Raw genomic sequence first — 57,671 nt, 5'->3', positions numbered from 1 at the left:
CTCGAAGGCCACGGACTGGCATGGCGCTCCTGGTGGGAGGTCGGCGCGGATATCGCGGCGGGGCGGCTCGTCAGCGTGCTCGATGAGTACGCCGCGCCGCCCATCGGCATTCATGCGGTGTTTCCGCAGCGGCGCCATCTGCCGTTGCGAGTGCGGCTTTTCCTGGATTTCCTCAAGCATAGCTATGGCCTTCCGGGCTACTGGGGCTGACGCCGCGAAACGGGTTTCCGATATTCGGACAGACCCTCGATGACGGTGGGTAGCCGGTTTCTGCGACCTACAATCGTTTCAATGGCTGCATGACGATGGATGCTGGCCGCGCGAGCTTCGCTATAAAGGTCGCGTTGGCAGTGCGGCACCCGGCTTCGTGCCTGATGCGGCGCAAAGCGCCACGCGCAAAGTGCAAAGTGCAGCGCGACACACGGCCCGCAGCCCCACCCCACAGCCGCGGCATACATCACAAAAACCACCGACACCGCACCCGGATACGGAGGGCATATGTTCAAGCACATTCTCGTTCCGACCGACGGCTCCGACCTCTCGCGCAAGGCGATCGCCGGCGCAATCGATCTCGCACAGGCGGTCGGCGCGCGTATCACCGCCTACGCCTGTCTGCCGCAATATCCTTACGCGCCGTTCTCCGATATCGCAGTGGAGCCGCCGTCCGAGTTTCTCGACCGCAGCGAGCGCGAAGCGCAGGAGCATCTTCGCGAAGTGGAATTCGCCGCGAGCCGTCTCGGCGTGGCCGTCGATCGACGCACGAGCGTGCATCCCGCGCCGTATCTCGGCATTATCGAAGCGGCGGAGCAGGGCGGTTGCGACGTGATCTTCATGGCCTCGCACGGGCGACGCGGTCTGGGCAGCCTGCTGATCGGCAGCGAAACGCAACGCGTGCTCACGCATACGAAAATTCCGGTGCTGGTCTACCGCTGAAGCTCGCGAATATCGCTCACCTCGGCCTCGCGGACAGTTCTCGTTGGAAAACGCGCCGGCACACAGGCCGGCGCGTCGTCCATGCGCCGCACAATCCCGTTGAACGTGGTTGTGCTGGCTTTATGCAGGCCCCCGTCTTATCTGGAACGCTCGGCGGGAACGCTGGGCGTCGAGACCCACGCGGCCCACGCGCCGTTGCCGAGGCTCCTCCCTGTCGACGGCGGCTTGCGCACGCAAGCGCTGCGTCCGCTGCCGGCCGTCTATCCGGCCCGCGTCTTCCTGATCGGGCCGCGTGGCCGCGTGGCGCTGAAGCCGCGAGGCCGTGATGCGACGTGTCAGGCGGCCCGGTTGCGCGATTCCAGTCACGCAACCTTCTTGTCGAAGAACTGTTCGTCTTCGGTCGAGCCGTGCAGCGCGGTAGTCGACGCTTCGCGCTCCACCGTCTGCGTGACCGCGTCGAAATAGCCGGTGCCCACTTCGCGCTGATGCTTGACTGCCGTAAAGCCCTTTTCCGCTGCCGCGAATTCGGCCTGCTGCATCTCGACGAACGCAGTCATCTGGTTGCGGGCGTAGCCGTGCGCGAGGTTGAACATCGAGTAGTTCAGCGCATGGAAGCCGGCCAGCGTGATGAACTGGAACTTGTAGCCCATCGCGCCCAGTTCGCGCTGGAACTTGGCGATGGTCGCGTCGTCCAGATTCTTCTTCCAGTTGAACGACGGCGAGCAGTTGTAGGACAGCAGCTGATCCGGGTACTCCTTGTGGATCGCGTCGGCGAATTTCTTCGCGAACTCAAGGTCCGGCTTGCCCGTCTCGCACCAGATCATGTCGGCGTACGGCGCGTAGGCGAGGCCGCGCGAAATCGCCTGCTCGAGACCCGGCTTCGTGCGGTAGAAACCTTCGACGGTGCGCTCGCCGGTCATGAACGGCTTGTCGTTTTCGTCCACGTCCGAGGTGATCAGATCGGCGGCTTCGGCATCGGTGCGGGCGAGCAGCACGGTCGGCACGCCCGAGACGTCGGCAGCCAGACGCGCGGCGGTGAGCTTGGCGATGTTTTCGCGCGTCGGCACGAGCACCTTGCCGCCCATGTGGCCGCATTTCTTCACCGAGGCGAGCTGATCCTCGAAGTGCACGCCAGCGGCGCCGGCTTCGATCATCGCCTTCATCAGCTCGAACGCGTTCAGCACGCCGCCAAAACCGGCTTCCGCGTCGGCGACGATCGGCGCGAAATAGTCGATGTAGCCTTCGTCGCCCGGATTCTTGCCTTCGGACCACTGAATCTGGTCGGCCCGGGTGAGCGTGTTGTTGATGCGCTTGACGACGAGCGGCACGGAGTTCGCCGGGTAGAGCGACTGGTCGGGGTACATTTCGCCGGCCACGTTCGCATCGCCCGCGACCTGCCAGCCTGACAGGTAGATCGCTTTCAGGCCGGCCTTGACCTGTTGCATCGCCTGATTGCCGGTCAGAGCGCCGAGCGAGTTGACGAACGGCTCCGTATTCACGCTATGCCAGAGCTTTTCGGCGCCGCGTTTGGCGAGCGTGTGCTCGACCTGCACGGAGCCGCGCAGACGGATCACGTCTTCGGCGGTGTAGGTGCGCTTCACGCCTTTCCAGCGCGGATCGGTTTCCCATTGCTGTTGAAGTTGGCGGGCCTGTTCTTCGCGCGTCGTCATGGTTTTCTCCTTGGTTGCCTGATAAACGGATGGTGGACTCTGTCTTCGCCGCAACGAGGCCCCGGATTCAGCAGAAGAGGCGTTTCGTTTCGTGAAGTCTTATATAAGAGTCTAGGCAAATCGGCAGGCGCGCAACAGTCAATGAGGAGGGATTCTCGAATTATTATTCTATAGATATATCAATGGGTTATATTGTTTATTTCACATAGAGAAACGATTTTTCCCATGCTGCAACACGGTCCGTTGTGCCTTGCAGCACGATTTTTTACGACGCAAAAATTTTTTCCATATCGTGAAATATCGGTGGCGGCGCGCCGCAGGCGAAAAAAAACCGGTGCATGGGCACCGGTTCTTCGAATCGACCAGCGGCTGCAAAGCGCTGCCGGGGTCTTGCTGCTTGTTGCTACGTTGCTTGCATCAGCCGGAAAAGGGCTGCCGCCGTGAGGTCGGCAAGCCACTGTCGGCTGGTTTCGCGAGCACTGTGGCTTGCGCCGTCTTAGCTGCCGCGACGTGCGGTACGCGGGCCGTCGCTGCGGCGTGCGCCGTAGCCGCCGTCACGCGAACCACCGTAGCCTTCGCGCGAACCGCTGCCCGACGGCTTGCCAGCCCAACCGCCGCCGCTGCCGCTGCGCGAGGCACCGTTGCCGCCCGGCTTGCCCGAGCCGCTACCGAAGCGGCGTCCGCCGCCATTGCCGCCCGGACGGCCGCGGCCGCCAAAGCCAGGACGGCCATTGCCCGACGGAGCCGACTTGCGCGGCTCGAAGCCTTCCACGACATTGACCGGCAGCGGGGTGCGCACGAAGCGCTCGATGCGCTTTAGCGCGCCCTGTTCGGCGTGATGCACGAGGCTCACCGCGATACCCGAGCGCCCGGCGCGGCCCGTGCGGCCGATGCGGTGCACGTAGTCTTCGGCGAACTTCGGCAGGTCGTAGTTGAACACGTGCGTGATGCCCGGAATGTCGATGCCGCGAGCGGCGACGTCCGTTGCGACCAGCACGCGCACGCGGCGCTCGCGCAACGCGCGGATCGTGCGGTTACGCGCGCCCTGCGGCAGGTCGCCGTGCAGTGCGGCCGATTCGAAGCCCGCGTCGGCGAGACGGCCGGCTAGCTGATCGGCGTCCATCTTGGTAGCCGTGAAGACGATAGCCTGGTCGAGGCCCGCGTCCCGCAGCAGATGGTCGAGCAAACGGTCCTTGTGGTCGCGGTCGTCGACGTAATGGACGGTTTGCGCGATGTTGGTACGCTGCTCCATGCGCTGAACGATCTCGATACGCTCCGGGTCCTTGAGCAGCCGGCCCGTCAGCGAACCGATCTTGCCGTCGAGCGTGGCCGAGAACAGCATGGTCTGACGCGTGGCCGGCGTGGCCGCGACGATCGTTTCGATATCTTCGATAAAGCCCATGTCGAGCATGCGGTCGGCTTCGTCGAGTACGAGAATCTGCAGTTGCGACAGATCGATACGGCCGCGCTCCAGGTGGTCGATCAGACGACCCGGCGTGGCAACCAGGATTTCCGGGTTCTTCGCCAGCAGCATCAGCTGTTGACCGTAAGCGACGCCGCCCAGAATGCTGACGGTGCGCAGGCGCTTCAGGTGCTTGCCGTAGGTAGCGGCGGCGGTGGTGACCTGCATCGCGAGTTCGCGGGTCGGCGTCAGAACCAGCATGGTCGGACGGGCAACCGGTTGCGGGCGGCGGCCACGGCCACCGTCGACCGGGCGCGGCTCGCGCGGCTGGCTGGCTTGCGCCTTTTGCAATTGCGAGAAACGTTCGATGGCGGGCAGCATGAACGCTGCGGTCTTGCCCGAACCGGTCGGGCTGGAGACCAGCAGGTCGCGGCCGGCGATGCCGGCGGGAACCGCGCGCTGCTGCACCGGCGTCGGGTTCTGGTAACCAGCGGCGGTCAGCGCGGAGACGACATCCGCGGACAGACCCAGCGACGCGAACGTCGGGCCGGCGGGCGCTGCGGCTTCAGCGGCGACGGCCGGTGCTGCCGCAGCGTTTGCAGCGGCTTGTGCGGGTGCGTCGGCGAAACCGAGGGCCTGGTCGGCGATGGCGTTCAACGGGCTGCTGGAAGTATTGCTCGAAGTCATGAGAATCCTCAAAACACAGGGAATTAAAACGTCGGCGCCAATCGGCATACCCAAGTCGTCGGATTCAGCGAGCAAAACAGCAGCGAGCAAATCGAAAAACGGGGGCAACTCGCGGCAATGAAGGCGAGTTTTTCGTTAGAAGCTGTATCGGATGCGACACGCCAACATGGCTTGCCGCCAGCCTGGGACATGATCGCCCGTAGGGGGCTAGGCAGGAGGGGACAGGTTCTAAACTGGATTGGAGCTAAACGCTACGAGGCGCTGCGCCGCAAAGGCCGCTTGTGAAAGCCGGGCAAAGCAGTGAAGCGCAGGCGACATTGTATAGGTATTTGCTGCACTGCGCCACTGTTAGGAGATTTCCTAGCGCAAAAGTTGCCGCGCGCGGCGAGCGGCGCCTCGCAAGCGGCAGTCAGACGGCGCGCTCGCCTCGCGCGCCGCAGTCGCGCCGGGCACGCCGCAGCCGCGCTGCACGATCTCCTGGCAAGGCAATCCGCCCGTGCGATCAAACCGTCAGGCAGCAGTGCCGCTCTTCAGCGATTCAACCAGTTCTACGTATTGCTGCTTGGCCGCGTCCTGCGCGGTGCCTTTCAACGCGGCCCACGCGTCGTACTTGTATTTGCCGACAATGTCGGCAAAACCCGGCTTGTCGCCATGCACGTCGCCTTCGCTCCCCTGCTTGTAGAGGGCGTAGAGGCGCAGCAACGTGAGGTTGCCCGGGCGCTCGGGCAATTGCTTGACGTCTTCCTGAGCTTGCGTGAACTGGGTGTCGAGGTCCGTCATCTTGGTGCTCTCCGGCAGGATGGTCAGGTGGCCGACGATCATAACAATTGCATGGCGCGGCGTGGCCGAGGGCTTATTCCAAACGCCACGAGCCGGGAGCAGCAGACGCGCTGCGACGACCGCGCGGCCAAAGCGCATCTATGCGCGCGGCGCCGATTACAATACGGTCCATGACTCAAACCGTGCTTCTCGCCCTCGATACCTCCACCGAATTCTGCTCGGTAGCGCTGCTCGCTACTGCCGGCGACGCCGCCGGCCATGCTGGCGCCAAGCCGCGCGCATGGGTCCGTCACGAAGAAACGGGCGCCGTGTCCAGCACGCGGCTTCTGCCCGCGATCCGCGAACTGTTCGCCGAAGCCGGGCTGACGCTCGCCGACTGCAACGCGATCGCGTTCGGCTCCGGCCCAGGCTCCTTTACCGGGCTGCGCACCGCGACGGGCGTCGCACAAGGGCTCGCCTTCGGCCTCGATCTGCCGGTGGTGCCGGTCAGCACCCTGCTCGTGTGCGCCGAAAGCGCGCGGCACCGCGATCCGGGCGCAACGCGCGTGCTCGCCGCGCTCGACGCACGCATGGACGAGATCTACTGGGCCGACTACGCGTGGGACGACGCGCAAGGCGAATGGCGTGTCGTGCACGGCGCGTCGCTCGATACGCCCGAACGTCTGCTGTTTCCGGACGAACCGTTCACGCTTGCGGGCAATGCCGCGGCGGCTTTCGGCTCACGTATCGTCGGCACGGCGGCGGCCGCCGCCCGAAGCGTCGATGGAGATGCGTTGCCGCACGCTCTGCCGCTCGCGCACGCGGCGCTGCGCGCCTTCCGCGCGGGCCGCACAGTGCCCGCTGATCAGGCCGCGCCGGAATACGTGCGCAACAAGGTCGCGCAGACCACGGCGGAGCGCATGGCGGAGAAAGCCGCCAAGGCTACCCAGGCCACCCAAGCCACCCCGGCGGCCCAGACCACCGAAGCCACCCAAGCCGCCAATGCACGTCAAACTGCGGCGCTCGAGCACGGCCCCGAATCGCGCGAGGGACGGCCATGAGCGGCGTGCTGCTGGCGGACCGCTACATGTCGCCGATGACCGAAGGCGATCTGGACGAAGTGGCCGCCATCGAAAAGCTCGCCTATGAATTCCCCTGGAGCCGCGGCAATTTCGGCGACTCGCTGCGCAACGGCTATTTCGGCGTTTGTCTGCGGCACGTCACAGGGACGCTGATCGGCTATTGCGTGCTGATGCCCGTGGTCGACGAAATGCATCTGCTCAATCTGTGCGTGGCGCCCGCCGCGCAAGGCGCGGGCGCCGGACTCGCGCTGCTGCGCGAAGCCGTGCGTATTACCCGCGCGGAAAAGCTCGACGGAGTGTTGCTCGAAGTGCGGCCGTCGAATCATCGCGCGATCCGGCTGTACGAGCGTTTCGGCTTCACGTCGATCGGCCGGCGCAAGAACTATTATCCGGCGCGGCATCGCAGCCGGGAGGACGCCATCGTGATGCGTTTATCGTTTGTCAGGGAGGGCGCAGATGGCGCTGCATGAATCGATGCTGGAAGAGTTCGGCCTCGCGCCGCGCTGGGTGCGTCGCGGGATGGCGGTGGGGCACGAGTCTGCTGCCGCGCAGGAGCAGGCGGCGGCGCGGGAAACCGGGCTCGCGCCGGAGCGGGCGGTCGCGCGCGGACCGGCCGTGGCGCACGAACCGGCCGTCGCACAGCACTCTTCGGTGACAGCGCAAAGGGCTGTCGCACATGAAGCTTCCGTGCCTCCCGCCCAACCGTCGCGCGCGCCCGAGCCACAGCGCGCGCCGCCCGGCACTGCGAGCGGTGACCCACAGCCTGCGCAAGCGAGTCCCAGCGCCGAACCTTTCGCGTTCGACGCTCCGCCCGACGACGGCTTCGCCTGGTTCGACGACCTGCCGCTCCATCCGCCGGGCGAGTCCGACGCCGCCGTGCCGGCGCCGCCGGCCGTCAACACGCTCGACTGGGACGCGCTCAGCGAGCGCGTCGCGACCTGCGAACGCTGCCGGCTGTGCGAGAAGCGCACGAAGACCGTGTTCGGCGTTGGCGACCGCCAGGCCGACTGGATGCTGATCGGCGAAGCGCCGGGCGAGAACGAGGACCGCGTGGGCGAGCCGTTCGTCGGCCAGGCGGGCAAGCTGCTCGACAATATGCTGCGTTCGCTGACGCTCGCGCGCGGCGCTAACGTGTATATCGCCAACGTCATCAAGTGCCGCCCGCCGGGCAATCGCAATCCCGAGCCCGACGAAGTCGCGCGCTGCGAACCGTATCTGCAACGCCAGGTGGCGCTCGTCAAGCCCAAGCTGATTGTCGCGCTTGGCCGCTTCGCCGCGCAAAGTCTGCTCAAGACCGACGCGAGCATTTCGTCGCTGCGCGGGCGCGTCCACGAATACGAGGGCGTGCCGGTGGTCGTCACGTATCACCCGGCTTATCTGTTGCGCAGCCTGCCAGACAAGGCCAAGGCGTGGGCCGACCTGTGCCTTGCGCGCGATACATGGCGCGGGGGCGGCGGCGCGCCGTCGGATGCGCCGAAGCGGTGACCGTAGATCGATCGCCGGCGCGCCGGGCTGACGCGCTGCGCGCCGATCCCGCGATCCTTCGCAGCATGCTCGATACGCTGCATGATCCGGCAGTGCGCGATCTGACGTGGCTGTTATTGAGCGCCGATCTGTTGCGGGCACAACCACCGGCAGGCGAGCTGGCCACGCCGTTCGTTACGTCGGAGGAACTCGCCGCAACGCTCGAATTTCTACGCGCGCTCGATGCGGCGCCCGAGCCTCTGCAGCGCGATCTCGCCGCGACGCGCATCACGCGCCTCGGCCGCTACGCCGAACGCCTGCTCGGCTGGTTCCTGCAACATGGGCCGGCGGCGCGGCTCGTGGCGGCCGGCGTGCCGTTGCGGCGCGCTGGCGTCACGCTTGGCGAATGCGATTTTCTGCTCAGCACGCAGGAGGGCGCGCGGCTTCACTGGGAACTCGCGGTGAAGTGTTACTTGCATGCGGGCCAGGTCGACGCAGAGCATGCTGCTCATCGATCGGCGGCTGGATCCGCGCGACTATCCGACTACGTCGGCCCGAATCTGAAAGACCGCTTCGACCTCAAGCTCGCCCATCTGCTCGGTCATCAATTGCCGTTGAGCGCGCGGGACGAATTGGCGTCGGCGGGTTATCCCGGCTCGTGGACGCCGCAAATGTTCGTCAAAGGCTGGCTGTTTTATCGGCGTGACGAGGTGCCCCGCGATCCGGCCGAACTGAATCCCGGGCATAGCCGGGGCTGGTGGGTGACGCACAGCGAATGGCCGCAGTTTGCGCCAACGCGCGGCCCGCATTGGCGTGTGCTGCCGCGTCTCGAATGGCTCGCGCCGCGACGCCACCTGGCCGGGGAACGCGCGGCGGCCCACGCGCTTTTCGTCGACGCCACGACGCTTGCCGTTCACACCTCGCAGCAACCCACGCCGACGATGGTCGCCGCGTTCAGCGAAGACAGCGCGGGCAATCTGCTCGAACAGTCGCGCGGCTTCATCGTGCCCGACGACTGGCCGCAGCGAGCGCGAGAGTATGCCGGACAGTAGGGCGCCGGCTTACCACCATCGATAGAAATGATGTACCGGGCCGACGCCGCTGCCTACCTCCAGCCGATCGCTTGCCTGCAACGCGCCGGTCAGATACTGCTTGGCATCGGCGACGGCACTCGCGAGATCGTCGCGCTGCGGAATCAGTGCGGCAATCGCCGACGACAGCGTGCAGCCTGTTCCGTGCGTGTTCTTCACCGGCACGCGCGGGCCGCCCAGACGCAGCGTGCCGCTTTCCTGCACCAGCCAGTCGGGACTGTCGGCGGCGCCCAGATGGCCGCCTTTCATCAGCACCGCGCGCGCGCCCAGCGCACGCAGCGCCTCGCCTTGCTCGACCATCGCGGCTTCGTCGACAGCCGGCGGCACACCGCCAAGCAGCGCGGCGGCTTCGGGAAGATTCGGGGTCAACAGATCGGCGAGCGGCAGTAACTCGTCGCGCAGGGCCGCGACTGCATCCGGCAGCAGCAGCGCATGGTTGCTCTTGGAGATCATCACCGTGTCGAGCACGATACGCGCAGGCTTGTGACGGCGCAGCGCCTCGGCCACCGCACGCACGATCGACGCGTTCGCCAGCATGCCGATCTTCACGGCGTCGATGCGGATGTCGTCGAACACCGCGTCGAGTTGGGCAGTCACGAAGGCCGCGTCCGGCGCGTGGATCGCGCTCACGCCGCGCGTGTTCTGCGCGGTCAGCGCGGTGATCACGCTCGCGCCGTAAGCGCCGAGCGCGGAGAAGGCCTTCAGGTCGGCCTGAATGCCGGCGCCGCCGCCGGAGTCGGAACCGGCGATCGTCAGCACGTTGGGAATCGGTTGGGTCATGGCAGAGATGGCGAGGCGGACAGGCAAAGCAGAATAAGGGCGGCAGGCAGTCGGCCGGCCGCCATTGGCCGCGCGAGGCAAGCGGGCCGCACGCGGTTCGTTGCCTGCTTCGGTGCGTGGTTCGGTGCACGAGTCAGTGCTTCACTTCGCCGATCAGCGCAACCGAGTCGAACGCGCGCTGATTGGCCTGGTGACGCCGCATCACGAGCCACATCATCAGGCAGACGAAGGTGCCAAACAGCACGATGACTGCGGCGACCGGCACGTCGAGCCAGACGAGCACCGCGTACAGGCACAGCATGATCAGCACGGAGAGATTTTCGTTGAAGTTCTGCACGGCGATTGAATGTCCGGCCGACAGCAGCACGTGGCCGCGATGCTGGAGCAGCGCATTCATCGGCACCACGAAGAAGCCCGACAGGCCGCCGACCACCATCAGGAAAAGGTAGGCGAAGATCAGGTAACCCGGCACGTGCATGCGGCCGAAGTACAGGCCCCAGTGAGCCGGGAACAGGTGGCGCGTGTAGAACGCCATCAGCATGACGGCAACGCCCATCATGATGCCGACCGGCAGAACCGACAGCGACTTTTTCAGTGGCACGCGCGAAGCCGCGAAGATCGCGCCGCCCGCGACGCCGACCGCGACCACCGCCTGCAGGATTGCAGCTTCGGAAAGCGACATGCCGAGCGACACTTCCGCCCACTTCAGCACGATGAATTGCAGCGTGGCGCCCGCGCCCCAGAAGAGCGTGGTGACCGCGAGCGAAATCTGGCCGAGCTTGTCGCGCCACAGCACCACGAAACAGTCGGCGAAATCCGTGACGAGCCTGATCGGACCGTGTTCCTGTTTCGGATAACGCGCGCCGGTATCGGGAATGCGCAGATTGAAGAGTGCGGCGATCACGTAGATCACCATGATCACGAGCATGGCCGCTTCGGCGGGCGTGTTCACCGTGGGAATGTGGTGCCGCAAAATGGGCGCGGCAATATGCGGGCTGATCAGCGCGCCGCCCAGCACCGTGCCGAGAATGATCGAGCCGACCGTGGTGCCTTCGATCCAGCCGTTGGCGGCAACGAGGCGATCAGGCGGCAGCAGTTCCGTGAGAATGCCGTATTTGGCGGGAGAATATGCGGCCGCGCCGAAACCCACGATACCGTACGCAACCAGCGGATGCGCGCCGATCAGCATCGTGATGCAGCCGACCACCTTGATGGTGTTCGTGATGAACATGACGCGGCCTTTCGGGCGGGAATCGGCAAACGCGCCCACGAAGGCGGCGAGAACGACGTACGACAGCACAAAGAACAGCTTGAGCAGCGGCGTCATCCAGTTCGGGGCGTGTAGATCTTTCAGCAGTGCGATAGCGGCGATCAGAAGCGCATTGTCGGCCAGCGACGAAAAAAACTGCGCGGCCATGATGGTGTAAAAACCTTTTTTCATCTGATGCGATGCTGTCCTCGCTGCGGTCTGTCCGCCCCGGCCGTTTGTTATGCGTCCGGGCTTATGCCGTTCGAAATGGGTTGTGCGCACGGCTTTATATCATGAAAATAGCTGCATTCAGACTAGCAGAATCCTTGATCGCACCGCCCAGCGGGCTGCCGCGCGTTGAAAACGCCCTGTAAGCCGCTGATTCACAAGCGTCTTTACGAAAAAATTCCATGCCGCGCCCCCTCTCAGCCACGATTCACACCTCCGCCCTCGCCAATAACCTTGCCGTCGCGCGCCGCTATGCGCCAAAGTCGAAAATCTGGGCGGTCGTCAAGGCCAATGCCTACGGGCACGGGCTCGCGCGGGCGTTTCCGGGCTTGCGCGCAACCGACGGCTTTGGGTTGCTGGACCTGGAAGAAGCCGTGAAGTTGCGTGAATTGGGCTGGGCTGGTCCGATTCTTTTGCTGGAGGGCTTTTTTCGTCCGACGGATATCGACGTCATCGACCGCTACAGCCTCACCACGGCGCTGCATTCGGACGAGCAGTTGCGCATGCTCGAAATGGCGCGGTTATCCAAGCCGGTCAATATCCAGTTGAAAATGAACAGCGGCATGAACCGGCTCGGCTACACGCCGGAAAAATTCCGCGCGGCGTGGGAGCGGGCGCGCGCCTGCCAGGGCGTCGGCCAGATCACGCTGATGACCCATTTCTCCGACGCCGACAGCGAGCGCGGCGTTGCCCACCAGATGGAAGCGTTCGAGCGCGGCGCACAGGGCATTGCCGGCGCGCGCAGCCTCGCCAATTCGGCCGCCACGCTGTGGCATCCGCAATCGCATTTCGACTGGGTGCGCCCGGGCATCATCATGTATGGCGCGTCGCCTTCGGGCGTGTCCGCCGCCATCGAGGGCACCGGCCTGCAGCCGGCCATGACGCTCGCCTCCGAACTGATCGCCGTGCAGTCCGTCCCTGAAGGGCAGACGGTTGGTTACGGCTCGCTCTTCAAGGCGCGCGCGCCAATGCGCATCGGCGTGGTGGCGTGCGGCTACGCGGACGGTTATCCGCGCGTCGCGCCCGAAGGCACGCCCGTGATTGTGGACGGCGTGCGTACGCGGATCGTGGGGCGCGTGTCGATGGATATGCTGACCGTCGACCTCACGCCGGTGCCCACGGCGAACGTCGGCTCGCGGGTCGAACTGTGGGGCACCTCGCTACCCATCGACGACGTTGCGCGCGCGTGCGGCACCATCGGCTACGAGTTGATGTGCGCGGTTGCGCCGCGCGTACCCGTGCGCGCGGAGTGACGCGAGCGCAGCGGGGCGTTGTGCGCGCCGCTCGGTGCAGCGTGTGCCACGATGCACAGAATACCAGGACTGAAGCAGCACGACTGAAGCAGAACAACTGAAGCAGAACAACAAACAGTAACCCGGGCAGGAACGCGTGGCAAAAGCAAAAACGGTGTACGTATGCAGTGAATGCGGCGCGCAGTCGCCGAAATGGGCAGGGCAGTGTCCGTCGTGTCAGGCCTGGAACACGCTGGTGGAGTCGGTGGCCGAGGCGCCGTCCGCGCATCGCTTCCAGTCGCTCGCGAAAAGCGCACCCGTGCGGCGTCTCGCCGATATCGAAGCGTCCGACGTGCCACGCTTTTCCACGGGCGTCGGCGAATTCGACCGCGTGCTCGGCGGCGGCCTCGTGCCGGGCGGCGTGGTGCTGATCGGCGGCGACCCGGGCATCGGCAAATCCACGCTGTTGCTGCAGTCGCTTGCCGAAATCGCCGCCGACAGGCGTGCGCTGTACATCAGCGGCGAGGAATCGGCCGCCCAGATCGCGTTGCGCGCGCAACGCTTGTCGCTGCTCGAACCAGGTTCGAAAGCGAGCGAGCTCAAATTGCTCGCCGAAATCCAGCTCGAAAAAATCCAGGCGACGATTGCCGACGAGCGGCCCGACGTCGCCGTCATCGACTCGATTCAAACCGTCTATTCGGATGCGCTGACGTCGGCGCCGGGCTCGGTCGCGCAGGTTCGCGAATGCGCGGCGCAACTCACGCGTATCGCGAAGCAGTCGGGCGTCACGATCATCATGGTCGGCCACGTGACGAAAGAGGGCGCGCTCGCCGGGCCGCGCGTGCTCGAGCATATCGTCGACACGGTGCTGTACTTCGAGGGCGACACGCATTCGTCGTTCCGCCTCGTTCGCGCGATCAAGAACCGCTTCGGCGCGGTCAACGAACTGGGCGTGTTCGCGATGACCGAGCGCGGCTTACGCGGCGTCGCCAATCCGTCGGCGCTCTTTTTGTCGCAGCACGAGCAATCGGTGCCGGGTTCGTGCGTGCTGGTGACGCAGGAGGGCACACGGCCGCTGCTCGTCGAAGTGCAGGCGCTGGTCGACTCCGCCAACGCGCCGAATCCGCGGCGTCTTGCCGTCGGCCTCGAGCAGAACCGTCTTGCGATGCTGCTTGCGGTGCTGCACCGGCATGCGGGCATTGCCTGTTTCGATCAGGATGTGTTTCTCAACGCGGTGGGCGGCGTCAAGATCACAGAGCCGGCCGCAGACCTGGCGGTGTTGCTCGCGATTCATTCGTCCATGCGCAACAAGCCGCTGCCCAAAGGACTCGTGGTGTTCGGCGAAGTGGGGCTCGCCGGCGAGATCCGGCCGTCGCCGCGAGGCCAGGAGCGTCTGAAGGAAGCCGCCAAGCTCGGCTTTTCGGTGGCCGTCATTCCGAAGGCAAACGCGCCCAAGCAGCCGATAGAAGGCTTACAGGTGATTGCGGTCGAGCGCCTCGAACAGGCTATCGACCGGGTCCGCACGCTCGACTAGACAGGTCCCATGCCATTTGAGGTGGGCGCTGTCGCGCGCCTGCCGTAATGCGCGGTAAATATCTCCAGGTTGCCTGTAACCAACAAGCCCTTCCTTTTTCCTTAAGCTGCAAAGCTATTGCATCCCTTGATGCCTGAAAAAGGATCGCGCCTTGAAACAGTCACATGAAAACCTGGCCGAACGCCCGATACAGGTGCGCGGTTGCCGGGTCTCCGCGCCCATTCATCAACCTTGGGGCGGCGCTTGCCGGATCGTCGAGTGGATCGACCGCGCGGGGCAGATTTCTCGCCGCGTGGTAGCCGGCGACGCGACCGCCGCCGACGTGCGCGCCACGATCAATCGCCACGTGGAAGGCCGCAAGCACGTGCTTTACGACGACGAAAAGACGCCGCGTCAAACCTTGCCGCGCCAAACGGCGGCGCGGCGGTAGTCGCGGGCGGGCACGGGACTCAGGTACGCGGGCGGGGCATCCCTAGCCCTTTGTCTTGCCCGGTGTGCGGGTCGGGCTCATGGTTTTCTTCATGAGCCTGATCCGTTTGATCGCCCCGATTCGCCTCGAGCGCTGCACGCGCCTCGGGATTGAAGAGCGGATGCCGCGCCGCTTCGGCTGCGCTCAACACCGGCGACACACAGCAGTCGAGCGGCTCGAGCAGCGCGACCCATTCGTCGAGTGCGCGCGTGCCGAACAAATCGGCCAGTTCCTGCATCAGGGACTCGGCGTCCGGGCCGCCGATCGCCTGACCGAGGCTCCAATGGCGCGTCGCCCACTCCGGGCGGTCGAGCGCCATGCACAGGTTTTCCCAGAATTTCAGCTCCAGCGCGCCGACCGCAAGCCAGCGGCCGTCCTGCGTGCGGTACAGGTTGTAGCAGGGCACGCCGCCATTGAGCAGGCCGTGGCCCGCGCCTGTCGTTTCGGTGGCCGGCCGCGCGGCGTCTGCTGCCGCGTTCTCGTTGGCCAGTGCGACTTGCGCCACCACGTTGTGCGCGTGCGTGGCGTGCGTCATCGAAACGTCGACGAAACGGCCCTCGCCGCCGCGCGACACATGCCACAACGCGGCGAGAATCTGCGTGACGGCGCTGAGCGCGCCGCCGAGCAGATCGGCGATCTGGAAATTGGGCACGATTGGCGTGCCGTCGCGGCTCAGGAGCTGGTCGAGAACGCCTGCGTAGCCGATGTAGTTCAGGTCGTGCCCCGCATGACCGGCGAATGGGCCGCTCGCGCCATAGCCGCTGATCGCGCAGTACACGAGCCGCGGATTGACCGCGCGCAGCGTCGCGTAGCCCACGCCGAGCCGGTCCATCACGCCAGGGCGGAAGCTCTCGATCAGAACGTCTGCTTCGGCTGCGAGCGCGCGCAGCACATTGCGTCCCGCTTCCGACTTCAGGTCGAGGCGCGTCTCGCGCTTGCCGCGATTGACGAGCCGGTAAAACGCCCCAGGCCGCCCGGCTACGCGGTCGCTCGACGACTGCATCATCGTGCGAGTCGGGTCGCCGGCCCCCGGCGCTTCTATTTTCAGCACTTCGGCGCCGAGTTCCGCGAGCCGCAGCGCGGCAACCGGACCCGGCAGCAGGCGCGTGAGGTCCAGCACGCGCAGTCCCTGCAAGGGAGGCGGCGCGACCTCCGCTTTCGCGGAGTCGCCAGAAGGCGCAGCGGAGAACGTTGCAGATGACAAGGCCAACCTCTCGTCGATGCCGGCGCGGATCGCGGGGCGCGCGCCGCTAGCCGATTTGTTCGAGTTCCTCGTGCGTCTCGAGCCATTCGGCTTCGAGCGTCTCGAGGCGCGCGTTCACGTCTGCCTGACGGCGAATGGCCTCCGTCAGTTTGCTTTTCTGGGCGGGCTCGTAACTGGCCGGATCGGCGACGAACGCGTCGAGCGTCGCTTTTTCCGCGTTGAGTCCCTCCATTTCTTTCTCGATCTTGCTGATGCGGTTCTGCAAAGGCTTCTTCAGATGCGCGAGCTTCTGCCGCGATTCCGCTTCGAGCCGGCGTTGCTCTTTGCGGTTCACGCCGCTGTCCGCGCCGCCCACGCCGGCCTCGCCGCCGGTGGGCGCGTTGCCCGCCTTCAGCGCCGCGCGCTGCTCGGCTGCGTGTTGCAGCAGCCAGTCCCGGTAATCGTCGAGATCGCCGTCGAATTCCTGCAGACGGTGCTTTGCGACCAGCATGAACTGATCGGTCGTGGCACGCAGCAAATGCCGGTCGTGCGACACCAGAATGAGCGTGCCTTCGAATTGTGCGAGGGCCATGGTGAGCGCGTGGCGCGTTTCCAGGTCCAGGTGGTTGGTCGGTTCGTCGAGTAGCAGCAGGTTCGGCTTTTGCCAGATGATCAGAGCGAGTGCGAGCCGCGCCTTTTCGCCGCCGGAGAACGGCGCGATCTTCGACGTGGCCATGTCGCCGGAGAAATTGAAACTACCGAGGAAGTCGCGCAGTTCCTGCTCGCGCGTGTCCGGTGCGAGGCGCGCGAGGTGCTGCAACGGCGTGTCGTCGGCGCGCAGCGTTTCGAGTTGATGCTGTGCGAAATAGCCGATGCGCAGGCCCTTGCCCTCGCGCACGTGCCCGCCGAGCGGCGCGAGCGTGCCGGCGAGCGTCTTGATCAACGTGGACTTGCCTTGGCCGTTCGCGCCGAGCAAGCCAATGCGCTGGCCGTTCTGGATAGACAGCATGACGCGCTCGACGATCGGAATCTCCGCCCCGTCTTCAGCGTGGTAGCCGCAGCGCACGTCTTCCATCACCATCATCGGATTGGGCGCCGAATCGGGCGTTCGGAATTCGAAGGTGAAGGGCGACGCGGCGTGCGCCGGCGCGATCAGTTCCATCTTTTCGAGCGCCTTCACGCGGCTTTGAGCCTGACGGGCCTTGGTGGCCTGCGCCTTGAAACGATTGATGTAGCTCTGCAGATGCGCGACCGTGCGCTGCTGCTTTTCGTACGCGCTTTGTTGCAGCGCGATCTGCTGCGCGCGCAACACTTCGAATTGCGAGTAATTGCCGCCGTAACGCTTGATCTGCTGTTGCTCCAGATGCAGTGTGACGTTGCAGACCGAATCGAGAAATTCGCGGTCGTGCGAGATCACGATGAGCGTGCCCGGATAGCGGTGCAGCCAGTCTTCGAGCCAGACAATGGCGTCGAGATCCAGGTGGTTGGTCGGTTCGTCGAGCAGCAGCAGGTCTGAGCGGCACATCAGCGCCTGCGCGAGGTTCAGGCGCATACGCCAGCCGCCCGAGAAGCTGCTGACCGGCTCGCGCGTCTGTTCGAGGGTGAAGCCGAGGCCAAGCAGTAGCGCCTCGGCACGGGCTGGCGCCGTGTAGCCGTCGGCGTCCGCGAAGGCGGCATGCGCTTCCGCTTCGGCCGCGCCGTCGTGCGCGGCGGAGGCCGCGGCAATGCGCGCTTCGATGGCGCGCAACGCGGCGTCGCCGTCGAGCGTGTAGGCGAGCGCGGTCTTGTCCGCGGCGGGCGTTTCCTGGGCGACATGCGCGATCTGCCACGTCGGCGGAATCGAGAAATCGCCGCCGTCCGCATGCAGTTCGCCGAGCAGCACGGCAAACAGAGTCGACTTGCCCGCGCCGTTCGCGCCCACGAGGCCGGCCTTTTCGCCCGGATTCAGCGTGAAGGTGGTGTTGTCGAAGAGCGGCTTGGTGCCGCGCGCGAGGCTGAACTGGTTAAAGCGGATCACAAGGAGGCCGGCTGGAGAAAAACGCCTATTTTAGACTGCCGGGAATCACACCGGGCTCTTAGCCGGCATCGGCCGTTCGGCCGACTGTACCGCCCGCGCTTTTGACATAGACTGACGGCTTTCGTGGGAGAGCACATGACATCGATTTATTCTTTTTCGGCCCGCACGCTAGGCGGCGACGAAGTGAGTCTCGCGCAGTACGAAGGCAAGGTGCTGCTGATCGTCAACACGGCGAGCGAATGCGGGTTCACGCCGCAATACGCAGGCTTGCAGAAGCTCTACGACACCTACGCGGCGCGCGGGCTCACGGTGCTCGGCTTTCCATGCAACCAGTTCGGCAAGCAGGAACCGGGCGACGCGGCGCAGATCGGCAGCTTCTGCGAGAAGAATTACGGCGTGACCTTTCCGATGTTCGACAAGGTCGACGTGAACGGCGCGAACGCGCATCCGCTGTTCCGCTATCTGACGGGCGAGGCGCCGGGTCTGCTCGGCCTCGAAGCGATCAAGTGGAATTTCACGAAGTTCCTGATCGGCCGCGACGGCAATGTGGTCAAGCGCTATGCGCCGCTCACCAAGCCCGAGGCGATTACCGAGGACATCGAAAAGCTGTTGTGAAAGCGGCGCCGCGTGGCGACGCGTCAGAGTATGGGCGAGAAAAGCCGGGCCACGTGCATCAGCACGCGCCGCACGGCGCTTGCCTGGCGGTACTCGTTGCGGTCTATCTCGCGTGATTGCGCGAAGTCCGCGAGCAGCATGGTTTCCACTTCCTGCGCGAATGTCTGATCGACGGTCAGCACCATGATCTCGAAGTTGAGCCGGAACGAACGGTTGTCGAGATTGGCGCTGCCCACCGCTGCGGCCACGCTGTCGATCAGCACGACCTTCTGATGCAGGAACCCCGGCTGGTAGCGAAAGATGCGAATGCCCGCGCGCAGCGAATCGTAAGCGTAGAGTTTCGAGGCTTCGAACACCACCACGTGGTCGCGCCGCGCGGGAATCAGAATGCGCACGTCGACGCCGCGCAGCGCCGCGAGCCGCAATGCGGAAAACACGGCTTCGTCGGGCACTAGGTAGGGCGTGGTGATCCAGATGCGCTCGCGCGCCGCGTTGATCGCTTCCACGAAAAAGAGCGAGCAGGTTTCCTGCTTGTCGGCGGGGCCGCTCGGCACGACGAGGCAGTGCATGTCGTGGTTGGGTGTCGCGCTCGTGGAGGCGCTGCTCGACGCGTTGCTGGACGCAGCGTGGTGCGCAAAGTTCGGCGCCGCAGGTGAGGCGGGCGCGTCAGAGGCGCATGACGCGTTGCTGGCGTCATTGGGGTCATTGCGGTCATGGGCGTCATGGGGCGGCACGTCGAGTTGGGGCAACTGCTGGGTCGCCCAGTACCAGTCCTCGGTAAACACGAACTGGATGCTCGCGACCGCCGGCCCGCGGACTTCGATGTGCGTGTCGCGCCACGGCGAAAGCGGCGGCTTGCCGCCCAGATACTCCACGCCGACATTGTGCCCGCCCACAAACGCGCGCTCGCCGTCCACGGAAACGATCTTGCGGTGATTGCGGAAGTTCAGTTGCAGCCGGTTGACGAACAGGCGATTGGTGGCGAACGGATGCGTTTCCACGCCGCCCGCGCGCAACGACGCCACGTAGCGATGCGGCAGATCGAAGCTGCCGATGCTGTCGTAGAGAAAATAGACGCGCACGCCTTGTTGCGCCTTGGCGATCAAGGAGTCCTTGAACATTTCGCCCAGCGCATCGTCGCGGACAATGAAAAACTGCACGATGATGTAATGGCGTGCCTGCTGGATGGCCTCGAAAATCGCCTCGAAGGTGGCGGCGCCGTTCACCAGCGTGCGCACGAAATTGCCCGGCAGAAAGGGCATGCCGCCAAGCCGCGTAAGCGAATGCACGAGCCTGCCGCCCAGCACGTGCGCGGGCAGTTGCGCGGACGAAGCGAGCTTGTCCCACTGCGGCGGATGCGCGTGGGTGCGCAGCAGTTCATTTTCGACGCGGCGCGCGTCGGCGTAACCGGCGAACTTGCTGCGTCCGAGAAAGAGGTAAGGGACGAGCGTCAGGTAAGGCATGGCGACCAGCGACACCGCCCACGCAATAGCGCCTTGCGACGTGCGGGTGTTGAGAATCGCGTGGCACGCTGCGATGACGCCGAGTACATGGGCGAGGGCCACCAGCGTGCCGACGTGAAGCAGGTCGAATTGCATAGGCGAGCGAAAGGTTGGGCGAGTAGCTGCAGCGGGTCGCGGGGCGAACGCGGGCAGCTCGCGAGCTAACGGCGCTCATCTTACCGAACGCGGCGGAGTTGGGGTGATGGTGAGGCCTGCGGGCGGGCGGCGTGTGGGCGCAGAGGCAGCAAAGGCAGCAAAGGCAGCAAACGCAGCAAAGGCAGCAAAGGCAGCAAACGCAGCAAAGGCAGCAAACGCAGCAAACGCCGGCGGTGCGCCGCGCGAAGGTCGCCCCCGGAAACGCGCGCCGGCCGCAAGGGTCGTCGTCACCGCCGCGCGCTGCCGGGGCCGCAATATCGTCAAGTTTCTAGACCGGGAGATCCGCGGCCTGGATCAGGAACACGTTGTCGTCGCCGGCACTCGTCGACAGCCAAACGAGATTCAGCCCGCCGAAGGCGGCCTCGACGTGATGGCGCTCGTTGCCGATCTCGATCACGAGCACGCCGTCTTCGGTCAGCCAGTTGCGTGCGTCCGCAATGATTCGCCGTACGATGTCCATGCCGTCGGCTCCGCCCGCCAGCGCCATTTCCGGCTCGTGCTTGTACTCGGCCGGCAACTCCTGCATCGACGCAGCGTTCACATACGGCGGATTGCTGATGATCACGTCATAGCGGCGTTGCGCGAGCGGCGCATACAGGTCGCCTTCGAACAGCGCGATGCGGTCCTCGAGCTTGTAGTCCGCCACGTTACGCGCGGCAACTTCCAGAGCCGGCGCGGAGAGATCCACCGCGTCGATGTCCGCATTCGGAAACGCGTGGGCCGCGAGAATGGCGAGGCAGCCCGAGCCGGTGCACAACTCGAGCACGCCGCTCACCTGTTCGGGGTCTTCGACATACGGTTGCAGCCCGTCCTGCAGCAGCTCGCCGATAAACGAACGCGGCACAATCGTGCGTTCGTCGACGTAAAAGCGAAAGCCGTGCATCCACGCTTCCTGCGTGATGTAGGCAGCCGGCACACGCTCGGTGGCGCGGCGCTCGATCACGTTCAGCACCGCGTCGATTTCCGCCGCCGAAAGGCGCGCGTCCATGAACGGCTCGAGCAGATCGAGCGGCAGATGCAACGTGTGCAGAATGAGGTAAGCCGCTTCGTCGTAAGCGTTGGCCGAGCCGTGGCCGAACGACAGGCCGGCCTGGTTGAAACGCGACACCGCGAAGCGCAGCAGGTCGCGGACAGTGGAAAAGGGCAGCGTCATCGCAATAGTCCTCGGGTGTGCCTGGAATGTGCCTGGAAATGCCGGGCTCAGGCGATCAGTTGTTCAAGCACGCGGCGATACACGTTCTTCAGCGGCTCGATATGTGCGACTTCGATATGTTCGTCGATCTTGTGAATGCTGGCGTTCAACGGGCCGAACTCGACCACCTGTTGGCAGATGCGCGCGATGAAGCGGCCGTCCGAGGTGCCGCCGGTGGTCGAGAGTTCGGTCGTCACGCCGGTTTCGTCCTTGATCGCTTTGGCGAGCGCACTCGACAGCTCGCCGTGCGGCGTGAGAAACGGCAGGCCGCTCACGGTCCATTGCAGATCGTAGGCGAGACCGTGTCTGTCGAGAATCGCGTGGACTCGCTGCTGCAGACCGTCCACGGTGCTCGCCGTCGAAAAGCGGAAGTTGAACATGACCTCGGCGTGGCCCGGAATCACGTTACTCGCGCCCGTGCCGCTGCGGATGTTCGACACCTGCCACGTGGTGGGCGGGAAGTATTCGTTGCCGTCGTCCCAGCGTTCGGCGACCAGTTCGGCGAGCGCCGGCGCGAGCAGATGCACCGGGTTCTTAGCCAGATGCGGGTAGGCGATGTGGCCTTGCACGCCCTTCACCACGAGCTTGCCGGACATCGAGCCGCGCCGGCCGTTCTTCACCGTATCGCCGAACTGCGCGCTGGAGGTCGGCTCGCCGACAATGCAGTAGTCCATGCGCTCGCCGCGCGCCTGCAGCGCTTCCACGACCTTGACGGTACCGTCGGTGGCGGGGCCTTCTTCGTCGCTCGTGATCAGGAAGGCGATCGAGCCGCGATGCTGGGGGTGCGTCGCGACGAACTCTTCGCTGGCGACCACGAAGCCCGCGATCGAGCTTTTCATGTCGGCGGCGCCGCGGCCGTACAGCTTGCCGTCGCGATGAGTCGGCACGAACGGCGCCGAATGCCATTGATCCAGCGGGCCGGTGGGCACCACGTCCGTGTGGCCGGCAAAGGCGAGCAGCTTGCCCGCATGGCCGTCGACGCCGCGTTTGACGGCCCACAGGTTCGTGACGCCGTTCGATTCGATGGTTTCGTGCTCGAAGCCGAGCGCGGACAGGCGCTCGATCAGCAGGCGCTGACAATGCTGGTCGTCGGGCGTGACGGAGGCGCGCGCGATCAGTTGTTCGGTAAGGGCAAGGGTGCCGGACATGGATTCAGTACAAGCCACTTGAAAATGAAAAAATGCCGGCGGGCGGTGTAGCACCGCAGCCGGCAACAGCTTTTGACCCAACGCGGCCGGGGCGGGCCCGCACGCGATAGCGCGGCCTGTGAGGGAGGCGCGCCAGGTGCTCATGATTGCGGCGCGCTTTGACGAAGAGCGCTGCGTTCACGAAAACCACGCCGCGCTCACGCAAACAGCACCGCCCGGCGCTTCACGCGAACAACGCCGCGTATTCGTCCGGTGAAAACCCGAGCGACTTCACTCGCCCGTTCACCACCAGCAGGGGCCGCTTGATCACCGAAGGCTTGTGGATCATCAACGCGATGGCGCCCGGCTGCGTTTCGGCGGCGGCCTTCATGTCGTCCGACAGGCCTCGCCACGTGGTGCCGCGACGGTTCAGCAGCGCGTCGAGCTTCACGTCCTTCAGCCAGTCCTGCACGAGCGGCTCCGTCACGCCGGCCTTCTTGAAGTCGTGAAATTCGAACTCCACGCCGTGCTCAGCGAGCCACACGCGGGCTTTCTTGACGGTGTCGCAGTTCGGAATGCCGTAGACGACAGTTTTGGTGCCGCGTGCCATCAGTCGCCTCGCAGCAGCTCGTTCAGGCCGACCTTCGCACGCGTCTTCGCGTCGACCTTCTTCACGATCACGGCGCAGTAGAGGCTGTGCGAACCGTCCTTAGACGGCAGGTTGCCCGCCACCACGACCGAGCCCGCAGGAATGCGGCCATACGTGACTTCGCCCGTTTCGCGGTCGTAGATCTTGGTGCTCTGGCCGAGGTACACGCCCATCGAAATGACCGAGTTTTCCTCGACGATCACGCCTTCCACCACTTCCGAACGCGCACCGATAAAGCAGTTGTCTTCGATGATGACCGGGTTCGCCTGCAGCGGCTCCAGCACGCCGCCAATGCCCACGCCGCCCGACAGGTGCACGTTCTTGCCGATCTGCGCGCACGAACCGACGGTTGCCCACGTGTCGACCATCGTGCCTTCGTCGACATAGGCGCCGATGTTGGTGTACGACGGCATCAGCACGACGTTCTTCGCGATGAACGAGCCGCGCCGCGCGATGGCGGGCGGCACCACCCGAAAGCCGCCGGCCGCGAAGTCTTCGGCGCTGTAGTTGGCGAACTTCGAGGGCACCTTGTCGTAGAACTGGCTGTAGCCGCCGGCCGGCATCGGCGCGTTGTCTTCGAGGCGAAACGACAACAGCACGGCTTTCTTCAGCCATTGATTGACGACCCAGTCGCCGTCCTTCTTCTCGGCCACGCGCAGCGCGCCCTTGTCCAGTTGCTCGATGGCGTGGGCGACGGCTTCACGCACGTCTGCCGGAGCGGCCTTGGGCGACAGCTCGGCGCGGTTTTCCCAGGCGGTGTCGATAATTTGCTGAAGTTGTTGCGACATATGCGTGCTTTTCTGAAGAGTTGAAATCGGAAGAATGGCGGCGAGGCGTGGGCGTCAGCCGGAGACCGGAGACCGGACACCGTGGACACGAACCGGACGCCGGCCGCGCGAAACTCAGCCCGCGAGCCCGCGGCAAAAACTGACGATTCGTTGCGCGCCCTCTGTGCATTCGTCGACGTCGGCAACGAGCGCCATGCGCACGAAATTGCGGCCGGGGTTCACGCCGTGCGCGGTACGCGCGAGGTACGAACCGGGCAGAACCGTCACATTATAGTCGGCGTAAAGACGCTGGGCGAACGCGGTATCCGTGAGACCGGTGCGCGAGACCTCTGCCCACAGGTAGAACGCGGCGTCAGGCAGACGCACGTCGAGCACCTCGGCGAGCATGGGCGTGACGGTCGAGAACTTTTGCACGTATTTGGCGCGGTTCTCGCGCACGTGCGCTTCGTCGTTCCAGGCCGCGATGCTCGCGCTTTGATAGACCGTGGACAACGCCGCGCCGTGGTACGTGCGGTACAGCAGGAAGTCTTTGAGGATGGCAGCGTCGCCGGCCACGAAGCCCGAGCGCATGCCCGGCACGTTCGAGCGCTTGGAGAGGCTCGACAGCATGACGAGCCGCTCGTAGCCGCGGCCGAGCTGGTGCGCGGCCTGAAGCCCGCCGAGCGGCGGATTCGCTTCGTCGAAATAGATCTCGGAGTAGCACTCGTCCGAAGCGATCACGAAGCCGTGACGGTCCGACAGCGCGAAGAGTTCGCGCCAGTCGTCGAGCGTGAGCACGGCGCCCGTCGGATTGCCGGGCGAGCAGACGTACAGCAGCTGAGTGCGCGCCCACACCTCGGCGGGCACCGCCGAATAGTTGCACGCGAAGTTGCGCGCCGGATCGCTGTTCACGAAGTACGGCGCGGCGCCCGCGAGAATCGCCGCGCCTTCGTAGATTTGGTAGAACGGGTTCGGACAGAGTACGATCGCAGGCTCGCCCTGCGCGTTGCGCCTGGGGTCGATGACCGTTTGCGCGAGGGCGAACAGCGCCTCGCGCGAGCCCGACACCGGCAGCACCTGAGTGGCCGGATCCACGGGCGGCAGCCCGTAGCGCTGCGTGACCCAGTTCGCAATCGACTCGCGCAACGGCAAGGAGCCGAGCGTGGCCGGATAGGCGGACAAACCGCCGAGCGAGGCGATCACGGCGTCGCGTATCAACGCGGGCGTCGGATGTTTCGGCTCGCCAATGCCGAAGCTGATATGTGCGAAGCCGGCAGCCGGCGTGACGTCTTTGAAAAGCGAGCGCAGCTTTTCGAACGGATAGGGCTGAAGGGAGTCGAGTAGCGGATTCACTGGGCGGATCGGGCCTGATCGAAGAGGGCGCGCAACGAGGTACGACGGCGCATGCGGTTTTGCGTGCTTTTGCGCAGTGCCCGGCGCCGATGTCCCGTCAGGCAACTGGAAGCGGCGGCGGGACCGCAGCGGCGGCGGGCAAAGGATTATAGCGTGGCGCGCCGCGGCGCGGGTCAGGCGTAAGGCAGACAGCGCAAAGCGCGCAGGCGGCGTGCGGCGCCAGGACGATGCGCCGGCTGGCCGGTTCACGTGGCAATACAAGCAGGAGCAGCGATGTACGCAGGAGTCGAGGAGATGTCGGCAGGACGCAGCGGCAGAGGCAGAGTCGAAAAGGCCGCTGCCCCGGCCGCCAACAGCAATATGGGCATGAGCGGCATCGAGAAGATAAGCGGGAGCCCGTCGCCATGACCAACTGGCTTCGGACAGGCTGGCCGACGCTCGCCATCATGCTGGGCGCCTCCGTGTGGGGAATGATCTGGTATCCGTTGCGGATGCTGGCCTCGCTTGGCGTCACGGGCACGGCCGCGAGCGCGCTGACGAGCGGCGCCGGTTGCCTCTTCGTGCTGATCGTGCGTCGCGGCGCGATCCGGACCGTGCGCTGGCACTGGCTGCTGCCGGCTCTCGCGCTCGCCGCGGGCATCACGAACCTCGGTTTCGTGTGGGGCTCGATCCACGGGCAAGTCATGCGCGTGCTGCTGCTGTTCTATCTGACACCGGCCTGGACCGCGCTCTTCGCGCACTTCATTCTTCATGAGCGGCTGACCCGGTCCGGCGTGGGTCTCGCCGCGCTGTCGCTTGCGGGCGCGGTGACCATGCTGTGGTCGCCAAAGGCCGGCATTCCGCTGCCGGCCAATCTCGCTGAATGGGCGGGACTTGCGGGCGGAATGGGCTTTGCGATGAGCAACGTGCTGATCCTGAAGACGAGCCGGATCCTGCCGCAGATGAAGCCGGAGATGCGCACCGCGACCATCTTCGGCGGCGCGGCGCTATTCGGCGCGTGCGCGTCGCTGTTCGAGGCGATGCCCGCGCCGCCCGCCGGCGCGCATCTGGTGAGCGCCGCGTGGCTCGTGCTTGGCCTTGGGTTCCTGCTCGCGTCGAACAACATGCTGGTGCAGTATGGGCTCGCGCGCGTGCCGGCCAACCGCGCCTCGATCATCATGCTGTTCGAGCTCGTGGTCACGGCGCTTTCCGCATGGCTATTTGCCGGCGAGGCGCCAGGCCCTCGCGAATGGGCGGGCGGTGCGTGCATCGTGCTCGCGTCGGCATTGTCAAGCTGGGTGCATCGCACCAACGCGCTGCCGTCCGATCCCGCCAATCAGGACGCAGGCGGCGCCGAAGCCGGCGGTCTAGGCGTCCACCTTGCCTCTGGCGACCGCACCGTCCATATCGACGACGGGCTTCGCAGCAAGCATCTCGAGCGCGATGACCGCGGCGACCGTGGCGACCGCGACGGCAGCGGCGACCATGAGAAGCGCGACGGCCTGGAGAAGCGCGACCGCAGCGACGACCGCAGCGACCATCGGGACGACCGCGGCAACCAACCCGACGACCGCAGCCCCGAGCGTAGCAACCATCGCAGCAATCAACACGAGCCCGAGGACGGTCAGCACCGGCAGGGCAAGAACCGCCCACGCGCGATGGTATGATTGCCCCTCATTGGCCGACGCAGGCGCGACCCGCTTGCAGTCGGCACTTCAATTCCCGAGGGCTGGCAAGGACCGCCGAGCGTATCGCCGCAGCAGCGAACGGCTCGCGCGGCCTTCGCGAGCCACCTATTATTTTTCCTTCTCAAACAGCGAAATCGCCGTGCGTCTGACCTCGATCAAACTCGCTGGATTCAAGTCATTCGTCGATCCCACGCATTTCCAGGTTCCCGGCCAGCTAGTCGGCGTGGTCGGACCGAACGGATGCGGCAAGTCCAACATCATCGACGCCGTGCGCTGGGTGCTCGGCGAGTCGCGCGCTTCGGAGCTGCGCGGCGAGTCGATGCAGGACGTGATCTTTAACGGTTCGACGGCGCGCAAGCCCGGCAGCCGTGCGAGCGTCGAGCTCGTGTTCGACAACGCGGACGGCCGCGCCGCCGGCCAGTGGGGCCAATACGCGGAGATCGCCGTGAAACGCGTGCTTACGCGCGACGGCACCTCGAGCTACTACATCAATAACCTGCCGGCGCGTCGCCGCGACATTCAGGACATTTTCCTCGGCACGGGCCTCGGGCCGCGCGCCTACGCGATCATCGGGCAGGGCATGATCGCGCGCCTGATCGAAGCGAAGCCGGAAGAACTGCGGGTGTTTCTCGAGGAAGCCGCAGGCGTCTCCAAGTACAAGGAACGCCGCCGCGAAACCGAGAATCGTCTGCATGACACGCGGGAAAATCTGACGCGGGTGGAGGACATCATCCGCGAGCTAAGTACCAATCTGGAAAAGCTCGAAGGGCAGGCGGTGGTCGCCACGCGCTACAAGGAACTGCAAAGCGACGGTGAGGAGAAGCAGCGTCTGCTGTGGCTGTTGCGCAAGAACGAAGCGGGCAGCGAACAGGAGCGTCAGAAGCGCGCCATCGAACAGGCGCAGATCGACCTGGAGGCGCAGACCGCGAGGCTGCGCGACGTTGAAGCGCAGCTCGAAACGCTGCGCGTTGCGCATTATTCCGCGAGCGACGCGATGCAGGGCGCGCAAGGCGCGCTCTACGAGGCGAATGCCGAAGTGAGCCGGCTCGAGGCGGAGATCAAGTTCATCGTCGAGTCGCGCAATCGCGTGCAGGCGCAAATCGCCGCGCTCAGCGCGCAGCGCGAGCAGTGGCAAGCGCAGGCTGAAAAGGCGCAAGGCGATCTCGAAGACGCCGAGGAACAACTTGCCGTCGCCGAAGAAAAAGCGGTGCTCGCCGAAGAAGAAGCCGCTGCAAAGCACGACGCAATGCCCGCGCTCGAAGCGCGCTGGCGCGACGCCCAGGCGGAACTCAACACCGAGCGCGGCGGTATCGCGCAGACCGAACAGGCGCTCAAGCTCGAAGCCGCGCATCAACGCAATGCCGACCAGCAATTGCAGCAGTTGCAACAGCGTCAGGAGCGCCTGAAGGTGGAGGCCGGCGGCCTCGATGCGCCGGATGAAGCGCAGCTCGAAGAGTTGCGCATGCAACTCGCGGAGCACGAAGAGATTCTGCATGACGCACAGGCGCGTCTCGGAGAGGCGCAGGAAACGCTGCCGCGTCTGGACGCAGAGCGCCGCGCCGCGCAGGAACGTGTGCAGGCCGAAAGCGCGCAGATTCATCAGCTCGACGCGCGCCTTGCCGCGCTCAAGCAGTTGCAGGAGAACGTGCAGACCGAGGGCAAGATCCAGCCATGGCTCGAAAAGCACGAGCTGGGCGGCTTGCCGCGCCTGTGGAAGAAGCTGCACGTCGAGGCCGGTTGGGAAACCGCGCTGGAAGCCGTGCTGCGCGAGCGCCTCGCCGCGCTCGAAGTGTCGAATCTCGACTGGGTCAAGGCTTTCGCGACCGACGCGCCGCCCGCCAAGCTGGCGTTCTACGCGCCGCCTGCTGCCGGCCAGCCGGTGGCGGCGCCGCCCACGTTGCGGCCGCTGCTGTCGCTCGTGCGTATCGACGACGCCGGCATCCGAGCAGTGCTCAACGACTGGCTGGGCCTTGCGTTCGTCGCCGACGACCTGCAGCAGGCGCTTGGCATGCGCTCGCAGTTGCCGGAAGGCGGCTCGTTCGTCGTCAAGGCTGGGCACGTGGTGACGCGCGTCGGCGTGCAACTGTATGCGGCCGATTCCGAGCAGGCCGGCATGCTGGCCCGTCAGCAGGAAATCGAAAATCTCGCGCGTCAGGTGCGCGCCCAGGCGCTGCTCGCCGACGAAGCGAAGGCCGCCGCGATCCGCGCCGAAGCCGCGCACTCGCAAGCCGCACAGGCGTTAACCGAGGTGCGTCAACAGGCCGAGCGCGCGACGCAACGCGTGCACGCGCTGCAACTCGACGTGCTCAAGCTCACTCAGGCGCACGAGCGCTACACACAGCGCAGCACGCAGATTCGCGAGGAACTCGAGGAAATCAACGCGCAAATCGAGGAACAGCGCGCGCTGCGTGCAGAGTCCGAAGCGAACTTCGAGCGTTACGACGGCGAGCTCGCGGAGTTGCAGGCCCGTTTCGAAGATCATCAACTGGCTTTCGAGGCGCTCGACGAAGAGCTGAGCGCCGCACGCGGCCAGGCGCGCGATCTGGACCGCGCTGCCACGGACGCGCGGTTCGCCGCGCGCAACATGGCCAATCGCATCGACGAACTCAAGCGCAGCATTCAGGTTGCGCACGAGCAGAGCGAGCGCGTCGCGGCCTCGCTCGAAGACGCGCGTGCCGAGCTCGAAACGATCAACGAACAGACGGCGCACACCGGCTTGCAGGACGCGCTCGACATCCGCGCGGTGAAGGAAGAGGCGTTGCACGCCGCGCGCCTCGAACTGGACGATCTGACCGCCAAGCTGCGCGCCGCCGACGAAACGCGTCTGTCCACCGAACGCGCATTGCAGCCGCTGCGCGACCGCATCAACGAATTGCAGCTGAAGGAACAGGCCGCGCGCCTGAACGCCGAACAGTTCATCGAGCAACTGGCTGCGGCCGGCGTGGACGAAGCACAGTTGCAGGCGAAGCTCACGCCGGACATGAAGCCTTCGTATCTGCAAGGCGAGGTCACGCGAATCAACAACGCGATCATTGCGCTCGGTCCTGTCAACATGGCCGCGCTCGACGAACTGAAGGCGGCCACGGAGCGCAAGACCTTCCTCGACTCGCAGTCGGCCGACCTGACGAGCGCGATCGAAACGCTCGAAGACGCGATCCGCAAGATCGACGCCGAAACGCGCACGCTGCTGCAAGGCACGTTCGACGAGGTGAACCGTCATTTCGGCGAGCTGTTCCCGCGTCTTTTCGGCGGCGGCCAGGCGAGGCTGATCATGACCGGCGACGAGATTCTCGACGCCGGCGTGCAGGTCATGGCGCAGCCTCCGGGCAAGAAGAATTCGACGATTCACCTGCTGTCCGGTGGCGAAAAAGCGCTAACCGCGACCGCGCTGGTGTTCGCGATGTTCCAGCTGAATCCCGCGCCGTTCTGTCTGCTCGACGAAGTGGACGCACCGCTTGACGACGCCAACACCGAACGTTTCGCGAACCTCGTGCGCGCGATGTCGGACAAAACCCAGTTCCTTTTCATCTCGCACAACAAGATCGCGATGGAAATGGCGCAGCAACTGATCGGCGTGACAATGCAGGAGCAGGGCGTGTCGCGCATCGTTGCCGTCGACATGGAAACGGCTGCGGGTTTCGCCCAGAATATCGTTTGAGTTTCGTTTGAATCATGGAAGCGCGGGCGCCCGCGCACAGCGCTGCGGCCGCCGGCTGCGCGACACGCGGGCGGGCGAGAAGCCGCGCACGTAAAGAATTGCTGATGGAGCATGCATGGACGAGTTGACACTCGGTTTGATCGGCGCGGGTGCCGTGGTGGTCGGGGGCGTGGTTGTGTATAACGCGTGGCAGAGCGCCAAGGTGCGCCGCAAGATGCCGCGGCCTATGCCGGCGGACTCGGCGGAGAATTTCGCGCGCGACGACCACGAGGAGCAGAGCCCGTTCATCGAACCGGCCCGGCCAACCACCCGCCGCGAGCCGGTGGTCGGCGCGCAAGCGGCGGCCGACCCCGCGTCCGCGCGGGTCGAACCGACGTTCGGCGCGCCGGCGGGCGCCGCGCCGCTCGATACGCCGGCGGACATTCAGGCCGAGACCACTACGCCCAACGGCTTCATTTCCGCAGACGACGAAGACGGCGCGCAACGTGGCGCGAGCACCGAAGCGAGCAGAGACGCCGCTGCACCAACTGCCGCACAAGCCTCGGGCGAGCCCGACGAAGAGATCGAGCCGATCCTGCCCGCTGCGACCACGATCTCGTCGGCGCCGCCGGCCATCGTCGATCGGCGCATCGACTGCATCGTGCCGATCCGTCTGAACGGACCGGTGGCGGGCGACAAGGTGATCCCGCTTGCGCAACGCCTGCGCCGCGCCGGCAGCAAGCCGGTGCATATAGAAGGCAAGCTGGAAGGCGGCGCGTGGGAGCTGCTGCAAAACGGCGCGCGCTACGAAGAGCTGCGCGCGGCAGCGCAACTGGCCAACCGCAGCGGTGCGCTCAACGAACTCGAGTTCTCCGAATTCGTGACGGGCGTTCAGCAGTTCGCGGACGCGCTCGACGCAGCGCCGGAATTTCCGGACATGCTCGAAACCGTTGCGATGGCGCGCGAGCTGGACGGTTTCGCCGCGCAATGTGACGCGCAGTTGTCGATCAACGTGCTCTCGGACGGTGCGCCCTGGTCGGCGAACTACGTTCAGGCGGTCGCCTCGCAAGACGGCTTGCTGCTCTCGCGCGACGGCACGCGCTTCGTCAAGCTCGACGCGCGCCAGAGCCCGGTGTTCATGCTGCAATTCGGCGACACCAACTTCCTGCGCGACGACCTCACCTACAAGGGCGGCCAGATGATCACGCTGGTGCTCGACGTGCCGGTGGCCGACGAAGACATCCTGCCGTTCCGCCTGATGTGCGACTACGCGAAATCGCTCGCGGAGCGCATTGGCGGCCGGGTAGTGGACGACGGCCGCCGGCCTTTGCCGGAGACCGCGCTGCTCGCCATCGAAAAGCAGTTGATGACGCTCTACGCCAAGCTCGAGCAGGCCGGCATTCCGGCCGGCTCCCCGGCCACGCGGCGCCTCTTCAGCCAGTAACCGACTGCTGCTGGTCCATGTTACCGACGGCCGCGCAACGCGCGGCCGTTGTCGTTTTCGCGAAGCCGTCGCGGGCACTTTAGCGCAGTCGTGCGCCTGGCGAAACCTGGCCATTCGGCCGATGTAAAGGGGCACGCTTCCTGCGATAATCCAGTGTCCGATTTCACTGAAGAAGCGTCCCACAGCATGGCTCGAACTCCCGCCTCGAATCCGGCAACCAGCGCTCCGGCCGAACGCGCGGCGTGGCTGCGCACGGAACTTGAACGCGCCAACTACGCGTACTACGTGCTGGACCAGCCTGATCTGCCCGACGCGGAATACGACAGGCTGTTCAAGGAACTGGAGAGCATCGAGGCGGAGCATCCGGAGCTCATCGTGCCTGATTCGCCCACTCAGCGCGTGGGCGGTGAAGCGGCAAGCGGCTTCCAGCCGGTGGTTCATGACCAGCCCATGCTGTCGCTGAACAATGGTTTCGCGGACGAAGACATCATCGCGTTCGACAAGCGCGTGGGCGACGCACTCGGCAACAATGCGAAAGAGCCGCCGGTGCCGGTCGACTACGCAACAGAGCTGAAATTCGACGGGCTCGCGATTTCGCTGCGCTATGTCGACGGCGTGTTCGTGCAGGCCGCGACTCGCGGCGACGGCACCACGGGCGAGAACGTCACCGAAAACATCCGCACGGTTCGCTCTATCCCGCTCAAGCTCAAAGGCAAGCGCGTGCCGCACATACTCGACGTGCGCGGCGAAGTGCTCATGTTCAAGCGGGACTTCGAGCGCCTGAACGAGCGTCAGCGTGCGGCGGGCCACAAGGAGTTCGCGAATCCGCGCAATGCGGCCGCGGGCAGCTTGCGTCAGCTCGACTCGAAAATCACCGCGCAGCGGCCGCTGTCTTTCTTCGCATATGGCATCGGCGTGCTCGACGGCATGGAAATGCCGGCTACCCACAGCGAACTGCTCGACTGGTACAAGGAACTGGGTCTGCCGGTCAATGCCGAGCGCGCGGTGGTGAAGGGCGCCGAAGGTTTGCTGGCGTTTTTCCGCGCGGTGGGCGAGAAACGCGACAAGCTGCCGTATGACATCGACGGCGTGGTGTACAAGGTCAACCGGCGCGACGAACAGGAAGCGCTTGGCTTCGTGTCGCGCGCGCCGCGTTTTGCCCTTGCGCACAAATTCCCCGCGCAGGAAGCGCTGACGAAGCTCGTCGCAATCGACGTGCAGGTTGGGCGCACCGGCGCGATCACGCCGGTCGCGCGGCTCGAGCCGGTGTTCGTCGGCGGCGCCACCGTCACGAATGCGACGCTGCATAACGAAGACGAAGTGCGCCGCAAGGACATTCGCATTGGCGACACGGTCATCGTGCGGCGTGCCGGCGACGTGATCCCGGAGGTGGTAAGCGCGCTGCTCGACCGGCGCCCCGCAGACGCTCGCGAATTCGTCATGCCCACGCATTGCCCCGTGTGCGGCTCGAACATCGAGCGGCTGCCTGACGAGGCGATTGCCCGCTGCACCGGCGGCCTCATCTGTCCGGCGCAGCGCAAGCAGGCGCTGTGGCACTTCGCGCAGCGGCGCGCCATGGACATCGACGGCCTGGGCGAGAAAATCATCGACCAGCTGGTCGAACAGAACCTGGTGCGCACGCCCGCCGACCTGTTCAATCTCGGCTTTGCGACGCTCGCCGAACTCGACCGCTTCGCCGACAAATCCGCGCAGAACCTGCTCGACTCGCTAGAAAAGGCCAAGCACACTACGCTGGCGCGTTTTATCTACGCGCTGGGCATCCGGCATGTGGGCGAATCCACGGCCAAAGATCTGGCCAAACACTTCGGCTCGCTGGACCCGATCATGGATGCGTCGGTGGAGGCGCTGCTCGAGGTCAACGACGTCGGGCCGGTGGTCGCGGAGTCCATCCACCAGTTTTTTGCCGAAGAGCACAACCGCACGGTGATCGAGCAATTGCGCGCGCCGGGCAAGGTGACGTGGCCCGAAGGCCCGCCCGCGCCCAAGGCGCCGCAAGGCGTGCTGGCCGGCAAGACGATCGTGCTGACCGGCACGTTGCCGACCCTTTCTCGCGAAGACGCGAAGGAAATGCTCGAGGCGGCCGGCGCGAAAGTGGCCGGGTCCGTGTCGAAGAAGACAGACTATGTGGTGGCAGGGGCCGAAGCTGGCAGCAAGTTGGCGAAGGCCGAGGAACTCGGCATTCCCGTACTCGACGAAGATGGTATGCGTAAGCTCCTGGAGGGGCAGTCATGATCCGCGAAATTCTCAAGATGGGCGATCCACGCCTGCTGCGTATTGCCGATCCGGTCGATCATTTCGACACGCCGGAATTGCATGAGCTCATTAAAGACATGTTCGAGACCATGCACGATGCGAACGGGGCGGGGCTGGCCGCGCCGCAGATTGGCGTGAATCTGCAGGTGGTGATTTTCGGTTTCGGCAGCAACGAGCGCTATCCCGATGCGCCGCCAGTGCCGGAAACGGTCCTGATCAATCCGACCATCACGCCGGTTTCGCTGGATATGGAAGAGGGTTGGGAAGGTTGCCTGTCGGTGCCGGGCCTGCGCGGGGCGGTCAGCCGTTTTTCGATGATCAAGTATCACGGCTTCGACCAGTATGGCAAGCCGATTGACCGCGTCGCCGAGGGCTTTCATGCGCGGGTGGTCCAGCACGAATGCGATCACCTGATCGGCAAGCTGTATCCGATGCGGATCACTGATTTCGCCAAGTTCGGCTTTACCGAAGTGCTGTTTCCGGACATGGATCCGAATAGCGACGACTGAGTAGCGACGACTGAGTAGGTACGACTGCGACGGCGGGGGCGGGCGGCAGTTCTACGGTGATCGGATATCCGGGGACATGCGTGCGTTGAATGCCGACGCCGATGCAGATGTCGCTGCTGAGCTGAATAAGACGACAGCCCGACTGGCTCGTGCCAATCGGGCTGCTCTTTTTTCGGAATGGGAGAAGCGGGGCCGTCGTGACGGCTTCGTCACCGGCTGCCGCGACACTGCGCGCACACGCCCCGTGCTTCAGGACCTCTCCCTCAGAACGACTCGTCCGGCCCCAGATAGCGCCACTGTCCGGGCGGCAACGCGCCCAGCATGACACGGCCCATGCGCACGCGCTTCAGACCGATCACTTCGAGGCCGACCAATTCGCACATCCGGCGGATCTGGCGCTTCTTCCCCTCGCGCAGCACGAAACGCAACTGTTCGCCGTTTTGCCAGCTGACTTGCGCCGGCTTGAGCGGAACGTCGTCGAGTGAGAGACCGTGGCGCAGCAGCGCGAGGCTTTCAGGCGGGAAGTGACTTTCGACATCGACGGTGTGCTCGCCGTAGGCGACACGCACCAGATACTCCTTGTCGATCTCCGAATGGCCGCCAATCAGTTGCTTGGCGATGCGGCCGTCCTGCGTCAGCACCAGCAGGCCCGTCGAATCGATATCGAGACGCCCGGCCGGCGCAAGCTGACGCAAATGCGCGACGGAAAAACGGATCCCGGAACGGTCGCCTTCCCAACGGTTTTCCGGCGTGACGAGCGTGATGGCCGGCTGATAGCCGTCTTCCGCCTGCCCCGACACGTAGCCAACGGTCTTATGGATCAGCACCGTCACCTGGCTCGCTTGCGCGGCTTGCGCGGCGGGGTCGATGTCGATTCGCTGGTCAGGGCGGACTTTGGTACCTAGCGTGTCGATACGTTCGCCGTCGACGAGCACCCAGCCTTTTTCGATCCATTCGTCGGCTTCGCGACGCGAGCAGAGGCCCAGCTCGGACATGAGTTTCGAGAGGCGCAGCGTGCCTGGTGCGTCTTCGATGTCGCGGCGCGGCGTGCGTGGCGCCGCCTCGTCATGCTGCGGGCGGTGTTCGGCCGGTGCGGCGCTGCGCGGCTTGCTGGCTCGCGCGGGGCGCTCCTCGGTCGGACGGCGCGCGGCAGAGGGTGTCTTACCGAAGCTGCGGGCGTCGCGCTCGCCACGCTCTGTGCGCGCGGTTACGCGCTCGCCCGATTCCCGGCGGGCTGGTGCCCGTTCGCTGCGTTCGCTGCGTTCGTCGCGTGGAGCGCGTGCCGGACGATCCGTGCGCTCGCCGTAGCCGCTCCTGACGGGCCTTGCAAAGCTCCGCTCGCCGCGTTCGCCTTCGAACCGGCGCGGCGCGCGCTCGGCTCGCGAGTCGCGGTCGCCGCCGCGGCGCGCTTGCGAGGCTTGTGACGCGCCACGGTCGTCGCCGAAACGCGGGCGATCCGATGCATCGCGCTCGCGGCGCACAGGACGCTCGCCGCGCGACGCTCCCTCGGTGGGGCGGCCTGCTCCGGTACGCGGCGCGCGTTCGCCGCCTGCACGATCTTCGAAGCGGCGCGGGGCGCGCTCAGCGCCTGCACGATCTTCGAAACGGCGTGGCGCACGTTCGCTACGCTCGCCAGCCGCACCGCGAGTTGTGCGCTCACCGCCGCCGGTGCGGTCCTCAAAGCGTCGCGGCGCGCGTTCGGCGCCAGCGCGGTCCTCAAAGCGTTGCGGCGCGCGTTCGCCGCCCGCATGACCTTCGAAACGGCGCGGCGCACGTTCGGCTCGCTCGCCGACCGGGCCGCGAGTTGTGCGCTCACCGCCGCCGGGGCGGTCCTCAAAGCGTCGCGGAGCGCGTTCGCCTCCGGCACGATCTTCGAAACGTCGCGGGGCGCGTTCGCTACGCTCGCCGGCCGGGCCACGAGTTGTACGCTCGCCGCCGCCGGTGCGGTCCTCGAAGCGTCGCGGCGCGCGTTCGCCTCCGGCACGATCTTCGAAACTTCGCGGCGCGCGTTCGCTACGCTCGCCAGCCGGGCCACGAGTTGTACGCTCGCCGCCGCCGGTGCGGTCCTCGAATCGTCGCGGCGCGCCACTCATGCCTTCGCGCCGTGCGGGCCGGTCTGCGGCCGCCCGCCGTGCACCATCGCTGCCACCTTGACGCCCGAATCCGCCTTCCTGTCCCCGCCCGCCAGCTCCCCGCGCGGTGCCGCCCGCGGAGCGCTTGCCGCCCGCCACCGAGCCCGCCTCTTCGCCGCGCATCCCTCTGGGGCCGGACGTCGACGCTTTGGGTTCCGCTGGACGTGTCGGCTTGCGCGCGGACAGGCTGCCGCTACGGACAGGGGCGCGTTCGGACGAAGCCGGTCGCGGATGCTTGGCTGTTAATTTGATTCGCATGAAATCTCACACTGCGATCGCGCGCAGCAGTTCCGTCTCGACCTGAATTTGCAGGCGGTTGTCCGACAGCCCGTGCCCGTCCAGCAGGAACACGTCCTCGACGCGTTCGCCCAACGTGTTGATCCGCGCCGACGCGACGCCGACCCGGTGTTCGGCGAGCACTCGCGCGATCGAATAAAGAAGGCCCGGCCGGTCGTTGGCAGACACGGACAGGATGTAGTACTGGCCGCGCTCGTCGGCCCGAAGATCGACGCGCGGCGTAACCGGGAAGGTGCGTGAGAGCCGCGACAGGCGGCCCTTCGAAGGCCCCGGCAACCAGGTGCCGTCGCCGGTGAGGCGCGCGGTCAGTTCCTGTTCGACGAGGTTGGCAATGTCGCGGTAATGGACATCCTCTTCGGTATGCGTGACGAGAAAGTTATCCAGCGCATAGCCGTGACGCGTGGTGCTGACCCGCGCATCGAGCACCGACAGGCCGTTGCGGTCGAAGTACGCGCAAATGCCGGCAAACAGATCCGGCTGATCCTTCACATACACGAGCACTTGCAGCGCCTCGCCGATAGGCGAGGGGCGGGCCCGAACGATGGGCACCGGCGTTTCCACGTAACGGTAGAGCACGCGCGTTTGCCATGCGATGTCCGCAGCGTCGTGGCGCAGGAAGTAGCCGACATCGAGCTTGTCCCACAGGGCCTTTTGCGCGCCTTCGGGCACCGTCTCGAGGCGCAGCAGCGCAAGCGCTTCTTCCTGGCGCGACTCGAGTTCCGAATGCGCGTCCGGCCGTGCGCCGCCGAGCACCGCCAGCGTCGCGCGATACAGGTCTTCGAGCAGCTTGCCTTTCCACGTATTCCAGACCTTGGGGCTAGTCCCGCGGATGTCGGCCACCGTCAGCAGATACAGCGCGGTCAGACGGCGTTCGGTGCCGACCAGCTCCGCGAAACGCTTGATGACCTCGGGGTCGCTCGTATCCTGCTTCTGCGCGACCTGGCTCATGGTCAGATGCTGCTGCACCAGCCAGACCACCAGTTCGCCGTCTTCGCCCTCGATGCCGTGGTTGCGGCAGAAGCGCCGCGCGTCGGCCATGCCGAGCGTCGAATGATCGCCGCCGCGGCCCTTGGCGATATCGTGAAAGAGCGCCGCGACGTACAGCACCCACGGCCGGTCGAAGCTTACGATCAACTGGCTGCAGAACGGATACTCGTGCGCGTGTTCGGCGACCGCGAAGCGCCGCAGATTGCGCAGCACCATGAGAATGTGCTGGTCGACCGTGTAGACGTGATACAGGTCGTGCTGCATCTGGCCGACTATGCGCCGGAAGTTCAGCAGATAGCGTCCGAGCACGCTTGTCTGGTTCATCAGGCGCAGCGCGTGCGTGATGCCGGCCGGCTGCTTCAGGATGTCCATGAAAAGGCGCCGGTTTTCCGGATCGCGGCGCCAGTGCTGATCCATCACTTCGCGCGCGTTGTAGATCGCGCGCAGCGTGCGAGCCGACAGGCCTTTCACGCCGGGCGTCTGCTCGTATAGCAGGAACGCTTCGAGAATGGCGTTCGGCTCGCGCTCGAACAGGTCGTCGCTGGCAATTTCGAGCATGCCCTGCTTTTCGACGAAGCGGTCCGACAGCACCCGTGTAATGCCGCTCGTGCTCGGAAAAAGCTGTGCCTCGATGTTCTGGATCAGGATCGTGGCGAGTTGCGTGACGGCCTTCGCCGCCCAGTAATAGCGGCGCATGAGCTGTTCGCTTGCCCGCTTGGTGGCGGTCGGCTTGTAGCCGAAGCTCTCGGCGACCGGCGTTTGCAGATCGAACACCAGGATGTCCTGGCGACGCCCGGCGGTCACATGCACGCGGGCGCGCAGCGACTTGAGAAAGCCCTCGTTGCGCCGCAGTTCCTGCGCCTCGCGCTGCGTGATGAGCCCGCGCGCTTCCAGTTCGCGCCAGCTGCTGCCGAAACCGGCGGCCTGGGTCACCCACAGAATCAGCTGCAGATCGCGCAATCCGCCCGGACTTTCCTTGATATTCGGCTCCAGCGCGTAAGGCGTGTCCTGGAACTTGGCGTGCCGCTGACGCATTTCCAGCACTTTCGCCTGGAAGAACGCTTTGGGGTCGAGCGCCGCGCGGTAGCGCTTCGCGAAGTCGTCGAAAAGCGCGGCGCTGCCGGTGATGCGGCGCGCTTCGAGCAGCGAAGTGCGCACGGTGACGTCGTTGGCGGCTTCCTCCAGACACTGCGACACGCTGCGCACGCTGCTGCCGAGTTCGAGCCCGAGGTCCCACGCGAGGCCGATAAAGCGCTCGATGCGCGCTTCGAGATGTTCGAGCGGCGCATCCGGCAGCAGCACCAGAATGTCGATGTCCGAATGCGGCGCCAGTTCGCCGCGCCCATAGCCGCCGACCGCGACGAGAGCGAGCTCGGGCGGCAGCTCGCAGGTGTTCCACGCGGCGCGCAGGGAGTCGTCGGTGGTGCGGGACAGCGCCGCCATCAACGCCTCTACGTTGGTGGCGGTCTTGAAGCGTTCCAGCAACTGGGCTTTGGCCACCTTGTAGTCTGCTTTGAGCGACGTGGCGTGGGATCGGGCGACGGCTGGAACACTGCTCATGAGCGGCTGGCGGTAAAAAAGGCGAAATCGGTCAGGCGGTGGCGGCGACCACGGGCGGCCGCGCGGGCGTGCCGGCGGAGACGGTCAGCACGTCGTAGCCGGTTTCCGTGACGAGCACCGTGTGCTCCCACTGCGCCGAGAGGCTGCGGTCCTTGGTCTTGACGGTCCACTGGTCCGGCATGGTGCGGATGTCGCGGCGGCCGGCGTTGATCATCGGCTCGACGGTGAAGATCATGCCCGCCTGCAGTTCGAGGCCCGTGCCGGGGCGGCCGTAATGCAGAATTTGCGGGTCTTCGTGAAACACCGTGCCGATGCCGTGCCCGCAGTACTCGCGCACCACGCTGTAGCCCTGCGCCTCGGCGTGTTTCTGGATGGCATGGCCGATGTCGCCGAGGTGCGCTCCCGGGCGGACCTGGTCGATGCCGAGCCACATGCATTCGAAGGTGGTCTGCACGAGACGTTTGGCGAGAATCGAGCCCTCGCCGACGATGAACATGCGGCTCGTGTCGCCGAAATAGCCGTCCTTGATAACGGTGATGTCGATGTTGAGCGCGTCGCCGTTCTTCAGCGTCTTGTCGCCGGGAATGCCGTGGCAGATCACGTCGTTTACGGATATGCAGGTGGCTTTCGGATAGGGCGGGTAGCCGGGCGGCTGGTAGTTCAGCGGCGCGGGCACCGTGCCCTGTTCCTTCAGCATGTATTCGTGGCACAGCCGGTCGAGCTCGCCCGTGGTGACGCCGGCGGTAACGAACGGGGTGATGTAGTCGAGCACTTCGCTCGCCAGTCTGCAGGCGACGCGCATTTGCGCGATGTCGTGTTCGTTTTTGAGTGTGATAGCCATGAGTCGGGCCTGAAATGCGATTTATTCCCGGATTATCGCACCATATGGCATTCGGCCGCAGTCTTTTGGCGGCCTGCGCGCGCCTCGGGCGAACCTGTCGCGACGGGGCGCTGCGGCGCTGGCAGAGAACCGCTGACAACGGACCGCTGGGTTTGGACGTGGCTGGAGAATCCCGAGGTGCAACCCGGGATGCCAGGCGAGCAGCAGGCCGGTTGAGTCGTCCGATAGTCGCATGCTATAATGTTTGGCTAAGTCGATCCTTTTTGCCTTTGTTGTGCTTGTGTTGTCATGATCCAGACCGGGTTCCGGTTCAGAATATGGCGGCGCTGCATAATCCGCGGTATGCGGCGGGGCAGACCGAGGTGAAGCTTGCCGTGGCGCTGGCCGCCTGAGCCACGGCTGAAAGCAGTGAGAGCAGTATCAAGGCGGCAAACTCGCAAGCCGGCGCACCCAGGGTGTTCGCGGCGCTCAGCCATGCAGCACAAGACGTGACATGGCAGCGCGGCGGATACGGCGGCCGGCTTAAGACCCAACCCTCGCGGAGATTTTCATGGCAGTTACCATGCGTCAAATGCTGGAAGCCGGTGTCCACTTCGGTCACCAAACGCGCTTCTGGAACCCGAAGATGGCTCCCTTCATTTTCGGCCATCGCAACAAGATTCACATCATCAACCTCGAAAAGACGCTGCCGATGTACAACGACGCGCTGAAGTACGCGCGTCAACTGGCAGCCAATCGCGGCACCATCCTGTTCGTCGGCACGAAGCGCCAGTCGCGCGACACGATCGCCCAGGAAGCGCAGCGCGCCGGTATGCCGTATGTCAACGCCCGCTGGCTCGGCGGCATGCTGACCAACTTCAAGACGCTGAAGGTTTCGATCAAGCGCCTGAAGGACATGGAAGCAGCGCTGGAAGCCGGTGAAACCGAGCGCATGAGCAAGAAGGAAGCGCTGCTGTTCGAACGCGAAATGCTCAAGCTGCAAAAGTCGATCGGCGGCGTGAAGGACATGGGCGGTATTCCGGACGCAATTTTCGTGGTCGACGTCGGCTACCACAAGATTGCCGTCACCGAAGCTAACAAGCTCGGCGTGCCGGTTATCGCAGTGGTCGATACGAACCACTCGCCGGAAGGCATCGACTACGTGATCCCGGGTAACGACGACGCCAGCAAGGCCGTCGCTCTGTACGCGGCCGGCGTGGCCGACGCGATCCTGGAAGGCCGTGCGAACGCGGTCAACGAAGTGGTGCAGGCTGCTCGCGGCGACGACGGCGACGAGTTCGTCGAGGTCAACGCGGAAGCGTAAAGCTGCCCCGTGTCCGGCAAAAAAGGGGGCTTTCAAGAGGCCCCCTTTTTTTAAGCCGCGACGCTGTAGTGGGGCGCCGGCCGGGCGGTTTGGGCGGCGCTCGACGCGTTATCCGCAAAAAAGTGCGCATAACGCTGAAACGAATTCTTGTCGCCGCTATCGAAGTGCGGGCGGCGTGTGACAGACGGTACACAGACGGAACTCAAGGAGCAAATGATGGCGGCAATTACCGCAAGCATGGTTGCAGAACTGCGCGCAAAGACCGACGCGCCGATGATGGAATGCAAGAAGGCGCTGACGGAAGCCGACGGCGACATGGCGCGCGCCGAAGAGCTGCTGCGCGTCAAGCTGGGCAATAAGGCAAGCAAGGCGGCATCGCGCGTCACGGCTGAAGGCGTGGTCGCTTCGTTCATCGGCGGCAATGCCGGTTCGCTGGTCGAACTGAACTGCGAAACCGACTTCGTCTCGAAGAACGACGACTTCCTCGCTTTTTCGAAGAAGATCGCCGAGCTGGTCGCCGCGCAAAACCCGGCTGACGTGGCTGCGCTGTCGGCGCTGCCGCTCGACGGCGAAACCGTCGACGCAGTGCGTCTCGCGCTCGTCGGCAAGATCGGCGAAAACCTGTCGATCCGCCGCTTCGTGCGTTTTGAAACGTCGAACAAGCTGGCTGCGTACCTGCACGGCACGCGTATCGGCGTGCTGGTCGAGTACACGGGCGCTGACGAGCAGGTCGGCAAGGACGTGGCTATGCACATCGCTGCAATGAAGCCCGTTTCGCTGTCGTCGGAAGACGTGCCGGCGGATCTGATCGCCAAGGAACGCAGCATTGCAGAACAGAAGGCCGCCGAATCCGGCAAGCCGGCTGAAATCGTCGCCAAGATGGTGGAAGGCAGCGTCCAGAAGTACCTGAAGGAAGTGTCGCTGCTGAACCAGACGTTCGTTAAGAACGACAAGCAGACGATCGAGCAGATGCTCAAGGCCGGCAATGCGAGCGTCCAGAAGTTCGCGCTGTTCGTGGTCGGCGAAGGCATCGAGAAGAAGCAGGACGACTTTGCTGCTGAAGTTGCCGCGCAAGTGGCTGCTGCAAAGCAACAATAAGCATTACCCGTCTCAGCTAGTACTGTTGTACCCGCGGCACAGCATGACTGTGCTGCGGTCGGCTGCGCCGCAAGGCTGCGCGCGGGTCGATCCCCGCGGCGCGGCCGCCGTCGGCGGACCCTCGCGGTCCGTCAATTTGGCGGCGCTTGCCCGAATCAGCGTTTCACCCCTACATTAGTCCCTTGTTGTTGCCCTGTTCTGCGCGATCTGGATACCCCTATGCCCACTGCCTACAAACGCGTCCTGCTCAAACTCTCCGGTGAAGCTCTGATGGGCGACGATGCCTTCGGCATCAATCGCGCGACCATCGAACGAATGGTGGCGGACGTGGCCGAAGTGGTCCGTCTCGGAACGCAGCTGGCCGTGGTCATTGGCGGCGGCAACATTTTTCGCGGCGTGGCGGGCGGCGCGGCCGGTATGGACCGCGCCACGGCCGACTATATGGGCATGCTGGCGACCATGATGAACGCGCTGGCGCTGCAGGACGCCATGCGCCATGCGGGCATCGAAGCGCGTGTGCAGTCCGCGCTGCGCATGGACCAGGTGGTCGAACCGTACATCCGTCCGCGCGCGATTCGCCAGCTCGAAGAAGGCAAAGTCGTGATTTTCGCGGCGGGCACCGGCAACCCGTTCTTCACGACCGACACGGCCGCGGCGCTGCGCGGCTCGGAAATCGGCGCCGAAGTCGTGCTGAAGGCCACCAAGGTGGATGGCGTCTATTCGGCGGATCCGAAAAAAGACCCAAGCGCGACCCGCTACACCACGATCAGCTTCGACGAGGCAATCGGCCGCAACCTGCAGGTCATGGACGCCACCGCGTTCGCGCTGTGCCGCGACCAGAAGCTGCCGATCCGCGTGTTTTCGATCGTCAAGCCGGGTGCGCTCAAGCGCATCGTGATCGGCGAGGACGAGGGCACTCTCGTCCACGTGTAAACTCTCGTTCACACAACGTGGGCTTTGACGCGAGCCCGGGCCGCCGCATACCGCGCGTTCTGGCCGGCTCGCCCGTTTTGAAGGTTCGGAGGTTTAAAAATGTCTGTGGCTGATATCAGGAAGGGCGCTGAGCAAAAGATGCAGCGTTCCATCGACGCGTTCAAGAACGATCTGTCGAAAATCCGTACGGGCCGTGCGCACACGGGCCTGCTCGATCATATCCAGTGCGACTACTACGGCTCGCCTGTGCCTATTTCCCAGGTCGCCAACCTGACGCTCATCGACGCGCGCACGATCGGCGTGCAGCCGTGGGAAAAGAAGATGGTCCCGGTTGTCGAAAAGGCGATCCGCGAGTCGGACCTCGGCCTGAACCCGGCCACGCAAGGCGACGTGATCCGCGTGCCGATGCCCGCACTGACCGAAGAGCGCCGCCGTGAGCTGACGAAAGTGGTCAAGAGCGAAGCGGAAACCGCCAAGGTCGCTGTGCGCAACCTGCGCCGCGATGCCAACGAGCAGTTGAAGAAGCTCGTCAAAGACAAAGAAATTTCGGAAGACGACGAGCGCCGCGCCGGCGACGATGTTCAAAAGCTGACGGACAGATTCGTCGCCGAGATCGACAAGCTCGTCGCGACGAAAGAAGCAGAGATCATGACGGTATGAGCCTGCGAGGCTCCGAACAGTACGCCGGCGCGCCTCGGCGTACTGTTCATCCGGGGCTCGCGTGAAGTCCAAGTCGTGAAGCGCCAGGTCTGGGAGCACTCACCACTTTCAGGATTTTTACTTCTTCATTTGCAGTTATTGTCCCGACGGCCATGACCTACACCAGCTCAACCGTGCGCGTGCCTGATGTCGCCGCGGTGCCGCGACATATCGCGATCATCATGGACGGCAACGGCCGTTGGGCCACCCAGCGCCGCTTGCCGCGCGTAGCCGGCCATACGCGCGGCGTCGACGCGGTGCGCGCGGCCGTCGAGGCGTGTGCCCGCCAGGGCGTCGAATATCTGACGCTGTTCGCTTTCAGCTCGGAAAACTGGCGCCGTCCGAACGACGAAGTGTCGTTCCTCATGCGTCTGTTCGTCACCGCGCTCGAGCGCGAAATCGGCAAGCTGCACGCCAACGGCATCCGCTTGCGGGTGGTTGGCGATCTCGAGCGCTTCGATACGCGCATTCGCGATCTGATCCGGCGCGCCGAAACCAAGACCGCGCGCAATACCCGCCTTACGCTGACCATCGCCGCGAATTACGGCGGCCGCTGGGACATCATGCAGGCTACCCGCAAGCTGGTCGAGCAGGCGGCTCAGGCGGGCACGCCGGTCGAGGTGAACGAGGAGACGTTCTCCGAGCACCTGTCCATGGCCTATGCGCCCGAGCCGGACCTCTTCATCCGCACCGGCGGCGAGCGGCGCGTCAGCAACTTCCTCCTGTGGCAACTGGCCTACACCGAGTTCTACTTCACCGACACCTTCTGGCCTGATTTCGACGCCGACGCGCTCGGCCGCGCCATTGCTTCGTACGGCGAGCGCGAGCGCCGATTCGGTCGCACCAGTGCTCAGCTCGAGCCGCAATCGCAAAACGTCGATTCGCTTCCATGCTAAAAACCCGTGTCATCACGGCAGTCGTCCTCCTGGCGGTGTTCCTCCCCGTCACGCTGTTCGCGCCAGTGGGCGCGTTCGGCGCGCTGATCGCTTTCGTCGTCGTCTTCGCCGCGTGGGAGTGGGCCCGGCTGCTCAAACTGGGCGGGGCCGGCCCCATCGTCTATGCGCTGGTGGCGGCTGTCGCGCTGGTCGCGAGCACACGGCTTGGCATCGGCGTGGACGGAGCCCGTCCGTTCTACAAGGCTGCGGGCATTTTCTGGGTGATCGCCGGCCCGTTCGTGCTGCTGCGCAAGCCCACGCTCGCACAAGGCGCCTGGCGCAGCTTCCTGTTTCTTGCCGGGATTGTGATATTCGTCGCGTGCTGGCATGCTCTCGTCGCCGCGCGCATGCAGGGCGTGTCTTTTGTTCTGTCGCTGCTGCTATTGGTATGGCTTGCCGATATCGGCGCATACTTCTCGGGTAAGGCGTTCGGCAAGCACAAGCTCGCGCCCGCCATCAGCCCCGGCAAGACGTGGGAGGGCGCGATCGGCGGCTGGCTCACGGTGATGATCGTCGCGCTAGCGGCGGTGCTTTCGCATGCGTTCGAGCCGACCCTGTATTCTGAACTGTGGGCGCATTGGGGCGCCCCGCGCGCGCTGCTTGCGCTGACCGTGCTGGTGGCGTTCAGCGTGGTGGGCGACCTTTTTGAATCGATGATGAAACGCCAGGCCGGCGTGAAAGATTCGAGCGGCCTGTTGCCGGGGCACGGTGGCGTGCTCGACCGCATCGACGCATTGTTGCCGGTGCTGCCGCTTGCCATGCTGCTGCTCGGCTAGAGAAAGAGATATGCAAAAACGTTTGACATTGCTCGGTTCCACGGGCTCGATTGGAGACAGCACGCTCGACGTCGTCGCGCGTCACCCGGAGCGCTTTTCGGTTTATGCGCTCAGCGCGCACCGCAACGGCGACAAACTCGTCGATCAATGCCTGCAGTTCCGGCCGGCAGTGGCGGTGGTGGGCGACGCCGACACGGCCGCCCGCGTTGCGGCGAAGCTTCGCGCAGCCGGCTGCCCGACCGAGGTGACTTACGGCCCCGAGGCACTCGTCGAGATCTCGAAGAGCGACGGCTGCGACACGGTAGTCGCGGCCATCGTCGGTGCGGCGGGTCTCCCGCCGAGCCTTGCCGCGGCGCGCGCCGGCAAGCGGATCCTGCTTGCGAACAAGGAAGCGCTCGTCATGTCGGGCGCGATTTTCATGAACGCAGTCCACGACAACGGCGCCGTGCTGTTGCCGGTGGACAGCGAACACAACGCCATTTTCCAGTGCCTGCCGCGCGAAGCCGCGCTGCATGGCGGCGTCTCCAAGATCATCCTGACGGCGTCGGGCGGTCCGTTCCGCACGCGCGAACCGGCTACGCTCGTCGACGTGACGCCGGAAGAGGCCTGTAAGCATCCGAACTGGGTCATGGGCCGCAAGATCTCGGTCGACTCCGCGACGATGATGAACAAGGGCCTCGAAGTGATCGAGGCGCATTGGCTGTTCGGCCTGCCGGGCGAGCGCATCGACGTGCTGATTCACCCGCAAAGCGTGATCCATTCGCTGGTGTCCTACGCCGACGGCTCGGTGCTCGCGCAACTCGGCAATCCCGACATGCGCACGCCGATCGCCCATGCGCTCGCATTTCCCGATCGCGTGGATTCCGGCGTGGCGCAACTGGATCTCGTCGAAGTCGCGTCGCTGTCGTTTGAAAAGCCGGACTACGCGCGGTTCCCTTGCCTGGCATTGGCCATGAAGGCGCTCGCCGAAGGCGGCGTCGCCAGCGCGGCGCTCAACGCCGCTAACGAAATTGCTGTTGAAGCGTTCCTGTCGCGCCAGATCGGCTTCATGGCGATCGCGCAGGTGGTCGACTCGGTGCTCAACGCGTTGCCCAACCGCAGCGCGCACGCGCTCGAAGACGTGATCGAAGCGGACGCCGCCGCGCGTCGCGCCGCAGCCGAATTCATCGCGCGTCTGCCCGACGCCGCCCGCCGCCCGGAACGCGCCGTCCAGTGAGGCGCATATGAATCTGCTGATCGAAGTGCTCGCCTTCGCGGTTGCGATTGGCGTGCTCGTGGTCGTCCACGAATACGGGCATTACAGCGTGGCGCGGCTGTGCGGCGTCAAGGTGCTGCGTTTTTCGATCGGCTTCGGCAAGCCGCTTTTTCAGTGGGTCAGTCCGAAGAGTGGCACCGAGTGGACGGTTGCGGCGCTTCCGCTCGGCGGCTACGTGAAGATGCTTGACGAGCGCGAGATGGGCGGCGCGCCGATTCCCGCTGACGCGTTGCCGCATGCGTTCAACCGGCAGTCAGTGTGGCGCCGCATTGCGATCGTCGCGGCCGGCCCCGTGGCCAATTTCCTGCTGGCTATCTTGCTGTTCAGTCTCGTGTTCGCCACCGGGGTGACCGAACCCGCGGCGATTCTTGCCGCGCCCGCACCCAACACGGCGGCTGCGGTCGCCGGTTTCGAGGGCGGCGAAACGGTGGTCGGCGTGCGGGCGGAGAATGCCGCCGAAGCGGAACCGGTGCGTTCCTGGTCGGACTTGCGCTGGAAACTGCTCGGCGCGGCGTTCGACCACAAGCGCGTCGTGTTGAGTGCAAAAGGCACGGACGGCACGTCCGATTTCCAGCTGGATCTGCGCGGTCTCACAGAGAAAGACGTCGACGACAACTTCATGTCGCGCCTCGGCTTCGAGCCCGGCGGCGGCAAGCTCACGGTGGCAGGTGTGCAGCCCGGCAGCGCGGCGCAAAAGGCAGGGCTTCTTCCTGGTGACCGTTTGCGCGGGATCAACGGTATGGCGACTGACAACGCCACGGCTTTTATCGCGTATGTAAAATCGCACGCCGGCCAGCCTTTGACGCTGCAGGTCGAGCGCGCAGGCGCAGGCCAGGGACAGAGCCAAGGACAGACGCAGGCGCAGAGCCAGCAGGCCGGCAGGCTCGAAGACATCCGCATCGTTCCGCAAGCGCAGCGCGACGCCGCCACCGGAGAGCTGGTCGGCCGCATCGGCGCGGAACTCGCGACCCAGGTCCCGTCCATCGACGTGCGGTATGGTCCTCTCGAAAGCCTGCGGCTCGGCGCGCATCGTACGTGGGATCTTGCGGTTTATTCCGTGCGAATGTTCGGACGCATGATCGTTGGCGAGGCGTCGTTAAAGAATCTGTCGGGCCCCGTGACGATCGCCGACTATGCAGGAAAGAGCGCACGTCTTGGTCCTTCTGCATTTCTTTCGTTCCTTGCTCTCGTCAGTATTAGCCTCGGTGTACTGAACCTGCTACCAATTCCGGTATTGGACGGGGGGCATCTGTTATATTATTCGGTTGAAGCTGTGACCGGGAAAGTTGTCTCCGATCGCTGGCAACTCGTTTTTCAGAGGGCGGGTCTCGCCTGCATTGTCGCTTTGTCGGCGATTGCGCTGTTCAACGATCTCGCTCGTTTAATCCACTTTTAAAGTGTCCGGCGGCGCTCACCATAGCGGCCGTCCGACCTGATGCAGCTATACACACTGGGGAAGCACGTTGTTTAAACCTCATCGCTTTGTTCCGAAGACGGTTATAACCGCGGCACTTGCCGCGCATGGGCTGGTTGCTCACGCAACGACGCCGTTCGTGGTGCAGGACATCCGGATCGAGGGATTGCAACGCGTCGAACCTGGTACCGTGTTCGCGTATCTGCCTATCAAGCAGGGCGACACGTTCAACGACGACAAGGCGTCTGAAGCCATTCGCGCGCTGTACGCAACGGGCTTCTTCAACGACGTCAAGATCGCAACCGAAGGCAATGTGGTGATCGTGCAGGTGCTGGAGCGTCCGGCCATCGGCACCATCGACTTCGCGGGCATTCACGAGTTCGACAAGGAAAACCTCACCAAGGCGCTGCGCGCGGTCGGCCTGTCGCAGGGCCGTTACTACGACAAGGCGCTCGTCGACAAGGCCGAACAGGAACTGAAGCGCCAATACCTCACGCGCGGCTACTACGCCGCTGAAGTCACTACCACGATCACGCCGATCGACCGCAATCGCGTCTCGGTGCTGTTCTCGGTGGCCGAGGGGCCGAGCGCGAAAATTCGCCAGATCAACTTTATCGGCAACAAGGCGTTCAGCACGGGTACGCTGCGCGACGAGATGCAATTGTCCACGCCGAACTGGTTCTCGTGGTACACGAAGAACGACCTGTACGCGAAAGACAAGCTCACCGGCGACCTCGAAAATATCCGCTCGTACTATCTGAACCGCGGCTATCTCGAGTTCAACATCGAGTCGACCCAGGTGTCGATCACGCCGGACAAGAAGGACATGTATCTGACGGTCACGCTGCACGAAGGCGAGCCGTACACGATCTCCAGCATCAAGCTCGCCGGCAATCTGCTCGACCGCGAGCCCGAGCTTGCCAAGCTCATCAAGATCAAGCCGGGCGACCGTTTCTCGGCCGAAAAGCTGCAATCCACCACCAAGGCAATCGTCGACAAACTGGGTGAATACGGTTACGCGTTCGCCACCGTCAACGCGCAGCCGCAGATCGACCAGACCAACCACAAGGTCGACCTCACGCTGCAGGTCGACCCGAGCCGCCGCGTGTACGTGCGCCGTATCAACGTGGTCGGCAACACCCGCACGCGCGACGAAGTGGTGCGCCGCGAAATGCGCCAGCTCGAAAGCTCGTGGTTCGACTCGAACCGCCTCGCGTTGTCGAAGGACCGTATCAACCGCCTCGGTTACTTCACCGACGTGGACGTCACCACCATTCCGGTGGAAGGCACACCCGATCAGGTGGACGTGGACGTGAAGGTTGCCGAAAAGCCGACCGGCGCGATCACGCTCGGCGCCGGTTTCTCGTCGACGGACAAGGTGGTGCTCTCCGCGGGCGTCTCGCAGGACAACGTGTTCGGTTCGGGCACGAGCCTCGCGGTGAACGTGAATACCGCGAAGACCTACCGTACGTTGACGGTCACGCAGGTCGATCCGTACTTCACGGTTGACGGCATCAAGCGTATTACCGACGTTTATTACCGCACGTACCAGCCGCTCTATTACTCGACCGATTCGAGCTTCAAGATCGTTACTATGGGCGGCGATCTGAAATTCGGCATTCCGTTCTCCGAGGTCGACACGGTCTACTTCGGCGCGGGTCTCGAGCAGAACAAGCTCGACGTCGACGCGAACACGCCAGCGTCGTACAAGCAATACGTGCAGGACTTCGGCCGCGTGTCGAACAACGTGCCGGTTACGGTGGGCTGGTCGCGCGATGCGCGCGACAGCGCGCTCGTGCCGAGCCGTGGCTACTTCGCGCAGGCCAACGCCGAGTACGGCACGCCGATCGGCAGCACGCAGTACTACAAGGCCGACATCAACGCGCAGTACTATTACTCGTTCGCACGGGGCTTCGTTCTGGGCTTTAACTTCCAGGGCGGTTACGGCAAGGGTATGGGCGGCAAGCCGTATCCGATTTTCAAGAACTACTATGCGGGCGGTATCGGTTCGGTGCGCGGCTATGAGCCTAGCTCGCTCGGTCCGCGCGACAGGACGACCGGCGACCCGATCGGTGGCTCGAAACTGCTGGTCGGCAATATCGAATTGACCTTCCCGCTGCCGGGCACAGGCTATGATCGGACCTTGCGCGTGTTCACGTTCCTCGACGCCGGTAACGTCTGGGCGGACGCGAGCAGCGCCGCCACGGCGAACGGCGCAAACGGCCTGCGTTACGGCTACGGTCTCGGCCTTGCGTGGATTTCGCCGATCGGGCCGCTGAAGCTCAGCCTGGGCTTCCCGCTCACGAAGCATACGGGCGACCAGTATCAGAAGTTCCAGTTCCAGATTGGGACGGCGTTCTGACCGCGCTGCGGACATTTCGCCAAACAACAGTATCGAGAGGATCACTTTGCTAACCGGTATGTTTTCGAAACGTGTGGCTTGCGCGCTGGCACTGGCAATGACGCTGGGCGTCGGCGTGGCACACGCGCAGGAAGCCAGGATTGCCGCGGTGAATTCAGACCGGATTCTGCGCGAGTCCGCTGCAGCGAAGGCGGCGCAGACCAAGCTCGAGGCGGAGTTTGCCAAGCGCGACAAAGACCTCGCGGACATGGCGCAGAAACTCAAGTCAATGTCCGATGCGCTCGACAAGAACGGCCCGTCCATGTCTACGGCGGACCGCGCGCAAAAGCAGCGCGACCTGTCGCAGCTCGACACCGACTTCCAGCGCAAGCAACGCGAGTTTCGCGAGGACCTGAACCAGCGCCGCAATGAAGAACTGGCGGCGGTTCTTGACCGCGCGAACAAGGTGATCAAGCAGATCGCCGAGGCACAGCACTACGACCTGATCGTGCAGGAAGCGGTGTACGTGAGCCCGCGCATCGACATCACCGACCAGGTGCTCAAGGCTCTCGCGGCTTCGGGCAACTGAAAGCGGCGTCGCGGGCTCGCCACGCATATTGACAATGAGCGGTTAAGAGCCCGCTCAGAAGGTCGCGGGGCGCGTGCAGCGACAGGTCGCACCGACAAGTTGTACTGAACAGCAGGAGACAGGATAGGCATGGCTTTTACGCTCGAGGACATCGTTCAGCGGTTCGGCGGTGAAGTAGTGGGAGACGGTTCGCAGCGCGTCGGCAGTCTTGCGCCGCTCGACCAGGCAGGCCCGGACCAGCTGGCGTTCCTCGCCAACCCGAAGTATCTGTCGCAAGTGGAAACCACTCGCGCGGGCGCGGTGCTGATCAACGCGGACGACCTCGCTAAGCTCGCATCCCGCAGCGGCCGTAACTTCATCGTCACGCCGAATCCGTACGCTTACTTCGCGCGCGTCGCGCAAACCTTCATCGACCTCGCGGCTCCGAAGGTCGCGCCCGGCATTCATCCGAGCGCGACGATCGACCCGTCCGCGCAGATCGCCGCGAGCGCGGTGATCGGACCGCACGTCACGGTGGAAGCGGGCGCCGTGATCGGCGAAAACGTGCGGCTCGACGCGAACGTGGTGATTGGCCGCGGCACGCGCATCGGCGCGGGTTCGCATCTGTATCCGAACGTGGCGGTGTACCACGGCTGCAAGCTGGCCGAGCGCGTGATCGTGCACGCAGGCGCCGTGATCGGCTCTGACGGCTTCGGCTTTGCGCCGGATTTCGTTGGCGAAGGCGACGCGCGTACCGGCAGTTGGGTCAAGATTCCGCAGGTCGGCGGGGTGTCGATTGCGGCCGACGTCGAAATCGGTGCGAACACCACGATCGACCGCGGCGCGATGGCCGATACGGTCATCGAGGAGTGCGTGAAGATCGACAACCTCGTGCAGATCGGCCACAACTGCCGCATCGGTGCGTACACGGTCATTGCGGGGTGCGCGGGCATTGCGGGCAGCACGACCATTGGCCGCCACTGCATGATCGGCGGCGCGGTCGGCATTGCGGGACATGTGACGCTCGCCGATCATGTGATCGTCACGGCCAAGTCGGGCGTGTCCAAGTCGTTGCTGAAGCCCGGCATGTACACCAGCGCATTCCCTGCGGTGAATCACGCCGACTGGAACAAGAGCGCGGCGTTGCTGCGCAATATCGACAAGCTTCGCGAGCGTATCAAGGCGCTGGAAAACGCCGCCACGGCTCAACCGGACGGCAAGTCAGCGCCTGATGTATCCGGTGCGGCAGGCGCCGCACCGAGCGGCCAAAGCTAGTTTTCCGGGCGGCCCGCCGCTACCGCGTAAAATGGCGGGCGAATATCAGGAAGTGAAGACGGTTGCCGTGACCCGGTGGCATGGCAGCCAGTTCACGGCGAGCGCCGGCAGCACGCGTTCGCAACCCGCTGACAACCCACCTGCACCAGCATCCGCAGTCATCATCGCGCAGTCAATGCGTGAGCAGAAACACCATGAGCACCGAAAAAATCAATCTCGACATTCATAAGATTCTCACGCTGCTGCCCCATCGTTACCCGATCCTGCTGGTCGACCGGGTGCTCGAACTCGAGCCGCACAAGAGCATCAAAGCGTTGAAGAACGTGTCGATCAACGAGCCGTATTTTCAGGGGCACTTTCCGACTCGTCCGGTCATGCCCGGCGTGCTGATCCTCGAGGCGCTTGCACAAACGGCGGCGCTTCTGACGTTCTCGGAAGAGCCGAGCGACCCGTCGAACACGCTGTATCTGTTCGTCGGCATCGACAACGCACGCTTCAAGCGTGTCGTGGAACCGGGCGATCAGCTCATCCTGAACTGCACGTTCGAGCGGCACATGCGCGGCATCTGGAAGTTCAAGGCGCGAGCCGAGGTAGATGGCGTGGTGGCGGCGGAAGCGGACCTGATGTGCGCAGTGCGTCACACGGACAAAGACGCCTGACGAAGCGGTCAGGGGCGCGCGAGCCGATAGTCGGCTCGAGGTTCCCCCCAACGTCCGGCCAGCCGGCGCCGCCTGTCGTGCAGCCGGCTTGCCGCAGCCCATCCAGACAACGCAACAGAATGAGAAGCGAGGACGCATGAGCAGGATTCATCCCACTGCGATCGTCGAACCGGGCGCACAACTCGACGAATCCGTCGAAATCGGACCGTACGCCGTGATCGGCGCCCATGTCACGATCGGCGCGCGAACCACAATCGGTTCGCACAGCGTGATTGAAGGCCACACGACGATCGGCGAGGACAACCGCATCGGCCACTATGCATCGGTCGGCGGCCGTCCGCAGGACATGAAGTACAAGGACGAGCCGACCCGGCTCGAAATCGGCAACCGCAACACCATCCGCGAATTCACCACGATCCACACCGGCACGGTGCAGGACGCGGGCGTGACCAGGCTCGGCGACGACAACTGGATCATGGCGTACGTGCACATCGGGCACGACTGCCAGGTCGGCAACAACGTCGTTCTGTCGAGCAATGCGCAGATGGCCGGCCACGTGACGATCGGCGACTACGCGATTGTCGGCGGCATGTCGGGCGTGCATCAGTTCGTGCGTATCGGCGCGCATTCCATGCTCGGCGGCGCTTCGGCGCTCGTGCAGGACATTCCGCCGTTCGTCATTGCGGCGGGCAACAAGGCCGAGCCGCACGGCATCAACGTGGAAGGCCTGCGCCGCCGCGGTTTCTCGCCGGACGCCATTTCGGCGCTGCGCTCGGCGTACCGTCTGTTGTACAAGAACAGCCTGTCGCTGGAAGAAGCGAAGGTGCAACTGCGCGAACTGGCGTCCGCCGGTGGCGACGGCGACGGCCCAGTGGCAACGCTGCTTGCATTCGTCGAAACGTCGCAGCGCGGCATCATCCGCTAAGCGATGGCATTGCAACCCAGTCCGCTGCGCATTGCGATGGTGGCCGGCGAGCCGTCCGGCGACCTGCTGGCCTCATCGCTGTTAGGCGGCCTTGCGAGCCGCCTGCCGGGCACCACGCACTTCTACGGAATCGGCGGTCCGCGCATGATCGCCACGGGTTTCGACGCCCACTGGCCGATGGAAAAGCTCTCGGTGCGCGGCTATGTCGAAGCGCTGCGGCACATTCCCGAGATTCTGCGCATTCGCAACGATCTGAAGCGGCAGTTGCTTGCCGAGCCGCCCGCGGTGTTCGTCGGAGTCGACGCGCCGGACTTCAATTTCGGGCTCGAGCATCCGCTGCGCGAGGCGGGCATTCCGACGGTTCACTTCGTTTGCCCATCCATTTGGGCCTGGCGTGGCGGGCGCATCAAGAAAATCGCCAAGGCGGTCGACCACATGCTGTGCGTGTTCCCGTTCGAAACGGCGCTGCTCGAAAAGGCGGGTGTCGCGGCATCCTACGTGGGTCATCCGCTCGCCGACGAGATTCCGCTCGAACCGGACACGCTGGGCGCGCGCCGAGCGCTGGGTCTCGCGGAAAGCGGCCCGATCATCGCGGTGCTGCCGGGCAGCCGCCGCTCCGAGATCGATCTGATCGGGCCAACGTTCTTCGCTGCGATGGAAATGATGCAGCACCAGGAGCCGGGCCTGCGCTTCGTGATGCCGGCGGCCACGCCGGCCTTGCGCGAGATGCTGCGCCCGCTGGTCGACTCCCACCCGGGGCTCGAGCTCACCATTACGGACGGCCAGTCGCAACTCGCGATGACGGCAGCCGACGCAATTCTCGTCAAAAGCGGCACGGTCACGCTCGAGGCCGCGCTCCTGAAAAAGCCGATGGTCATCTCGTACAAGGTGCCCTGGCTGACCGGCCAGATCATGCGTCGCCAGGGTTATCTGCCTTATGTCGGTTTGCCCAACATTCTGGCGGGCCGCTTCGTGGTGCCGGAAATCCTGCAGCATTTCGCAACGCCCCAGGCGCTTGCCGAAGCCACGCTGAAACAGTTGCGCGACGAAGCTAACCGGCGCACGCTGACGGAAATCTTCACGGAGATGCATCACGTGCTGAAGCAGAACACCGCAGAGCGTGCGGCGGAGGTCGTGGCGAGCGTCGTCGAAAAGCGCAGGGCGCGGCCGTGAGCGAGCAGCGCACCAAGCCCGGCACCAAGCCCCGCACGGCGGCCGCGCCGCGCCGCAAGGCGGTGGCCGGCGTGGCCAGTCGCCAGGTCGGCCTGAACTTCGAGACGGCGGACGACATTGTCTGCGGCGTAGACGAAGCCGGACGTGGGCCGCTGGCCGGGCCGGTGGTGGCGGCAGCCGTGATTTTCGACCCGTCGAAGCCAATGATTCGCGGCCTCGACGACTCCAAAGCGCTGACTGCGAAAAAGCGCGACGAACTGTACGAAAAAATCGTCGACCGCGCGCTTGCTTACTGCATCGCGTCGGCAACGGTCGAGGAGATCGATTCGCTGAACATCCTGCACGCCACCATGCTGGCGATGAAGCGTGCCGTGGAAGGGCTGTCGGTCACGCCCACGCTTGTGAAGGTGGACGGCAACCGTTGCCCGACGCTCAGCGTCCGCAGCGAAGCGGTGATCGGCGGCGACGCGCTCGTCAAAAGCATTTCTGCGGCGTCGATTCTCGCCAAGGTCACGCGCGACCGGATGCTGCTCGAATTGCACCAGACTTATCCGATGTACGGCTTCAATGCGCATGCCGGCTACGGCACGCCGCAGCATCTCGCGGCGCTGCGCGAGCATGGGCCGTGCGAGCATCACCGGCGCTCGTTTGCGCCCGTGCGCGAAGCGCATCTGCGCTTCGGTACCGGTGTGCCGTTGCCGGCGGGCGAAATTATCGCCGTGCCGGAGATGCTGGCGGGCAACATGCTGGACGATGCGCTGCTCGACGGCGACGCATTCGGCGAACACAGCGGGGCGTGAACACGAGGCACTGCAGCTGACCTGGCGCATCGCTCCGACAGACCGTTGCCGCCAGCCCGCAGCCGCCGCACCACGCCGTCCGCCGTCCATTAGCGTCGCCCGAACTTTTTCTCCGATTTCTCACCGCCCTCGCTGCCTGTGAAAGCCATCACCTCGCGGGACAATCCGCTCTATAAACGCCTGAAGGCGCTTGCCGGTTCGACTCACCAGCAGCGCCGCAGCGGTCACGCGCTGCTAGAAGGTTTTCATCTTGCGAGTGCCTATCTGGACGTCGCCGGACAGCCGGAAATGTGCGTTGTCACCGAAGGCGCGCTTCGCCATGACGAAGCACAGGCCATCGTCTCGCGAATCGACGGCCAGCGCATTGTCACGCTGCCGGATGCGTTGTTCGGGCAATTGTCGAATGTCGTGCACGGCGTCGGCATGCTGCTGCTCGTGGAGAAGCTCGACACGCCCTTGCCCGCGACGGTCGGGCAGACCTGCATCGTGCTCGACGGCGTGCAGGATGCGGGCAACGTCGGCTCTATCTTGCGCAGCGCGGCCGCGGCCGGCATTCAGCAGGTGTTCTGTGCGCCGGGCACGGCTTACGCGTGGTCTTCCAAAGTGCTGCGCTCGGGCATGGGCGCGCACTTCCTGCTGCAGATCCATGAAGACGTCGACGCGCAGACGTTGATCGAGCGCCTCGCGGTGCCGGTCGTGATTACGGACTCGCACGGCGCTGAGGCGATTTACGACTGCGATCTGAGCGGCGAATTGGCCTGGGTGTTCGGTAACGAAGGCGCGGGCGTGTCGCAGGCCTGGCGCGACGCGGTCTCGTTGCGTGTGACGATTCCGCAGCCGGGCGGCATGGAGTCGCTGAATGTGGCGGCCGCCGCGGCTGTGTGCGTGTTCGAGCAGTGCCGGCAACGGCGCGCCGCCAGCCGGTGATCAAGCGGCTGTAGGGCGACGCACGAACGGGGCCCCTGGACGAACAGCGGCCGTGGGGAGCGTCCGCGCCCTGCGCCCCCACGGCCCCCCGGCCCCCACGC

General features: G+C 64.9%; 47 protein-coding genes and 1 pseudogene (1 of these 48 running past the window's edge). 32 read left to right on the top strand and 16 right to left on the bottom strand.

Annotation, left to right across the window (positions count from 1 at the left end; translation table 11 throughout):
- Together JNB89_RS08070 and JNB89_RS08065 are read left to right on the top strand one after the other, a co-directional pair.
- A protein-coding gene (locus tag JNB89_RS08070) for a LysR family transcriptional regulator (protein ID WP_220361863.1) crosses the window boundary here: on the top strand, positions 1-210 show its final stretch. The gene continues 693 nt to the left of window position 1, outside the view; 210 of the gene's 903 nt are visible here — the last part of the coding sequence; the start codon falls outside the window, past its left edge; it ends in the stop codon at positions 208-210.
- A gap of 288 nt (positions 211-498) precedes the next feature.
- Complete coding sequence (locus JNB89_RS08065) at positions 499-933, top strand: universal stress protein (protein ID WP_220361862.1); 435 nt, start codon at positions 499-501, stop codon at positions 931-933.
- A gap of 362 nt (positions 934-1,295) precedes the next feature.
- Here the strand turns inward: JNB89_RS08065 and aceA are convergent, their stop codons facing one another.
- On the bottom strand, positions 1,296-2,603 hold the full coding sequence (gene aceA, locus JNB89_RS08060) for an isocitrate lyase (RefSeq protein ID WP_013338852.1): 1,308 nt from the start codon (positions 2,601-2,603) through the stop codon (positions 1,296-1,298).
- Positions 2,604-2,828: 225 nt separating this feature from the next.
- On the opposite strand from aceA, the gene JNB89_RS08055 reads away from it, so the two are divergent.
- The gene (locus tag JNB89_RS08055; RefSeq protein WP_220361861.1) at positions 2,829-3,047 is read left to right on the top strand and encodes a hypothetical protein; all 219 of its coding nucleotides are present in this window, start codon (positions 2,829-2,831) and stop codon (positions 3,045-3,047) included.
- A gap of 52 nt (positions 3,048-3,099) precedes the next feature.
- On the opposite strand, the gene JNB89_RS08050 is transcribed toward JNB89_RS08055, so the two are convergent.
- Together JNB89_RS08050 and JNB89_RS08045 are read right to left on the bottom strand one after the other, a co-directional pair.
- Complete coding sequence (locus tag JNB89_RS08050) at positions 3,100-4,692, bottom strand: DEAD/DEAH box helicase (RefSeq protein ID WP_220361860.1); 1,593 nt, start codon at positions 4,690-4,692, stop codon at positions 3,100-3,102.
- A gap of 510 nt (positions 4,693-5,202) precedes the next feature.
- The gene (locus JNB89_RS08045) at positions 5,203-5,472 is read right to left on the bottom strand and encodes an acyl-CoA-binding protein (protein ID WP_135894537.1); all 270 of its coding nucleotides are present in this window, start codon (positions 5,470-5,472) and stop codon (positions 5,203-5,205) included.
- Between the two features lie 170 nt (positions 5,473-5,642).
- Here JNB89_RS08045 and tsaB point away from each other — a divergent pair, with 170 nt between their 5' ends.
- Genes tsaB through JNB89_RS08025 form a run of 4 tightly spaced genes read left to right on the top strand, consistent with a single transcriptional unit; the run spans position 5,643 to position 9,049 of the window.
- Entirely contained in the window at positions 5,643-6,512 is an 870-nt protein-coding gene (gene tsaB / locus JNB89_RS08040; RefSeq protein ID WP_220361859.1) for a tRNA (adenosine(37)-N6)-threonylcarbamoyltransferase complex dimerization subunit type 1 TsaB, read from the top strand.
- Positions 6,509-7,003 (top strand): ribosomal protein S18-alanine N-acetyltransferase, encoded by a 495-nt coding sequence (gene rimI / locus JNB89_RS08035; RefSeq protein ID WP_135894473.1) that lies wholly within the window; start codon positions 6,509-6,511, stop codon positions 7,001-7,003. The genes tsaB and rimI overlap by 4 nt, the downstream gene beginning before the upstream one ends.
- Positions 6,990-8,018: a uracil-DNA glycosylase gene (locus tag JNB89_RS08030; protein WP_220361858.1), complete on the top strand. Its 1,029-nt coding sequence runs from the start codon at positions 6,990-6,992 to the stop codon at positions 8,016-8,018. Before rimI ends, JNB89_RS08030 begins: the two co-directional genes overlap by 14 nt.
- Positions 8,015-9,049, top strand: coding sequence for a DUF1853 family protein (locus JNB89_RS08025; RefSeq protein ID WP_220361857.1), 1,035 nt, complete (start codon positions 8,015-8,017; stop codon positions 9,047-9,049). Before JNB89_RS08030 ends, JNB89_RS08025 begins: the two co-directional genes overlap by 4 nt.
- A 9-nt stretch (positions 9,050-9,058) precedes the next feature.
- On the opposite strand, the gene thiD is transcribed toward JNB89_RS08025, so the two are convergent.
- Together thiD and lplT are read right to left on the bottom strand one after the other, a co-directional pair.
- Positions 9,059-9,868: a bifunctional hydroxymethylpyrimidine kinase/phosphomethylpyrimidine kinase gene (gene thiD, locus JNB89_RS08020; protein WP_220361856.1), complete on the bottom strand. Its 810-nt coding sequence runs from the start codon at positions 9,866-9,868 to the stop codon at positions 9,059-9,061.
- A 133-nt stretch (positions 9,869-10,001) separates the two neighbouring features.
- Complete coding sequence (gene lplT / locus JNB89_RS08015; protein WP_220361855.1) at positions 10,002-11,309, bottom strand: lysophospholipid transporter LplT; 1,308 nt, start codon at positions 11,307-11,309, stop codon at positions 10,002-10,004.
- A gap of 218 nt (positions 11,310-11,527) precedes the next feature.
- Here lplT and alr point away from each other — a divergent pair, with 218 nt between their 5' ends.
- The 3 genes from alr (at position 11,528) to JNB89_RS08000 (ending at position 14,541) form a co-directional block, all read left to right on the top strand.
- Positions 11,528-12,598 (top strand): alanine racemase, encoded by a 1,071-nt coding sequence (alr, locus tag JNB89_RS08010; RefSeq protein ID WP_013338861.1) that lies wholly within the window; start codon positions 11,528-11,530, stop codon positions 12,596-12,598.
- A gap of 136 nt (positions 12,599-12,734) precedes the next feature.
- Positions 12,735-14,111 carry a DNA repair protein RadA gene (radA, locus tag JNB89_RS08005; protein WP_220361854.1) on the top strand — a complete coding sequence of 459 codons (1,377 nt, stop codon included), beginning with the start codon at positions 12,735-12,737 and terminating at the stop codon, positions 14,109-14,111.
- Between the two features lie 151 nt (positions 14,112-14,262).
- Positions 14,263-14,541: a DUF2866 domain-containing protein gene (locus tag JNB89_RS08000; RefSeq protein ID WP_220361853.1), complete on the top strand. Its 279-nt coding sequence runs from the start codon at positions 14,263-14,265 to the stop codon at positions 14,539-14,541.
- 19 nt (positions 14,542-14,560) lie between these two features.
- Here the strand turns inward: JNB89_RS08000 and JNB89_RS07995 are convergent, their stop codons facing one another.
- Positions 14,561-15,715, bottom strand: coding sequence for a CaiB/BaiF CoA transferase family protein (locus JNB89_RS07995; RefSeq protein ID WP_222858927.1), 1,155 nt, complete (start codon positions 15,713-15,715; stop codon positions 14,561-14,563).
- A gap of 115 nt (positions 15,716-15,830) precedes the next feature.
- On the bottom strand, positions 15,831-17,780 hold the full coding sequence (locus JNB89_RS07990) for an ATP-binding cassette domain-containing protein (protein WP_013338865.1): 1,950 nt from the start codon (positions 17,778-17,780) through the stop codon (positions 15,831-15,833).
- A 135-nt stretch (positions 17,781-17,915) separates the two neighbouring features.
- Between JNB89_RS07990 and JNB89_RS07985 the strand changes: the two genes are divergently transcribed.
- Positions 17,916-18,395, top strand: a complete 480-nt coding sequence (locus tag JNB89_RS07985; protein ID WP_013338866.1) for a glutathione peroxidase — start codon at positions 17,916-17,918, stop codon at positions 18,393-18,395.
- A 23-nt stretch (positions 18,396-18,418) separates the two neighbouring features.
- Here JNB89_RS07985 and JNB89_RS07980 read toward each other — a convergent pair whose 3' ends face one another.
- The 6 genes from JNB89_RS07980 to dapC all read right to left on the bottom strand — a co-directional run bounded on the left by JNB89_RS07980 (position 18,419) and on the right by dapC (position 25,141).
- Positions 18,419-19,993 (bottom strand): cardiolipin synthase, encoded by a 1,575-nt coding sequence (locus JNB89_RS07980; RefSeq protein WP_220361852.1) that lies wholly within the window; start codon positions 19,991-19,993, stop codon positions 18,419-18,421.
- 328 nt (positions 19,994-20,321) lie between these two features.
- Complete coding sequence (gene prmB, locus JNB89_RS07975; RefSeq protein WP_135894482.1) at positions 20,322-21,206, bottom strand: 50S ribosomal protein L3 N(5)-glutamine methyltransferase; 885 nt, start codon at positions 21,204-21,206, stop codon at positions 20,322-20,324.
- 47 nt (positions 21,207-21,253) lie between these two features.
- The gene (gene dapE / locus JNB89_RS07970; RefSeq protein WP_220361851.1) at positions 21,254-22,393 is read right to left on the bottom strand and encodes a succinyl-diaminopimelate desuccinylase; all 1,140 of its coding nucleotides are present in this window, start codon (positions 22,391-22,393) and stop codon (positions 21,254-21,256) included.
- A gap of 223 nt (positions 22,394-22,616) precedes the next feature.
- A complete protein-coding gene (locus JNB89_RS07965) occupies positions 22,617-22,982 on the bottom strand; it encodes an ArsC family reductase (protein ID WP_220361850.1) in 366 nt (121 codons plus the stop codon).
- The gene (gene dapD / locus JNB89_RS07960) at positions 22,982-23,809 is read right to left on the bottom strand and encodes a 2,3,4,5-tetrahydropyridine-2,6-dicarboxylate N-succinyltransferase (RefSeq protein ID WP_013338871.1); all 828 of its coding nucleotides are present in this window, start codon (positions 23,807-23,809) and stop codon (positions 22,982-22,984) included. The genes JNB89_RS07965 and dapD overlap by 1 nt, the downstream gene beginning before the upstream one ends.
- Positions 23,810-23,923: 114 nt before the next feature.
- Positions 23,924-25,141 (bottom strand): succinyldiaminopimelate transaminase, encoded by a 1,218-nt coding sequence (gene dapC, locus JNB89_RS07955; protein WP_220361849.1) that lies wholly within the window; start codon positions 25,139-25,141, stop codon positions 23,924-23,926.
- A gap of 404 nt (positions 25,142-25,545) precedes the next feature.
- Between dapC and JNB89_RS07950 the strand changes: the two are divergent.
- From JNB89_RS07950 to def, 5 genes and pseudogenes are all read left to right on the top strand, one after another.
- Positions 25,546-26,487, top strand: a pseudogene (locus tag JNB89_RS07950) (DMT family transporter); the annotation flags it as partial.
- Positions 26,488-26,947: 460 nt separating this feature from the next.
- Complete coding sequence (smc, locus tag JNB89_RS07945; protein WP_220361847.1) at positions 26,948-30,466, top strand: chromosome segregation protein SMC; 3,519 nt, start codon at positions 26,948-26,950, stop codon at positions 30,464-30,466.
- A gap of 115 nt (positions 30,467-30,581) precedes the next feature.
- A complete protein-coding gene (locus JNB89_RS07940; RefSeq protein WP_220361846.1) occupies positions 30,582-31,889 on the top strand; it encodes a cell division protein ZipA C-terminal FtsZ-binding domain-containing protein in 1,308 nt (435 codons plus the stop codon).
- A gap of 186 nt (positions 31,890-32,075) precedes the next feature.
- Complete coding sequence (ligA, locus tag JNB89_RS07935; protein WP_220361845.1) at positions 32,076-34,142, top strand: NAD-dependent DNA ligase LigA; 2,067 nt, start codon at positions 32,076-32,078, stop codon at positions 34,140-34,142.
- Positions 34,139-34,672, top strand: a complete 534-nt coding sequence (gene def / locus JNB89_RS07930; protein WP_013338878.1) for a peptide deformylase — start codon at positions 34,139-34,141, stop codon at positions 34,670-34,672. The genes ligA and def overlap by 4 nt, the downstream gene beginning before the upstream one ends.
- 263 nt (positions 34,673-34,935) lie before the next feature.
- On the opposite strand, the gene JNB89_RS31410 is transcribed toward def, so the two are convergent.
- From JNB89_RS31410 to map, 3 genes are read right to left on the bottom strand one after another with little or no spacing between them, the layout of a single operon-like run.
- Positions 34,936-37,062, bottom strand: a complete 2,127-nt coding sequence (locus tag JNB89_RS31410; protein ID WP_220361844.1) for a pseudouridine synthase — start codon at positions 37,060-37,062, stop codon at positions 34,936-34,938.
- A gap of 6 nt (positions 37,063-37,068) precedes the next feature.
- Positions 37,069-39,648: a [protein-PII] uridylyltransferase gene (locus JNB89_RS07920; protein WP_135894490.1), complete on the bottom strand. Its 2,580-nt coding sequence runs from the start codon at positions 39,646-39,648 to the stop codon at positions 37,069-37,071.
- A gap of 31 nt (positions 39,649-39,679) precedes the next feature.
- Positions 39,680-40,489, bottom strand: coding sequence for a type I methionyl aminopeptidase (map, locus tag JNB89_RS07915; RefSeq protein WP_013338880.1), 810 nt, complete (start codon positions 40,487-40,489; stop codon positions 39,680-39,682).
- A 550-nt stretch (positions 40,490-41,039) separates the two neighbouring features.
- Here map and rpsB point away from each other — a divergent pair.
- The 16 genes from rpsB (at position 41,040) to JNB89_RS07835 (ending at position 57,570) form a co-directional block, all read left to right on the top strand.
- Positions 41,040-41,792: a 30S ribosomal protein S2 gene (gene rpsB, locus JNB89_RS07910; protein ID WP_013338881.1), complete on the top strand. Its 753-nt coding sequence runs from the start codon at positions 41,040-41,042 to the stop codon at positions 41,790-41,792.
- A gap of 216 nt (positions 41,793-42,008) precedes the next feature.
- Positions 42,009-42,890: a translation elongation factor Ts gene (gene tsf, locus JNB89_RS07905; RefSeq protein ID WP_013338882.1), complete on the top strand. Its 882-nt coding sequence runs from the start codon at positions 42,009-42,011 to the stop codon at positions 42,888-42,890.
- Positions 42,891-43,109: 219 nt separating this feature from the next.
- Entirely contained in the window at positions 43,110-43,823 is a 714-nt protein-coding gene (pyrH, locus tag JNB89_RS07900; protein ID WP_013338883.1) for a UMP kinase, read from the top strand.
- A 99-nt stretch (positions 43,824-43,922) separates the two neighbouring features.
- A complete protein-coding gene (gene frr / locus JNB89_RS07895) occupies positions 43,923-44,483 on the top strand; it encodes a ribosome recycling factor (RefSeq protein ID WP_013338884.1) in 561 nt (186 codons plus the stop codon).
- A gap of 152 nt (positions 44,484-44,635) precedes the next feature.
- On the top strand, positions 44,636-45,418 hold the full coding sequence (gene uppS, locus JNB89_RS07890; RefSeq protein ID WP_013338885.1) for a polyprenyl diphosphate synthase: 783 nt from the start codon (positions 44,636-44,638) through the stop codon (positions 45,416-45,418).
- Positions 45,412-46,233 carry a phosphatidate cytidylyltransferase gene (locus JNB89_RS07885; RefSeq protein ID WP_013338886.1) on the top strand — a complete coding sequence of 274 codons (822 nt, stop codon included), beginning with the start codon at positions 45,412-45,414 and terminating at the stop codon, positions 46,231-46,233. The genes uppS and JNB89_RS07885 overlap by 7 nt, the downstream gene beginning before the upstream one ends.
- Positions 46,234-46,243: 10 nt before the next feature.
- Positions 46,244-47,449, top strand: coding sequence for a 1-deoxy-D-xylulose-5-phosphate reductoisomerase (locus JNB89_RS07880; RefSeq protein WP_220361843.1), 1,206 nt, complete (start codon positions 46,244-46,246; stop codon positions 47,447-47,449).
- A 7-nt stretch (positions 47,450-47,456) separates the two neighbouring features.
- A complete protein-coding gene (gene rseP / locus JNB89_RS07875; RefSeq protein ID WP_220361842.1) occupies positions 47,457-48,884 on the top strand; it encodes an RIP metalloprotease RseP in 1,428 nt (475 codons plus the stop codon).
- A 67-nt stretch (positions 48,885-48,951) separates the two neighbouring features.
- Complete coding sequence (gene bamA / locus JNB89_RS07870) at positions 48,952-51,264, top strand: outer membrane protein assembly factor BamA (RefSeq protein ID WP_135894494.1); 2,313 nt, start codon at positions 48,952-48,954, stop codon at positions 51,262-51,264.
- 46 nt (positions 51,265-51,310) lie between these two features.
- Positions 51,311-51,832 carry an OmpH family outer membrane protein gene (locus JNB89_RS07865; protein WP_013338890.1) on the top strand — a complete coding sequence of 174 codons (522 nt, stop codon included), beginning with the start codon at positions 51,311-51,313 and terminating at the stop codon, positions 51,830-51,832.
- Positions 51,833-51,961: 129 nt separating this feature from the next.
- Positions 51,962-53,086 (top strand): UDP-3-O-(3-hydroxymyristoyl)glucosamine N-acyltransferase, encoded by a 1,125-nt coding sequence (lpxD, locus tag JNB89_RS07860; RefSeq protein ID WP_220361841.1) that lies wholly within the window; start codon positions 51,962-51,964, stop codon positions 53,084-53,086.
- 194 nt (positions 53,087-53,280) lie between these two features.
- Positions 53,281-53,745 (top strand): 3-hydroxyacyl-ACP dehydratase FabZ, encoded by a 465-nt coding sequence (gene fabZ, locus JNB89_RS07855; protein ID WP_006048683.1) that lies wholly within the window; start codon positions 53,281-53,283, stop codon positions 53,743-53,745.
- A gap of 136 nt (positions 53,746-53,881) precedes the next feature.
- Complete coding sequence (gene lpxA, locus JNB89_RS07850; protein ID WP_013338892.1) at positions 53,882-54,670, top strand: acyl-ACP--UDP-N-acetylglucosamine O-acyltransferase; 789 nt, start codon at positions 53,882-53,884, stop codon at positions 54,668-54,670.
- 3 nt (positions 54,671-54,673) lie between these two features.
- Positions 54,674-55,843 carry a lipid-A-disaccharide synthase gene (lpxB, locus tag JNB89_RS07845; protein ID WP_220361840.1) on the top strand — a complete coding sequence of 390 codons (1,170 nt, stop codon included), beginning with the start codon at positions 54,674-54,676 and terminating at the stop codon, positions 55,841-55,843.
- Positions 55,840-56,643, top strand: coding sequence for a ribonuclease HII (gene rnhB, locus JNB89_RS07840; protein ID WP_220361839.1), 804 nt, complete (start codon positions 55,840-55,842; stop codon positions 56,641-56,643). The genes lpxB and rnhB overlap by 4 nt, the downstream gene beginning before the upstream one ends.
- Positions 56,644-56,781: 138 nt before the next feature.
- Positions 56,782-57,570, top strand: coding sequence for a TrmH family RNA methyltransferase (locus JNB89_RS07835; RefSeq protein ID WP_220361838.1), 789 nt, complete (start codon positions 56,782-56,784; stop codon positions 57,568-57,570).
- The last annotated feature ends 101 nt before the right edge of the window (positions 57,571-57,671 follow it).

Origin of the sequence: Paraburkholderia phenoliruptrix, assembly GCF_019511605.1 — a bacterium.
GTDB classification, from domain to species: Bacteria; Pseudomonadota; Gammaproteobacteria; order Burkholderiales; family Burkholderiaceae; genus Paraburkholderia; species Paraburkholderia phenoliruptrix_A.
Note: the sequence above shows the minus strand (reverse complement) of the source record. Positions and strands in the feature narration are given on the sequence as shown.

Coding starts and splice junctions, on each gene's coding strand:
- JNB89_RS08050 (WP_220361860.1), bottom strand. CDS start 4,692: ATGACTTCGAGCAATACTTCCAGCAGCCCGTTGAACGCCATCGCCGAC.
- thiD (WP_220361856.1), bottom strand. CDS start 9,868: ATGACCCAACCGATTCCCAACGTGCTGACGATCGCCGGTTCCGACTCC.
- fabZ (WP_006048683.1), top strand. CDS start 53,281: ATGAGCACCGAAAAAATCAATCTCGACATTCATAAGATTCTCACGCTG.
- tsf (WP_013338882.1), top strand. CDS start 42,009: ATGGCGGCAATTACCGCAAGCATGGTTGCAGAACTGCGCGCAAAGACC.
- lpxD (WP_220361841.1), top strand. CDS start 51,962: ATGGCTTTTACGCTCGAGGACATCGTTCAGCGGTTCGGCGGTGAAGTA.
- ligA (WP_220361845.1), top strand. CDS start 32,076: ATGGCTCGAACTCCCGCCTCGAATCCGGCAACCAGCGCTCCGGCCGAA.
- lplT (WP_220361855.1), bottom strand. CDS start 11,309: ATGAAAAAAGGTTTTTACACCATCATGGCCGCGCAGTTTTTTTCGTCG.
- JNB89_RS07920 (WP_135894490.1), bottom strand. CDS start 39,648: ATGAGCAGTGTTCCAGCCGTCGCCCGATCCCACGCCACGTCGCTCAAA.
- JNB89_RS08055 (WP_220361861.1), top strand. CDS start 2,829: ATGCTGCAACACGGTCCGTTGTGCCTTGCAGCACGATTTTTTACGACG.
- JNB89_RS08030 (WP_220361858.1), top strand. CDS start 6,990: ATGGCGCTGCATGAATCGATGCTGGAAGAGTTCGGCCTCGCGCCGCGC.
- JNB89_RS07965 (WP_220361850.1), bottom strand. CDS start 22,982: ATGGCACGCGGCACCAAAACTGTCGTCTACGGCATTCCGAACTGCGAC.
- def (WP_013338878.1), top strand. CDS start 34,139: ATGATCCGCGAAATTCTCAAGATGGGCGATCCACGCCTGCTGCGTATT.
- JNB89_RS08065 (WP_220361862.1), top strand. CDS start 499: ATGTTCAAGCACATTCTCGTTCCGACCGACGGCTCCGACCTCTCGCGC.
- JNB89_RS07885 (WP_013338886.1), top strand. CDS start 45,412: ATGCTAAAAACCCGTGTCATCACGGCAGTCGTCCTCCTGGCGGTGTTC.
- lpxB (WP_220361840.1), top strand. CDS start 54,674: ATGGCATTGCAACCCAGTCCGCTGCGCATTGCGATGGTGGCCGGCGAG.
- JNB89_RS07980 (WP_220361852.1), bottom strand. CDS start 19,993: ATGCAATTCGACCTGCTTCACGTCGGCACGCTGGTGGCCCTCGCCCAT.
- alr (WP_013338861.1), top strand. CDS start 11,528: ATGCCGCGCCCCCTCTCAGCCACGATTCACACCTCCGCCCTCGCCAAT.
- JNB89_RS31410 (WP_220361844.1), bottom strand. CDS start 37,062: ATGCGAATCAAATTAACAGCCAAGCATCCGCGACCGGCTTCGTCCGAA.
- rpsB (WP_013338881.1), top strand. CDS start 41,040: ATGGCAGTTACCATGCGTCAAATGCTGGAAGCCGGTGTCCACTTCGGT.
- rseP (WP_220361842.1), top strand. CDS start 47,457: ATGAATCTGCTGATCGAAGTGCTCGCCTTCGCGGTTGCGATTGGCGTG.
- aceA (WP_013338852.1), bottom strand. CDS start 2,603: ATGACGACGCGCGAAGAACAGGCCCGCCAACTTCAACAGCAATGGGAA.
- JNB89_RS07940 (WP_220361846.1), top strand. CDS start 30,582: ATGGACGAGTTGACACTCGGTTTGATCGGCGCGGGTGCCGTGGTGGTC.
- uppS (WP_013338885.1), top strand. CDS start 44,636: ATGACCTACACCAGCTCAACCGTGCGCGTGCCTGATGTCGCCGCGGTG.
- prmB (WP_135894482.1), bottom strand. CDS start 21,206: ATGACGCTGCCCTTTTCCACTGTCCGCGACCTGCTGCGCTTCGCGGTG.
- frr (WP_013338884.1), top strand. CDS start 43,923: ATGTCTGTGGCTGATATCAGGAAGGGCGCTGAGCAAAAGATGCAGCGT.
- dapD (WP_013338871.1), bottom strand. CDS start 23,809: ATGTCGCAACAACTTCAGCAAATTATCGACACCGCCTGGGAAAACCGC.
- tsaB (WP_220361859.1), top strand. CDS start 5,643: ATGACTCAAACCGTGCTTCTCGCCCTCGATACCTCCACCGAATTCTGC.
- JNB89_RS08045 (WP_135894537.1), bottom strand. CDS start 5,472: ATGACGGACCTCGACACCCAGTTCACGCAAGCTCAGGAAGACGTCAAG.
- lpxA (WP_013338892.1), top strand. CDS start 53,882: ATGAGCAGGATTCATCCCACTGCGATCGTCGAACCGGGCGCACAACTC.
- dapE (WP_220361851.1), bottom strand. CDS start 22,393: ATGTCCGGCACCCTTGCCCTTACCGAACAACTGATCGCGCGCGCCTCC.
- JNB89_RS07985 (WP_013338866.1), top strand. CDS start 17,916: ATGACATCGATTTATTCTTTTTCGGCCCGCACGCTAGGCGGCGACGAA.
- rimI (WP_135894473.1), top strand. CDS start 6,509: ATGAGCGGCGTGCTGCTGGCGGACCGCTACATGTCGCCGATGACCGAA.
- JNB89_RS07880 (WP_220361843.1), top strand. CDS start 46,244: ATGCAAAAACGTTTGACATTGCTCGGTTCCACGGGCTCGATTGGAGAC.
- map (WP_013338880.1), bottom strand. CDS start 40,489: ATGGCTATCACACTCAAAAACGAACACGACATCGCGCAAATGCGCGTC.
- pyrH (WP_013338883.1), top strand. CDS start 43,110: ATGCCCACTGCCTACAAACGCGTCCTGCTCAAACTCTCCGGTGAAGCT.